Genomic DNA, 44,258 nt, shown 5'->3' on the forward strand with positions numbered 1-44,258 from the left:
CCAAGACGCTCCAGTTAATTCAAAGTGATTAAGTTGTCGAACCGCCGTATACGGAACCGTACGTACGGTGGTGTGAGAGGTCGATAATTGAATTAATCAATTATCTCCTACTCGATTTCTTCAGCAGCGTTTTTTAATTGATCTTCATGCTGACCAAAGCCTTTTCCTTCAGCAGCGAACCGCTTGTCACCCTTATAAAGTTCAACACATGTCCAGATTAATAATACAAGGATAACAATAATTGTGATGTAAGCTAAAACATCTGAGGTGCCTTTTGACCAAAGTCCGAAGCCTTCGTAAGTAGCAGGAAGGTTAATTAAGTTTAAGAAGGTAAGAGCGATTACAGAAACCCATCCGCAGACTTTAACCCATCCACGGTTCTTAAATTCACCCATTTCGACTTCACTGTTAGTCATCATTAGTAATGGCAGCATTGAGAATGGAAGGGCGAATGCTAAGAATACCTGCGAGTTTTCCATTAAAAGGTTTAAAGCTGTGTGTTGTTGAATAGTATTTTCACCACTAGTCATAGCTACACAAGCAAGAACAGGGATAACGGAAATAATTCGTGTCACAAGCCGCCGTGCCCAAAGAGGCATCTTCATGTGAATAAATCCTTCCATGATAACTTGTCCAGTTAAAGTACCAGTAATGGTTGAATTCTGACCAGAAGCAAGGAGGGCAACGGCAAATAGTGTTGATAATACTCCTGATTTAGCAACAGCAATTAAAACTGGGTTACTGAGCATTGAAGTATTATTTAAAGCATCATATAAACCGAAGAAAGAACTATCTTGAACAGCACCAGTCTTAAATACAGCAACCCCCATGATTAAAAGAAGGGAGTTAACAATGAATGCAAGGGATAATTGAATATTTGAATCCCAAGTTGTAAAACGAACTGTTTGACGAATACTATCTAAATCGTTATGATCAATTTTTCGTGTTTGTGAAATAGCAGAGTGAAGGTATAAGTTATGTGGCATAACAGTTGCCCCAATAATACCTAAAGTACCAGTTAATGGGGTAATTCCACCGATTTCTGGGTGTTGCGCAATGGCTTTTGCTGATGGAAGCAAGCCCATGAACACGCCACCCCAGTTAGGGTTTGAAAGTGCTACTTGGTATGCGAAAACGAATAAGATAACTAAAATTAAACAAGCAACAATTGCTTCAATTTTTCGGAAACCAATCTTGGTTAACAAGAGCAGTACTAAAACGTCCAGAACAGTAATAAATACAGATGGGATTAATGGAATATGGAATAACAAGTTTAAAGCGATGGCGGCACCGATAACTTCAGCAATATCGGTAGCCATAATAGCTAACTCGGTCATAATCCATAAAATAATACCTAATGCTTTACCGGTACGTGCCCGTGTTGCCTGAGCAAGGTCCATTTGACTCACGATTCCGAGTTTAGCCGCCATGTATTGAAGTAACATCGCAATCAAACTTGAAATCAAGATAGTAGTCATTAAGGTATATTGAAAACTTTGTCCACCGGTGATAGAAGTTGACCAGTTACCTGGATCCATGTATCCAACAGCAACTAGTGCACCAGGACCAGAGTAAGCAAATAATGTCCGCCAAAATCCCTTTCCATGAGGAACTTCGACTGTTCCATTAATTTCTGCCAGTGATTTACCGTTAGCATACTCAATTAAGTGATGCTTACGGTGTTGATTTTTTGTGTCGTCCACGCCAAATCCACCTTTCGTTTAAGTTTTGTTAATTAAATTGGAAATCATAATTAACCTAGTTCGAATACTTTGTTAGGGTAACATAAAAAAATATATCCCGCAATGGAAAATTGCCGTTATATTGCCTTTTGAAGGGCGATTGAGGGCTAATGAGTGATAATGTTTGGCTTGCCTAATAGTGGTTAAGCGCTTACTTTGATTTTAAAGATTTTTTTAAATAGTTGCTGTGTAACTATTTATTTATAGTAGAAAAATTTTATTATTTAATATTTTTACTTAGCGACTTTGTGAAAACACCTTGATTAATTAGAACATCGGTAAAACCATTTAGTTTGAAAGCAAAGTTTGAACAAAACTTAGTGAAGAAAAAAATCTCAAAAATTTATGAATTTTTAATGAATGCTGTTAAATGGGCGTTTGTTAACTATATAAGTTGATGGGTTTAACGTTTTAGTAGTAGAAAAAGAATGTGATATAATTGCTGGACGTTTGACAATTAAGGCGTTTTCACACTATACTAGCTCTTGACAAATGATTAAATTCACAAGAGAGGTATCTGAATATGAAAGCACTTGTTTTAACAGGTAAAAAGCAACTTGAAATTGAAGACATTAAAGAACCTGAAATTAAACCAAATGAAGTTTTAATTCATACTGCTTATGCAGGTATTTGTGGTACTGACAAGGCATTATATGCTGGACTTCCTGGTTCCGCATCTGCTGTTCCTCCAATTGTATTAGGACATGAAAACTCAGGTGTTGTTGCCAAGGTTGGCTCAGAGGTTACTAACGTTAAGGTTGGCGACCGAGTAACTGTTGACCCTAACATTTACTGTGGACAATGTAAGTACTGCCGGACACAACGTCCAGAATTATGTGAACATCTTGATGCCGTTGGTGTTACTCGTAATGGAGGGTTTGAAGAATACTTCACTGCTCCTGCCAAGGTTGTATACCCAATTCCTGATGATGTTTCATTAAAGGCTGCCGCAGTTGTTGAACCAATTTCATGTGCAATGCACGGTGTTGATTTACTTGAAACTCACCCATACCAAAAGGCTTTAGTGTTAGGTGATGGTTTTGAAGGACAATTATTTGCTCAGATCTTAAAGGCTCGTGGTGTTCACGAAGTTACTTTAGCAGGACGCTCTGATGAAAAGCTTGAAAACAACCGTAAGCACTTTGGTGTTAAGACGCTTAACACTACTAAGGAAGAAATTCCTGCTGATGCATTTGATATTGTTGTCGAAGCTGTTGGTTTACCTGCAACTCAAGAACAAGCACTTGCTGCTGCGGCCCGTGGTGCACAAGTATTAATGTTTGGTGTTGGTAACCCTGATGACAAGTTCTCAGTAAACACTTATGATGTATTCCAAAAGCAACTTACTATCCAAGGTGCCTTCATCAACCCTTACACATTTGAAGATTCAATTGCCCTTCTTGCTTCAGGTGTTGTTGATCCGCTTCCACTCTTCTCACATGAATTAGATCTTGATGGTGTCGAAGACTTTGTTAGTGGTAAGTTAGGCAAGGTTTCAAAGGCTGTTGTTAAAGTTGGCGGCGAAGAAGCTTAATCTTTTTTTGATAAATATTAAATAAAAAGTAATCCCTTCATTCTCTCGTTGGTATATGTGCGGAACTATTATATTCCGTACTTGTGCTAACGAGAGTTTTTATTTTCTTAATATTTTGCACTTATGTTGACACGGTGTCACTCGGGTGTTAAAGTTAAGCTACATTGACAAGTGACACGGTGTCACTTAAGGCTGGAGGACAATAATGCCTAGTGCAACATTTCAGAATTTAAATTTGGAAAAGAAAAATCATATTAATGATGCATTGTTAACGGAATTTAGTAATCATAGTCTCGCAAGTGCTCAGGTAGCACGAATTGTAAAACAGGCAGCAATTGCTCGTGGGGCATTTTATAAGTATTTTGATAATTTACAGGATGCGTATCAGTATTTATACCACGTCGCGATTAAGGATATTCATACCCCGATTACGAGGGCGAATCATCTCTTAACTGCGGATGATTATGTTAAACAAATTCGCGATTTTGTCGATGAGATTAACGGTAGTCGGTATCGTGATTTTATGAAATTGCATTTTCAAACTAATGAAGGCCTATTGAGGGATGAGTCCAATCCAATGATAAAACCACATGGTGCTCTTGAGTGGGGAGTAATGGTATTAAGCCATGAAACAATTAAAGATTGTCTCCTTCAACCAGCAAAACAAGATGAGGCAATAGAAAGGTTGGCTAAAGCGTTATCCGCGTTATTGCAATAGGAGGTAAAGAGTATGTTTTTAGCACTAAAAGAAATGAAACATGAGAAACTCCATTATGGCTTAATTACGGCCATGATTGTTTTAATTAGTTACTTAATGTTTTTCTTAATGGGAATGATGTTAGGATTGCAAAATGAAAATGATGCCGCAATTAAGGAGTGGGATACGCAAACCGTTCTCTTAAATAAAAATAGCAATGATAATCTTAGTCAATCATTAATTACCCGTGACCAATTACCAGCAAAGGAACAAAAAGAAACAGCACTTGTTGGGCAAGCGCCGGTGGTATTAAAAGCGCATGGTGCTAGTAAAGAGAGTGTGCAGTTTGTTGGACTTGATCCAGATCAATTTATTTCCCGGGAAAAATTAAAAATAGCCAGTGGTCACAAAGTAGAAAAAAGCAATGAAATTGTTGTTGATGAGAGCTTGAAAAACGATGGCTATCATTTAGGCGATAAGGTAACAATTAACTCACAACAAGATAAATATAAAATCGTAGGCTTTGTAAAAGATGCAAAATTGAGCGTTGCACCAGTAATTTACGGTGATTTATCGGCGTGGCGGAATATACGTGGTGTAAATAATCAAGCAGTTGCAAGTGGAGTATTTTCAGATCGGCAATTAAGTAAAGAAAGTTATCCTAAATTAGAACATTATAGTGTTAAAGAGTTTATTAACAAATTACCTGGATATTCAGCACAGAATAATACATTTACCTTTATGATTGGCTTTTTAATGGTCATCTCACTAATTGTTATTGCGGTTTTCCTATATATATTAACGATGCAAAAAATAAGTCACTATGCCGTAATGCGTGCGCAGGGGATTCCTGCTCGACACCTGGTTTTAGCGACAATTACTCAATCTGTTATTTTGATGGTATGCGGAGTACTAGGTGGAATTCTATTAACCTTCATTACTAAATTAGTTATTCCAACTTCGGTACCGGTTATTATGAATTGGCCAATAATAGCGTTAATGGCAGTTGGCTTGGTTGCCTTAGGGATGATTGGATCACTTTTACCAGTACGGATGATTGTAAAAATTGATCCTGTAAAAGCACTAAATTAATGTAGGAGGTAAAGCTTATGCCAACAATGGAAATTCGAAATGTTAATAAATATTATGGACAAGGTATCAGTCGGGTTCATGTTTTAAAAGATGTTAATTTTGTTGCTAATGCAGGTGAGATGAACCTTATTCTGGGGCCGTCTGGTTCAGGGAAAAGTACTTTCTTAACGATTGCTGGAGGACTACAAACTCCAACGTCGGGTGAAGTTTTAATTGATGGGATTAACTTACAGAAATTATCACCTAAGAAACGCGATGAATTACGTTTAAAGAAAATTGGATTCATTCTCCAATCCTATAATTTACTTCCTTATCTGGATGTTGCCGATCAGTTCAAGCTGGTAGATAAAATAAAGAAAAGCGGTAATGTTTCGCGTGAAGCATTTGAAGAATTGTTACAAAAATTAGCGATCAAAAATCTTCTGAAGCAATATCCTTCTGAATTATCTGGGGGACAGAATCAACGGGTTGCAATTGCGCGTGCACTATATACTGATCCCCAAATAATTCTTGCTGATGAACCAACAGCAGCTCTTGACAGCAATTTAGTAAAAACAGTTGGTCAGTTGTTTCAAAATATGGCAAAAGAAAAAGGAAAGGCGGTAATTGCTGTTACCCACGACTTACGACTGCAAAAATATGCCGACCATATCTACGAATTAGCTGATGGAAGGTTGACCGAGAAAACTGATATTCCCCAGGAAATAATATAAGTAATAGTAAAGGATTATTGAGGAAGTTTAATACTCCCCTTATTGTTGTTATAATTAGTAGACTTATAAATGGTAAGGGGAGGGCAAAATGGCTTTTTTAGAACTAAAAAACATCTATAAATCATACTATCTCGATAAAGAAGAGTTTCCAGTTCTTAAGGGAATCAATCTGCAATTTGACCGTGGTGAATTTGTATCTATTTTAGGTGAATCCGGTGGCGGAAAATCAACCCTTATGAATATCATCGGTGGCCTTGACCGTGATTTTAACGGTGAGGTATTGGTAAACGGTAAAACTTTGGACCATAAAAAAGAAAAGCAGCTTGACAGTTATCGGCGGGCAACAATTGGCTATATCTATCAGTCTTATAATTTGATTTCACATTTAACTGTTCTTGATAATGTTCTCGTAGCGTTAGATATGACAACTTTGTCTAAAGAAGAACGGCACAAAAGAGCGTTAGATTTGCTAGATAAAGTTGGCTTAAAAGATCAGGTAAAGAAGCACCCTAACCACTTGTCAGGTGGTCAAAAACAGCGGGTTGCAATTGCCCGGGCATTAGCCAGCGATCCTCAAATCATAATTGCTGATGAACCGACGGGGGCACTTGATTCTAAGAATACGCAAGAAGTCTTAGAACTTTTAGATAATATTGCTCGTGATGGTAAATTAGTAATTGCGGTAACTCATTCCCAAGAAGTAGCTGATAACGGAACACGAATTGTTCATTTATCGGATGGAAAGATCGATGGTGATGAAAAGTTACGCCCATCATATCCGATTCCAGCTGACCCAACTAATATTACTCCGCGAACTTTGCCGGCAATGGCGAGCTATCGAACAGCATTTAAGCATTTAACTTATAACTTCTGGCGAAATTCATTAATTATGTTAGGAACAGCAATTGGAATTTTTGCTGTACTGCTTTTTAGCGGATTAGGGAATGGGATTAATGGATATATCCAAAACCAGATTAATTCATTAGCTAATCCTCAAGCAATAACAGTTTTTAAGAATACAACCGGAAAGAAAATGACCCAAGAACAGCTTCAATCTTCCCTTGGGCAGACAATGGCTGCGGCTCCGCAATCAATGACAATTAGTGAGCATAATTTAAAACGACTTAGTAAAATTGAGAATGTTTCATCTGTCCAGCCAGGAATACTAGTTAGCGCTTATCAGTTATCTTACAATGGCAACAAACAAAGCGGCACATCACTTAGTACTTGGAGTAAAGCAAATACTGCGGATGCGGTGAAGCATGGTCATCAGCCAAAAAATGGAGAAATTGTCCTAGCAAAGCAGCAAGCAATTCAACTTTCAAGTGCTAAGAACTACAAAAATATGGTCGGTAAGACGGTTAATATATCGTTTAATTGGGTTGACAAGCATAATAATCCAGTACCAATAACCGGGAAATTTAAGGTTGCTGGTATTACAGAAGGTGCTAGCACAACTACAGCAGTTACTTACCATTCAATGCGGCAGTTATTAAATAATGCGAACGCTTCAACAGCCGCTAACGTTGCAACAGTGAATGTGAAGAATCTTGATAAAGTCCAAAGCGTAGCTAATAAGATTGATAACCTTAGGGATGGAAATAATAAACGAGTGCTTGGTGCAGTAACAGTTGGTTCGATTTTAAAGACGGTAAATACTTATGTTCGACTTGCATCAACTGTTCTTGCTTCAATTGCAGGAATTTCACTGCTGGTATCAGCCTTAATGATTATTGTAACAATGTATATGTCTGTATCGGAACGAACAAAAGAAATCGGTATTTTACGAGCATTAGGAGAAAGAAAAAAGGATATTCGACGCTTATTTACATCTGAATCGGTCTTTATTGGGCTATTTTCTGCTCTACTTGCCTTAGTAATTGTGGCGATTGTATCATTGATAATAAACCACGCTCTGTTTGGCTTGATTAAATATAATATTGTTCAAATAACGTTTGGTAATGTTATATTTGCAATAGTAATCGCGATTGTGATTTCATTTATTGCAGCCCTTCTTCCGGCACGACGAGCGGCTAATTTGAATCCAATTGATGCATTAGCTGCTGACTAATTGGTTAGAAACCGGCATTTAAACTGCGTGATAACGCTACTAACTTTGAATAGTTAAGAGACTAGGTTAATTCCTAGTTTTTTTATTTTTAAATTTTATATTAGGCATGCCAAAAAATGATGTATAATTATAGTGGAGGTGTTAAAAGTGACAACAGTTTATGTTCACAATAATAATCAATCACAGACAGTTGCTTGTTCCGATGGTTCGCAAGGGGTAATGCGAATTAGTAATATTGATGTTGCACCGCATTATAGTTTTAAGTTTTATAGTCATGCACATATGGGATTCTGGTTAAACCAAGATCAATTTCATGATGGACAGTCATTAGTTGTAAAGGGTGTTCTTGAAAACGAACAATTTAAGATACAATTTGTTGACTAACTAAAAAGGACGTTTAGAAGTCATATCCTAAGTTAAACTTAGAATGAGTTCTAAACGTCTTTCTTAATTACAATTGGGGGATCCCAATTAATATTCACTAAATTAAATGATTTTTTCTGCATGGCTTAAAACATCGGCGATTAAGGTCATTACCTGTGGATCTTCAAGATGATAGATAACAGTTTTACCTTCTCGTCTTTGTTGAACTAAATTATATTTTCGTAATAGTTGCAGTTGGTGAGAAACCCCCGATTGTTCCCAATTCAACTTCATACTAATTTCTGAAACGCTCATTGAATGTTGAATGAGCAAATATAATAACTGTAATCGTTTTGGATTACCAAGCAACTTGAATAGCTGACTGATTTTGTTAACGTTTGGAATATCAGTTGTCCGACGGTTTACCACGATAAATACCACTTACTTTCTGTAAACTCCCTAATATTAGTTCGTGAATATTAACAATAAACTGCTTACTCTTATTCTAAAACAGAAAATGACGTTTTTAAAACAAAAAAGCAAAAAATATAGCTTTTCTTATACTTTTTGCTTTTACTTGATATAAATATATTTATTGATAAACAATTACAATGATAAGCGTTGCCCGACAAAAATAGTGTAAGGACTTTGCAAATTATTTTTAGCAGCAATTGTCCGCCAGTTTAAGCCATGATATGCTGCAATTTTTGAAAGTGAATCACCGCTTTGAACTGTATAGCTTCCGTGACTTGTATTTGAGCGGTAGCTGTTTACTCGGTTAGTAGCTGTTGAACGAACATTACTTGTTACTCCACCAACTTGTAGCTGCTGACCTACTCGAATTAAGTTAGGATTAGTAATGTGGTTAGCGGAGGCAAGGGTTGTAGTTGTAGTATTGAACCGTACTGCGATTCCGGAAAGAGTATCTCCTTGTTGAACGGTATATGTACCGTTACTTGAATTCGTCTGTCGAGCAGTAGGAGCATTATTTTGCTTAACTGATGTTACACCGTTATTTTGGTTACTTTGACGAATGGTTAAAACCTGACCAACTCGGATTAAGTTAGGGTTGGTAATATGATTTAACTGTGCTAAGTGCGTGTAAGTAGTACTAAACTTACCAGCAATTCCAGAGAGGGTATCACCACGTTGAACGGTATATGTATTTACATTGCTATTGTTTTTCGTTTCGGTTTGTTTAACTGGCGTTGTGGAAGTATTTTGTTGACTAGCATTTTGCCGAACTAATAGCCGTTGACCAACATAAATACGGTTAACATTGTGAATGTCATTTAATGATGCTAACTTACTTACAGTAGTGTCAAATTCACCAGCAATTCGTGATAAGGTATCGCCACCCTTAACAGTGTAGTAACCAGTATTTGAAACAGTTACATTAGTTTCTGGAGTTTGCGCACTGTCTGTTTGCTTATTAGCAACAACTTTACCTGATAACGCAACAGCATCTAATTGGTTTAAATTGTATGTTTGGACAAAACGAATTAAAGTGTTAGCGTAACTTGGATCAGTAGCGTAACCATCCTGACGAAGCTTTCTTGCAACTGAAGCATAATTAGTATCACCAAGCAGGTTGCGGTAACGACTATTTACATTAAGGAAACGACCGTGATCAGCAACTGATTCGGAATTGTTTGCATAAGCGCGGAAGTTAGCATTAACGTAAACGCTACGACCATTGTAGACTTCACGAGTACGCATGGTAATTGAGTTACCATTGTATGAACCCTTGATACCAAAGAGGTTGTGTGCTTGCGTAGAAAGACCAGAACGTCCCCAGCCACTTTCTACAATTGCTTGAGCAACCGTAACGGAAGGGAGAACCTTATATTTATTCCAGCCCTCAATGGCACCAGGAGCAACACTTTGAATAAATGCTTGTTGTGATGCATTATTACTAAAGTGTAAGCTATTAAGATCAGTAGTATTTTCTTGGCTTGCGCTAGTTGCCTGTGGCGTAGCTGGCGTTGCTTGTTTTTGTTCGCTAGCTTGTGAAGATGCCGGAGCTGCAGCAGGAGCAGCGGTTGATGAAGCTTGGCTTGCATTTGCAGCAGTACTACTTTCTGGAGTTGTGCTAGCAGCAGAAGTAGTATTTTGTGAAGCGCTTGAAGCACTGGTGCTATTAGCGTTACTTTGATTGTTTGTGGCAGTAACTGGTTGATCAGAAGATGTCGGAGTATTATCAGCGGCATGAGTAACAGCACCAGTAGTAGTTAATAATGTGACAGCAGTTAATCCAGCAACCATCCATTTTGTTCCGCTTTTATACATTTTGAAATGGGTTGATGGATCACTATTAGATTGATGATTCATTGGCAGAGACTCCTTTTAAATATTAAAATTCTTAAACACAACATTTAGAAGTGGCTTGTTAATCATTTCATAAATTAGAATGCAAAAAAACACTAAAAATGTTTAAGAAGTTCTAAAGATTTCAACTACTATAAACCTAGCATTAATTTCACTTACCGTCAATTTAATATGGAGAAGAAAGGACGGTATGACCTTTAAAACAGGTGTTTAATTCTTGTTAAATCAATAATAAGTTAATTTATATGTTATTTTTATCAATTGAAAAACAATCTGATACAAATGACAGAATAAACATATGTAATTATAATAATTTTTGCAAAATTGTAAATTAAGTTCAAAAATAATCATCGATTGTTCAAATACAGTAAGCTATAATAAAGGAGCTTAAATTATTAATTTATTAAAATTAGTAGTAAACGAGGAGTTATAAAATGGTTGCTAAATTAAAAGATGTCGCCCAGCTGGCTGGTGTTTCAGTAACCACAGTTTCACGGGTAATCAATAACTATGGTTCGCTAAGTCAAAAGACAATTGACAAGGTTCATGCAGCAATGAAGGAGCTTAACTACCAGCCAAATGCGCTAGCACGAGCAATGCAGGGGAAGCCATCCAAATTTGTTGGCTTAATCTTTCCTAATTTAACCAATCCCTTTTTTGCAGAGTTAGCGAATGAATTGGAGCACCAGCTGTTTAAAAAAGGATACAAGACGATTATTGCTTCTTCAGCACAAAACCCGGAAATTGAGCATGAGTATTTAAATATGTTAATGGCTAACCAAGTAGATGGGATTATTTCAAGTTCGCATAACCTTGACATTGACGAATACCACCAATTGACCGCCCCGATTGTTTCGTTTGACCGGTACTTGGCTGATAATATCCCAATTGTGGCAGCAGATAGTTACCATGGGGGTGAACTAGCAGCACAGTACTTGGTTGAACATTATGTAAATCATTTAGCGGTTATTGTCGATGAGGATACATCGGTATCGCCAACAATCAATCGAATTCAAGGCGCACTTGATTTCTTAAATAAGCAAAATATTGAATTTGAACCGTTGGCAATTAAAGATTTAGATCTAAATGCAACTTTTCCTGGTGACTATGATGGCGTCCTTGCTTCAAATGATGTCCAAGCATTAGTAATCTATAATATTTACCGTCAGGCTGGTAAGCAATTGAATAAAGATTTCTTTATTACCGGCTATGATGGATCGCAGTTAATTAGGCGAGTAGCACCATATTTACCTACTGTTATTCAGCCAATTCCGGCATTGGCACAAGAACTGATTCAAACATTAATGAAACGGATTAAATCACCGAATGAAGATGTCAATCCGGCTATAATCCCGGTTGAATTTTATCAGCCAAAGTAAAATACGAGTATTAATCAGCAGGAAGTTGAAAAAGTTTTGTAAGCTATTTTTTGCAATTCAATTTGATGGTTTTATAAAATGAAAGAGGTCGGTGAAAAATTTTACTTTTTCACCGACCTCTTGTTAGTTAAAGCTTACCTGACATGAATCATAACATTACTTGCTTTGCATGAACCGTTGAAGCAATTCGACTTCTTCTGAAGTTACTGGGGTGTTGGACGATTTAATCTCGTGAATCCGTTCAACAGATAAATGACTGCCAAAGGCAACTTCATTATCATTTAAGCCGTTTTCACGTTCAAAGTTGATCAATTCCTGAGCAAGTTCACTCAAATTGTCCATGAAATAAACTCCTCCTTATATAGAATTATTGAATTAATATTATCCTTATGTCCTATTCTAAATCAAGACACGGTTTGTTACCAAAATTTAGTTTAGCACAGTTTGAACTTATCCTAGTAGTTATTTTATTAAATTTATCCGTTAGTTTACTGGATTTGACGACAAGCGGGGAAATTTGTGTGATAATCAAAGTAAATCTTTTTAAGAGAATGGAGTATGGATAAGTTATGAGTTGGAATTGGTTAGGATGGTTATCTTGGATATGTTCAATTCTCTTTTTCTGTTATGTGATTCATTATATTCGAGTACACCAGTTAATGTTGATTGCTAAAACCAAAAAAATAATTGAAAGTAAATTGATAGTTCGCTATGTGGTCTTGTTAATCATATCATTAGTCTGGTTAGGAGGAATGCTTTATTTAACATTCTTTAGACCAGTTGATATCAATAATCATCAAGAAACAACAATGTCGATTACGTATCGACCACTTCAGATGGGAAATAAGTCTGATGATTTTTATTATGTTTTAGCAACTCGAAGTAAGAGTGGCAAGCACCCGATTGTTTCATATACTTACTGGGCTGGAAATGATAAGTATACGACAAATTCACGATTTGGTTCCGTATCTGATGGTTCACGAATTATTAATTTGAGTGCTAGTGCGTTGCCATGGGATAAAAAGCAATTAGCAAAGGAAGACGCTAAAACCGGGCATGCGTTTGCTGCTGTGATGAATGTGAAATACAAGAATACGGTAATGAATGGCCTGGGACTAAAGGCAAACCGTAATGCTGCAACATATACATTACTGCGAGTTCCGTCTGCTGATATGGTTTCTGAGAGATAAAATGAAAAAACAACAAACGGTAAAATTAAAATGGGTGGCACTTGCTAGTCTGTTAAACAACACTGGTGCCGCTTTTTTATGGCCATTAACAACAATGTACCTTCATAATTACCTTGGACAAAGTTTAACGACAGCGGGATTGGTAATGCTTGTTATGTCTCTTGCAATGATGAGTGGTAATTACCTTGGTGGCTGGTTATTTGATCACTGGCGCCAATACCAAACAGCGCTGTTAGGTGTTAGTTTATCAACACTTGCGATTTTTCTCTTGATATTTATTCATGATTGGCCATGGTATGCAGCTTTGATTACGATTAATAGCTTTGGGGATGGGATTAATGCTACCATTGTTAATTCTTATGGTGCAATGGTAAGTGATCATACGTCACGATATGTTTTTAATTATATTTACATGGCATTTAATGTTGGGGTTGTTATTGGAACTTTACTTGTTGGAATTTTATTACCGATTAGTGTAGTTGTTGTTTTCGCAGTTGCAACTATTTTCTATGCCATACTGGCAATCCTAGTAATACTAACTTTCAATGTTGAAATAACCAGGTTGCAAGAAACATCTGATGTCAGGAATCACCAGCAGGTTCCTAAGCAATTACATCGGCGTTGGATTATTCTTGTTTGGTTTATTTTAGTAAATTATATTACGATCCATTTGAGTTATTCTTTATGGGAAAGTGTGATGGCTGTTCACATGACGAATATGGGGATACCCTTCTATGCATATAGTATGTTATGGACATTGAATGGCGTATTGATTATTGTTGGACAACCGTTAGTTAATAAATTGAGTCCGTATATGAGACTATCGACGCAAATTATCATTGGAATATTTATTTTTGCTTGCTCATTCTTTTTATTGATTTTTGCTCGAACATTAGCAGCATTTATAGTAGATTTTATTATTTTAACAATTGGTGAAATGACAAGTTTTGCGGGATTGCCTGCATGGATTACTCAATTGACCAATGTAAACGAAGCAGGTCATTATCAGGGATTGCTTAACATTATGATGTCAATTGGACGGGCGATTGGCCCATTATATGGTGGTTTTATTATTGAAAAGGGAGGTTATCAAATCCTCTTTTTATCTGTCTTTGCGATGATGATCATAACCCTAGTAGTTATCTGTGTTTATCTATTGCACCTTCATCATTTACAGCGGCGCCTTAATTTTGAGAAATAATACCAAAAATGAGAAAGCTATGGTAAAATCACTATGTATTATAAAAGCATTGACGTAGAAACAAAGTGCCTGTGTAATCGACAGGGAACCAGTAGCATTGAGAGCTGGTAATGGGCATGATTCACCTCTACCAGCTGAATAGGTGAAATATAGTAGCTTATTTCGGGTGACCCGTTATCGTCAGAAGTTATATTAAACTTCATGAGGCAGCAATTGCGAGGTTGTTGTAAATAGAGGTGGAACAGTGGTTAATATCGCCCTCTAAGACTTTTAAGTCTTAGAGGGCTTTGTTTTTATACGTAGCGAAAGGGGAACATGAAATGGAATATCAAAAGCCAAAAGGAACAGCGGATATTTTACCGGGAACGACAAGTCTTTGGCAGAAGGTAGAGCAGAACGCACGAGAAGTCTTTAACCAATACGGTTACCGTGGGATTCGAACACCAATGTTTGAAGACTATAATGTATTTTCGCGAAATGTTGGTGATACATCCGATATTGTTGAAAAAGAAATGTATGATTTTCATGATAAGGGTGATCGGCATATTGCGCTCCGTCCAGAGGGAACTGCGGGTGTTGTTCGTGCTTATGTTGAAAATAAACTTTATGGACCGGAATATCCTAAGCCATATAAGGTTTATTACATGGGACCGATGTTTCGGTATGAACGTCCACAGTCAGGGCGGCAACGTGAATTCCATCAAATTGGGGTGGAGGCTTTAAACAATGAGTCACCACAAATTGATGTTGAAGTTATTTCAATGGCCATGGCGCTCTTTAAGAAGTTTGGAGTGCCAAATGTTAAGTTAGTAATTAACACCCTGGGGGACAAGAAGGTTCGCGAAGACTATCGTGAAGCCTTAATCAACTACTTAAAACCACATTATGATGAGTTAAGTAAGGATTCTCAAGAACGGTTATATAAAAACCCATTGCGGGTACTCGATAGTAAGGATGCTGGTGATAAGAAGATTGTTGCTGAGGCGCCATCAATTCTTGAATACCTTGATGATGAATCCCAAGCATATTTTGATGAAGTTCAATCTTTATTAAAGAAGTTAGGGATCGAGTTTGAAATTGATACCAATATGGTTCGGGGGTTAGATTACTACAACCACACTATTTTTGAAATTATGTCAGACTCACCAGTCTTTGGTGGTGGCTTTACTACTGTTTGTGCTGGTGGTCGTTACAATGGATTGATTAGTCAACTCGGCGGTCCTGAAGAAGGTGGAATTGGCTTTGGAATGGGTGTTGAACGATTGATGCTTCTTTTACAAGAAGAAAACCCTGACTTTACTCCTAAAGATCAATTAGATGTCTTCTTTGCAAGTGCAGATGATCAAGGGGATGAATTGGCCTTTGAGGTCCTAAGTAAGGTGCGGCAGCGTGGAATTATTGCTGACAAGGATTATAGCGGTGTAAAGGTTGGTAAGCAAATAAAAGAAGCTTTCCGCCGTAATGCAAAGTATTTTGCTGTTTTTGGTTCGCGGGAAGTAGAAGAAGGAACATTCCAATTGAAAAACGCAACCACTAAAGATGCGGTTGATGTAAAAGTGGCTGACTTTATTGCTAATCCAGCACAATATTTAAAGTAAACAAAAAGAGGCAAGGGAAAATGAGATGGTAGTGTCCATCGTTCTCTTAACCTCTTTTTTAGTTTGTAATTTGATTTAACGGCAAATACTCTTAAGGGCGTCATAGTTAATATTTCGATTCTTGTAGTCAGCTAGTAAAGTGTTAATAAGGCGGTCAAGGTCACGTTGCTCTTTTTCACTTAAAGTGTGGTAAGCAGCTTCAGCGATTTTATCACGACGGATTAACAATTTGTGTGCAACTTGAATGCCTTCATCTGTTAAACGAATTTTGAACTCTTCATTATTAATAACGCTAGTAGTTGCCAGATTATTAGCGACTAATGCTTTAGTTGCATCTTCAAGCTCACTTGGACGATAATCGAAGTCATAAATTAATTGCCGACTTAATAAACCATCTTTATGTTGTCGTAAAATTCGGAGAAGGCGGTGGAAATTATGGCGGTCAGGGTAGCCTGGCAAGCAATATTCGCCGCGGCGTTCTTCTTCAATGTGGACATGGCATTTTAATAGTGATTGGTATTCTTCAAATTCCTTAATATCTAAAAATAACTTAGTTGTTAATTCTGACATAGTACATACCTCCAAATCAATTCACTAAAACTTCCAACATTCATTATAATAATATTAATATTTAGAAAATAATAGTAAAATGCTTTGGCAGTAAATATGTTAATCAACTGCGTATGTCCCCATGTCATTGGCAACGACAATCCGGCCCGCGTGGTCAACACCCTCATTTTTAGTTAAACCGATTTTATTATACGCAAATGTCACGGTAGTGTTAGCTTTAACCGCAGTTCCCATTATTTCTCCTGTATCGGTATTGATTCCTGATGGCATGTCGATTGCTACAATAATTGCATTAGTATTATTGATTTTAGCAATTGCATCAGCATAGGTTCCCTTAATCGGGCGGTCGATGCCAATCCCAAATATCGCATCAACTATTAAAGTAGCGTCATTAAGTGAAGTAAGGTCAGTAGTTTGTGGAATACCATAATATTGACAAATCTTATCTTGCGTTTGGTGTTCGGAAGAAGCATGTGCCGGATTGCCGACATTTAGAATTGTAACTTGAACTCCGGCAATATGGAGCAGGCGCGCAACAGCCAGGCCATCCCCGCCATTATTGCCGCTACCAGCAACGATAACCACTTTCTTGAGATTTAAGGGAAAAGCATGAAGAATTTCATCACGGACAGCTAATGATGCTCGCTCCATTAAAACTAATGAGGGAATTCCAATTGTATTAATTGTATACGAATCATAGTGACGCATTTCTTCTGCAGTAATAATTTTATCAGTCATAGATACAAGCCTCCTGAAATATACTCTAAGCGTACCACTATTAACAGTCTAAATCTAAAAAGGTTACTTGAGTGTAGTAGATGGGATATCGAGGAAACTAGTAATAAAAAAACTGGGAGAAAATAATGTTCTCACCAGTTTTACGAATATTAGTATTGGGATAATTTTAAAAAACTACAGGTTAACTTTTTAGTAAATAATAACCGGCTCGTTTTGTTCAAGATCATGGTATGCTTGTCCGGCAACGCTTGGGTGCATGTTGATACAACCATGAGAACCGTCTTTCAAATAAGCAGTTTTAGACCAGTTGTTTCGCCAACTTGCATCGTGGAAACCACAACCAGTTTCGGTAAATGGTGACCAATAGTTAACCTTACTTGCATAACTTGATCCATCATCGTTTTGTCCACGGAGGACTGATGGACTTTGCTGGTACATAATATACCAGACTCCCTTAGGCGTTTTGTTACCCTCATTATTGGTTCCGCTAACGATATCGGATTCTAGAACGCACTTGCCATCACGGTAGAAGTATGCTCGTTGATCGGCAAGCGAAACTTCAGCATAGGTATTTCCAATTCCATTGTTGGTAGTAACATTGTAACCAAGACCAGTAGTGTTATAGCCGTTTCCCATCAGATCGTGGTCAGCCTTTACTTCTCTTTTTCCGTCAATAATTGCCTTGGTTAAAGAAGCAGCTGCTTTTTTCTCACTGATTTTCCAACCATATGATCCACCAGCAGCAGTTGTAATCTCTGTCCCAGCATGGGTCTTGAATTTGAATGGCTTCCCTAGTGTAGCCTGTTTTTCATTAATTTCTTTTATATGTTTATTTAATGATGTGGTGTCGAAATTATACTTATTATTTTTGTAAGTAGCTTTCGTAATAATCTGGTTACTTGTTAAGTCGTATTTTTTATCTTGGACGAGGTAAGTAACCTTTTTTCCTTTTAGTTTGGCTAATTTTAGCTTTTCGTTTTGTACTGTTTTACTATTAGCTTCAATTGGCTTTTCGTAGTGTAATGTAATGTTGATCTTAGCGCTACCAGCTTGATTGTCTAATTGGCTTAAGGCATTCTTCAAGTTGTATTTATTACCATTGACTGCTGGAATGACTGATACTTTTTCATTTTGGTAAATTGCGTAGGCATCAACGGGGGCCTTACGATTTTTATTTTGACGACTGATTTCTTCGGTCACATTAGCTTTAGCTGCATCAAGGAGCTTTTCATCAAAGTTAGATGGCCTTATCGGTAGGTTGATCTTCTTATGTGAAGGAAATAGTGTGAATTGCTTCTTTAATGCTTGTGAAAATTTGTCTTCATCATTTGAAAAGTCAGGCTTTTGGGCTTTGCTTTGATAAACAAGTTTATTATCAACATATACTTTTGTTGCACCTGAAGTCTCTTTTACTTTATTAAAGGCTTGTTTTGCAGTAAGTCCGCCCACGGCAACGTTATTGATAGTCACGTTCTTGTTAAAATGATTTTTTTGGTGGACAAACATACCGGCGATTATCACAACTAATAAAGCGGCAGCTCCAATTAACCAGTATTTAATATTTAAGCGCATTGTATCTTCCCTCAAATCGAAAATAATTACGTTCCTATCTTAGCACGTAAACCTAATAACACAATGGAAAAGTAGAATATTATAGTTTTTGTCGTTCTTTTAAATAGCGATCGATTCCATCCAAAAGGAATTTAAAGAAGAGGCAGATATTTAGGAGGATAAATACCTTAAAGAAGACATACCAATTGATTATTTTTAATGAGAAGTGCATAAAGTCATAGATAATTACGAGTAAAATAAAAAGAATATTAGCTCGCAAAATATCTTTTGACCATTTATGATTGATAGTATAATGCCAAGTATTTATTAATACCGAAAAAATTGTTTTCATAATGGATCCTCACAATGGACTATAAAAAATTTGCATAGATGATAGCAACAATAAAGAAAAAGAGGGCAGTAAGATATGAAACCTTAAGATTATCTCGCATTGTTAACGCCTTTCTAAAAGAAGATTGAATAAAAAATTCCCTGTAATTATAATAGTGATGTTTTGAATTATCTGTAAAGGAGAAATTAATTTGAACTTACGAGTAAAACATTGGATTTATGGAATATTTTGCTTAGTAATAGCAATAATTGCAATTGGTCCAGAATTACACGCTGCTTCTAATTCTGATGATAAAAAAGCAGTTGTTGAATCGCAAGTGAAAGAAGAATCGGTCAAAGGGAAAATGTCCCCTAGTAGTGAGGGGCATATGCGAACGCCAATTGACTGGCATAAGTCATCAGAGACGATTCCTTACCCCGATTTAAGTAAAGTAAAGAATTTTTGGGTTAAAGTAGATTTAAAAAAGAATCGGACCTACTTATATGATGGTTCAAAGATTATTTATACGATGTACAGTACTGGCGGAATTTATGAAAAGGATTCTAAAACAGGTAAGATGAAGAGTGCTACGCCAACTGGGACCTTTTATGTTCAGCAAGAACGTGGAGATAACTTCTTTAATCAGTCCTTAAAAGAAGGAGCCAATTATTACGTTTCATGGAAGAATCATGGTGAGTACCTTTTTCATAGTGTTCCAACCAAAGCAGATGGTCAATATAACGAAAAAGAAGCTGCCAAGTTAGGTAAGACCCAGGGATCACATGGGTGTATACGGCTTTCAATCCCCGATGCACAATGGATGGAGCATAATTTGCCAGTAGGTACCAAAGTTGAAATCGTGGGCTAAGTTCGTAAAACAAGTATTTTTAGCCCAATCAGGATTAAGTTGATGATTACAAGGCAACCTATTCCTTGGAGCAGGGATACTCTAACGAGGGGAAGAAAGTAGGCAATAAGGTTATAGCAAATCATCACAATAATTAGAAGTAAGTCATTGCCTAGCAAATGGTTAAAAAAACGGCCTTGTGATAATCTTGCAAGCATTTTAATAGTCCTCCTTAATTAATAACGGGGTGTTTTCAGGAATACCTTGAAGCCATTTGGCATCTGGCTTGGACACTTGAATTGTGTTTTTAATTGGTGGTATTTTTTGTAGGCAACGAGGGACATGGTGGTTATCCATATCCGTAAGTGGAGTTTCAATATAGTTACCGTTGCTGATACCAAGCCAGTATTTAGCAGTTGCTTGCTGTGAACCGCTGATATGGTAAATTTGTTGCCCGCGTGCATGGAGAATACGAAGTGGGTGATTTTGCGCTGGTAAATTTACTTGGGCGTGAATGATATAAAGAACATGGTGGTTTTTGGTATCAACGACGAAAATTTTATGGGGCTTTTTAAGGGCAATAAGCGCTAGTTGTTTTTTCTCAATCTTGGGATACGTCCATTTTTCTGATGCGCGGTGGGTATTTGGCGAACGGAGCCGATTATAACTGATGATTTGACTTGCTCTAGAAGCTTGAGGAATAAAATTACCAGTATGGTATGTATAAATATTAAAGATAAAAACAAAAATGAAGAATAGGCTAATCGATATAATGAGCATGTGTTTTAGTTCTTTATTCATAACAAATTCCTTTATTATTTATTACTAAGTTTATCTTACCGTACTTGAAGGACATAGGAGAATAGATTTCATGAAAAAATTCACAATTTTTATTTTATCCTTATTTACCGTACTGACTTTAAGCGCGCAAACGGTAATGGCTAGTAATCGAATTGATGCTTCAGCGGCGATAATGGCCGATGCGTCAACCGGGCAAATTATTTATAAACAAAATGCAGATAAACCTCTACCTGTTGCTTCAATCACCAAACTACTAACTATTTTGGTAATTGAGGATGAAATCCAACAAAAACAGCTTTCATGGGATACGCAAGTTAAAATAACCCCAGAGATTGCTGAAATTTCTAATGATCCCTCCTATTCAACGATTGGCCTAAAAGAAGGTCAGTCTTATTCCGTGCGGACGCTTATTAATGCAGCATTAGTTAAATCTGCTGATGGGGCAACTGTTGCCTTAGCAAGTGCTACTGGTGATGGAACAGATGAGTTTAACTTAAAAATGATGCAGAAAGCTAAAAAAATCGGAATGACTAATACAAATATTGTTAACTCGGTTGGGTTAGACAATGGTGACATGAAAAGCTTCAAATTAGCTGACCTTCCTAGTAATGCTTCAAATACGATGAGTGCTCGAGATGTTGCTATTTTGTCGCAGTATCTTGTAAAACATTATCCAGAGCTTTTGCAGATTACAGCACAAAAGCAGGCTAAGTTTCAGATCTCAAAAGGTCAAGTAAAAGTAGAGCAAAATCTAAATAAGATGTTACCAGGAGACCAATATACGGTAAAAGGGGTGACGATTGATGGCCTTAAGACTGGTACATCCGATAGCGCGGGCGCTTGCTTTGCTAGTACAGGAAAATATCGGGGACATCGGATTGTTACTGTCGTTCTTCATTCAAAGGGGGATGATAAGGATAATCGCTTTAAAGCTACCCAGGAACTATATAAAATTTTGAAAAATGAGGAACACCTTCAAGATATTAAGGTGCCCGCTTCTGTAACGACACGTAGGGTTGCCGATGGAGCAGCGAGAACAATGGAATTAGGGCCACGTCAAGTGACAATTTGGAGCCCTTATGATACTAAGACAAATTATACGATTGGAACCGAATATAAGAAAAATCTTTTAGATAAAAAGAAACGTTTGACCGCTCCAATATGGAAAGGTGAACGTGTCGGGAGTTTGCGGATAACAAGTGACCAATTAGAGACTCTGAATGGTGAACCGCTAGTGTATTCTTTGTATAGCGCGGATGATGTGCGGCGGGGGAATTTTTGGCAACGATTGTTACATTAACAAAGGGGAATGATGATGAAAAAGAGCTATCGTGGAATTCTAGCGACGATAATAGTCGTCATTGTTGCAATAGTTGGTAGTGCAGTTTGGCATCAACAAAAACATAGTAAATATATTCAATCGACGACGCCAACTTTATTTTTCCATGGTGGTGGCAGTAGTTATCATGCTGAAGAGCAAATGGTAAACGCAGCTAAAAAAGCTGGTGTTACTAATACTATCCTTCGGGCAAACGTTGATCGAACGGGCAAAGTTACTTTACATGGTTCAATGCATAAAGGAGCAATTAATCCAATCGTTGAAGTAAACTATGAGAATAATCGTCAACTGGATTTTAATAAGCACGGCGAGTACGCAACAAATGTCGTTACCGCGTTACAAAGACGGTATAAGATTACCAAAATTAATATGGTAGGTCATTCCCTGGGAAATATTTCGATTATTTATTACATGTTGCAAAATGGTCAAAATCCCCAAATGCCCCAGTTACAAAAGCAGGTTGATATTGCGGGACATTTTGCAGGATTGACATTTAAGCAGGTTCCTACTGCTATCCAGCAACCGGCAGGGATGAAACTTAATAAAGATGGTAAACCGAATAAAATGAATGCTACTTATCAACAAATGACGCGCGCACGTCAAACATATCCTAAAGGGAAGGTAGCCGTCCTTAATATTATTGGAGATATTGGTAACCATACCGATGGACGGGTTGATAATATTTCTTCTTTATCGCTTAAATATTTAGTTGGTTCGCGTGCAAAATCATACCGCGTTCTCAAGATTACCGGGAAGGACGCTCAACACTCAAAACTACATGATAATGCGCAAGTAGACAAAGCGCTAATTAACTTTTTATGGGGAAAATAGCCAAAAATTATAGGCAAAATATTATTTAAACTAAAAGAGAGAACACATGTTAAAAATAGACAATGTATCAAAAAGCTTTTCTAACGTTTTAGCAGTAAAAAACTTGAGCTTTGAGGTTAAGCGAGGCGAAGTAGTAGGGGTAGTCGGACAAAATGGAGCTGGTAAGTCCACAACATTCAAAATGATTTTAAACTTTCTTTCGCCAGATGCCGGTGAGATAACTATAAACTCTAAAAAGCTAAAAAATGATTTTTTAGATAATATTGGATATTTGCCAGAAGAACGTGGCTTATATTTAGATATGACTATCAAACAGCAGGTATTATATTTTGCTCAATTGCATAATTATAGTAAAACGAAGGCGAGTAAAGAATTATCTTATTGGTTGGAGCGTTTAGCAGTAAAAGGTACTGAACGTACATTAATAAAAAATCTATCGAAAGGTAATCAGCAGAAGGTTCAATTGATTACAACACTAATTCATAAACCGAAGATAGTAATACTTGATGAGCCTTTTTCAGGGTTAGACCCAGTAAATATTAGCCTTTTAATTAAGATTGTAAAACAATTAAAAAAAGAAGGAACAGCAGTTATCTTTTCTTCACATAATATGAATAATGTAACAGAGGTTTCTGATAAAATTCTTATGTTAGTAAACGGTGAACAAAAGCTGTATGGGCCAGTTAACCAAGTTAGATCGAAATTTGAAAAAAATAAGGTTTACTTAGAAGGTATCTTTAATACATTAAGTCCTTCAAATTTTTCAGGGATACTCAATCAAAAAGATGATTTTCCAGGTAAAGTATTAACATTTAATTCAGAAGAAAATGCAAGAAAAGCTATTAAAAAGGCTAAGGCAGAACCGTCATTAACGGGTTATCGTTTGTTAGAGCCAACTCTTGATGATATTTTTAGAAGGATTATTAAGGAGGAGGCTATGAAAAATGCATAAAATATTTGTAGTAGCAAAAATGGTTTTTAAAAAGAGAGTTCTATCGCCAACATATTATTGGATGATATTAGCCCCTATCCTTTTAATAGTCATTGGAATTGGATTCACTAAATATATTGATAATCAAAATTCAGATCATAAAGCAATAATTGCTGTTGTAGCAGATAAAAATATACAAGAGGCATTAAAAAAACAAAAAGCTTCAACATATAAAGTCAACTCTAAGATTAATACCCATAATAAGAATAAGTTAAAAATTGATTTAGCTGACGGTGTAGTTGATGGAATTATATATATTAATAACGATTTTTCTAAAGTAGATTATAAATATAATGCAAGTACTGATTCAAGCGATCCAACTAATGAGTTAAAGAAAAACATAACATTGCTTAAATCACAATACATGGCAAGCAATGCAGGCCTCAGTGAAAATCAATGGCAAAATATTATAAAAGATGTAAAAGTACGGAAGGAAAATGTTAATTATGATGGTAATACAGTTAAATTAAATAACTCAGAATCTGCACAATATTTTAGCGAATTCGCAGTTATTATTGCATTTTTCTTTTTAACTAGTTACATAAGCATAACGGGTGCTGAGATTGGAAATGAAAAGGGAAATCATTTAATTGAAGGTTTGACAGCAGCCATTCCAGCAGATAAACATTATGCTGGAAAAATGATAGGAATTTTTTACTTGATAGGATTTCAATTAATTATATATAGTGTGCTGGGAGGACTAGGATATTTAATTTTAAAAAATATGCATAAACAATTCATAGATTTAAATAAATATCTAAGTGGAATAAGCGCACAATATATAATTGTAGTTGTGATGTTAACAGTTGTATCATTAGCGTTATACATCTTTCTAGCAGCTATTTTTGCTTCATTTGTCTCAAAAGTCGAGGATATTTCACAAGCTACAAGTAGTGTTGCAAGCTTAATGTTAATTCCATATTTTTTAAGTTTCCTTACTCAAAGCAATCCAAACTTAGCAATCTCAAAGATATTGTCTTATGTTCCATATATGAGTCAAGGATTAATGCCAGTGCGAATTGCAAGAGGAGCCGCAACTTATAGAGATGGTTATATTTCGTTGTTGATTTCTATTGTATGTGTGATAATAATGTACCTATTTTCTGCAAAAGTATATAAAAATAATGTTTTTTCCTATAGTAGTGAAACACCTGTAAGAGCAATACTAAAGCGGGTTACAAAATAGTAATAAAAAACCATTAGTATTCAAAGACTGAACGCTAATGGTTTTTGTGTATTTCACTAAAATTATAAATAACTATTTTACATCCGACTGTGATGACAGCGATGATTGCTTAAAAATTGCTTACTATAAGCATCGACGGCACGGAGAGCTTGTGCTACGTCATCAGGAGTAACTGCAAACGGTAAACGATCAATTGTGTCTTGCTCTGAGCAAGCGGCTTCTCCAGCCTTAAGTAATTTTTCATCGGAAACATTCTCAAGGTGAAGGTCAGCCAGGGTTGTTGGTAATCCTAATGATAAGATGAATTGGAAATATTTATTATAACGTTCCTTATCGGCACCTTCGAGCATCAATTGCGTCAGTGTTCCATAAGCAACTTTTTCACCGTGAGTTAAATCGTGCGTTTCTTCAAGAATAGTTAACCCATCATGAATTGCGTGGGCACCTGATAAACCGCCACTTTCGAAACCAAGACCACTCATGAGGGTGTTTGCTTCAATAATCTTATTGAGTGCTGGTGTAACAACATGGCCCTGGGTAGCAGTTACAGCGAGGTGAGCGTAGTCAAATAGGGTATCTTCACACTTTTGAGCAATCGCATTACCAACTAATGTTTGTTTTTCACCAAGCATTGTATCACTATTAGCCTGAGCAACGGCTTGGGCTTCAACATTTGTAGCAAGAGCATCCGCAATTCCAGAAATTAACATACGAACAGGCCCGCCTGCAATAACTTGAGTGTCAACCAATACTAAGTCGGGATTTTGGTTATAGAATCGGTAGTGGTCAAAGCCACCATCATCAGTATAGATAACCGAAAGCCGTGAACAAGGGGCATCATTTGAAGCAAGGGTTGGCATGATTACTACTGGTAAGTGTAAGTTATCAGCGATGGCTTTCGCCGTGTCAACTGTTTTTCCGCCACCGAGGCCGTAAATTACTGAGACATTATTTTCTTTACCAATAGCGGTTACGCGGTCAACTTCATTAGTTGATGATTCTCCATTAAATTGGACGCGGGTAACGTCGTAGCCATTATCTTGTAAGTATTTTTCAAACTTTTGACCAACGATTTTATAAACCGTATTTCCCGCTAATAGTAACGGCTTTTTACCAAAGTTCTGTAAATACTTATCACTTTCAAAAAGAACATCTTTGCCTTGAATATAAGACGATGGTGAACCGAACTCTTCAACCATATAAAATCCCTCCAATATATACTTTGTGTACTCTTTAACAATATCACTTTTGAATAGTTATGGTAAGTGGCAGTTCTTTGGATTAATTTAAAATTAAATATTGACATTGTATTATTAGAATGTTTTAATAATAGACAATAAATAACGGAAAGGAAGATTCTTGATGACCTCATTATCATTAACTACTAAGAAATATTATTACAACTTTGCTTACTTCATGTAGGTTCGTACTGTTTAGGTGCGGACTGGGACGTTCGGACCTAAGCAGAGTTGAGTTAATGATGCTTTGCTAGGTGTTGGTCTAGTAGAGCGAGATATTCAGGATTCCTGTATATAATTACGGCAGATTGTCGTTGCCTAAAGCGCTAACTAGATTGACTAAGTCTCAGATCTGGTTAGCGCCTTTTTACTATTAATAAGGGGAGAGAAGAGATATGGAAATGCCTATTGCAGAATCACAGATTAATAAACGACGCCTATCATTAAGTCTTTACATGAACTACCTGATCCATGGATTTGGCATCATTATCTTAGCGCAGAATATGGTAGCTCTTGGTGGCGCTTGGCAAGTACCAATTAAAACTGTTTCGTTTGTCATTTCGGGAATTGGAATTGGTCGTTTAGTTGCCTACCTAATAACAGGAACACTGGCCGACATATTTAGTCGAAAACTATTTGTGTTTATTGGAATGGCCTGTTACCTAATTTTTGCGTTGGGAATGGTAATAACACATAGTATTCCAGTTGCTTATGGCCTAGCAATTTTAGCCGGGATTGCTAATTCCGCTTTGGATGCAGGAACATACACGACGTTAGTAGAAATGAATAATGGTAAAGGCTACGATACGATTTTAATTAAGGGTTTTGTCTCTATCGGTGAATTTATCTTACCGTTAATCGTTGCAGTTTTATCCGCTAATAATCTATGGTTCGGTTGGTCTTTTATCGTGATGGCAGTGTTAACAATTGTGAATATGATTAACATGAGTACGGTTAAGTTTCCTAAAATCCAACGGGTAACGCTCCGTCATCATCAGCAGACGGTTAGTCAATCGAAAAAGTCACTAAGAAAAATCTTTGCGACAATCCTTTTATTAGGATACGGCTACACCTCGATGGCCGTGATGATTTGGTTTACTCAATGGATTACTCTCTTTGCCCAAAAATCACTGGGATACGGTAACCTTACTGCGCATACTCTCCTATCGCTTTACAGTGTTGGTTCGATTATTGGGGTAATTACTCTATTTATCTTATTGAAGCGGAATATTAATGAAATGACTTTATTAATTAGTTTGAATTTAGTTGCATTTATTGCATTATTAATTATTTTAATCGATGGCAACAATCTTAACCTCGTAAGTATTGCAAGTTTAGTGTTTGGATTTAGTGCTGCCGGAGGAATTATGCAAACAGGGTTAACAGTCTTTATGAACCTCTACCCTCATCATCGTGGAATGATAACCGGGGCATTTTACTTCTTCGGTAGTATTGCGTCATTCACGGTTCCGCTAATTACCGGGGTTTTATCAACCCACAGTATTCAATTAGCATTTGCTGGGGATTTAGCAGTTGCTTTGAGCGGTATGATTTTAATGGTTGTTTTAGCTTTGTTAAATATAAAGGAGAAGATTAACAATGGAACGAATTGATGGACACACGATCTTAATTGGACTAATGGCGACACCAATCAGACACTCGATGTCACCAACGATGCATAACAATGCTTTTGCCAAGCTTGGGTTAAATTACGCCTACCTCGCCTTTGAAGTCGATAATGATCAATTAGCAGATGCAGTTCAGGCTATTAGGACACTTGATATGCGTGGCTCAAATGTTTCAATGCCAAATAAGCAAAAGATTTTACCATTATTAGATAAGCTATCACCAGCAGCTAAGATGGCAGGAGCTGTGAATACTGTTGTAAACGATGACGGGGTATTAACTGGCTACACTACTGATGGAACCGGATTTATGAAGTCGTTAGCAGATGAAGGATTAGACATTCGGGGAAAGAAAATGGTATTAGCAGGAGCTGGTGGCGCTGGAACGCCGATTGCTATCCAGGCAGCATTAGATGGGGTAAAAGAAATTGCAATATTTAACCGTCAAGATGCCCAGTGGAAGCAGGCTGAAAAGAATGTTGAAATGATTAATGCACAGACCAAATGTCATGCTAGTTTGCACCACTTAGAAGACCGTGCTGATTTTAAACATGAATTAGCAACTGCTGATATTTATTGTGATTCAACCGGGGTAGGGATGAAGCCGCTTGAAGACATGACCTTAGTTGAAGACCCCACATGGTTCCACGAAGATATGATCGTTTTTGATACTGTTTATGCGCCACGGGAAACAAAGCTGATGAAGGTTGCTGAAAAAGCTGGTGTTAAGCATGTTCTCAATGGCCTAGGAATGATGCTCGAATAGGGCGCGGAAGCCTTCAAACTATGGACAGGAAAAGAGATGCCTGTTGAATACATTCACCAGTTATTGTTTAACGAGGAGTGAGGTTAGATGCGAACGGTTAGGGTAAATGGGCTTGAAATTGGGCCGGGCAAACCTAAAATTGCGGTTCCTTTAGTAGAGACAACAACAGCAGCATTAGTTAATGCAGCAAAACGGGCATGCCAAGAACCGATTGATATGGTCGAATGGCGGTTGGACTTTTTTGCTAATATCCATAGCAATGCAGCAATCCACGAAACAGCTCGCAAGTTACATCAAGTCTTAGGTAGCCACCCATTATTAGTTACCTTGCGGACAAAAGAAGAGGGCGGTAATTACCAATTTCAGCTTACTGAGTATTTACACATTTACCAGGAGTTAATTAAGAGTCATTTAGTGGATTTAATTGATATTGAAGTTTTACGACCAACAACAGCAGTATTGCCTTTAGTCCGATTAGCACATGAAGAGCAAGTTAAAGTCATTATGAGTAACCATGATTTTTGCAAAACACCGCCTGCAGCTGTCTTACAAGAGCGGATTGAACAAATGACGAATCTTGGTGCCGACATCGCAAAGTTTGCAGTTATGCCACGATCACGCGAAGATTTATTAACGATTTTGAGTACCAGTCTCCACCATGCTGATTTAGCAGATGGCATTCCCTTAGTGGCGATTGGAATGGGACAAAAAGGGAAAATAATTCGGATCGGTGGCGAAATTTTTGGTTCATGCATTAGCTTTGGTACAGTTGGTAAAGCATCTGCTCCCGGCCAATTAGCAGTGACTGAATTAAGTAAAATTTTTGATGTATTACATGAATAGGAGGGTTAATATGGAAGATTTATCAACAAGTCGAAAGAAAATTAATGAACTTGACCAACAGCTGGTAAAGCTTCTTGAAGAGCGTTTTAATGTTGTAACAGAGGTAAACGATTATAAGCTCAAACATGATTTACCGGTTCTTGATGCCAAACGTGAACAACAAGTGTTAACCAAAGTTGCGGGATTAACTAATCGCTCTGATCTTCTCCCCTATCTCCAGGAAATTTATCAAGAAATCATGTATCGTTCACGAGAATACCAAAAAAGCCAACGAAAGGATTGAATTACATGCATTACATTACAGCAGGAGAATCACATGGTCCGCAGTTAACGGGAATTATTGAAGGAATTCCGGCTGGGTTAACAATTGATGTTGAAAAAATTAATCAGGCGTTAGCAAACAGACAAGGAGGCTACGGACGCGGAAATCGGCAAAAGATTGAACATGATCAGGTTGAAATAGTTGGTGGTTTACGTCATGGGGTAACACTTGGTTCGCCACTTGCGCTAGTTATAAAAAATCGTGACCATGCGCACTGGTCTGAGATTATGAACCCAACTAGTCCGGCAACGCTAGCTAATACTGTTCGGCGGGTTGAACATCCCCGTCCTGGTCATGCGGACCTAGTTGGTGGCATGAAATATCGTCACCGCGATTTACGGAATGTACTGGAACGTTCTTCTGCTCGGGAAACCGCAATCCGGGTTGCAATTGGGAATATTTGTGAACAGTTATTGGCAACACTTAGGATTCAGATGATTGGCTATGTTCAGCAAGTGGGATCGGTGAAAGTAGACGATGGCATTTCGCCAGCACTAAACGTTACTCAGATAAAAGAACAAGTGGAAGCTAATGATTTGCGGATTCTTGATCAAGATAAGGTCGTATTAATTCATGATTTGATTGATCGAACGAAACGGGCAGGTGATACCCTTGGTGGTGTTATCAGAGTAATGGTTGAAAACGTTCCGGCTGGATTAGGTAGCTATGTTAGTTGGAACACTAAACTAGACGCTAAATTAGCTGGTGCTGTTATGGGGGTCAATGCAATTAAAGGGGTTAGCTTTGGTGATGGCTTTAAGGATGCTACCAATTTGGGCAGTCATGTAATGGATGAAATCAATTATGACGCTGCGCATGGCTTTTCTCGGCTCACTAATCATCTCGGCGGTTTTGAAGGCGGGATGACTAATGGGATGCCAATTATTATTAATGCGGCCATGAAGCCAATTCCGACCCTTTATAAACCATTGCAGACGGTGGATGTAAACACTAAGGAACCGCTAAAAGCAAACGTTGAACGATCGGATACAACGGCAATTGTTCCAGCATCAATTGTTGTTGAAAATGTTGTAGCGATTGAATTAGCTAAAGCAGTGACAGATGCATTTGAATCTTCAAATATTGAACGGCTTAAAGATGAAATCAATCGTTACCGGCAAGAATTGGTGGAATATTAATGATTATTCACACATTGGGACCAGCAGAGACGGATAGTTATCAGGCAGCTGTGACTTATATTCGAAAACAGCATCTTGACGCTCAGATTAAATTGCATCCTAGTTTTGAAGATATATATCAGCACCTTGACCAGTTAACCGATAATTATTTAATTGTTCCCGCAGCGTTCAAAAATCAGCAAGGGGATAGCTGGGGTGATCTGCATTATCGATATATTAAACAGTTGCAATTAGTTGATAGTTTAGTAACCAATCTGGCCTCCCTGGTATTATTACAACGTACAGATACCAGCTCTTGCGTCGCTTATACTCATGCAGCAACACAAGAGTTGTTACTGGAAAGTGTTAATGAAAAAGTAACAATCGTGACGGTTCCCAGTAAATATGAGGCTTATCAACGATTCATAGATGGCGGCCGATTCACTTTAACAAGTAAGAAATTTGTCCGCTTGACATCTAAAATACAAATTAAAGAAGAATATACTGCCAAGATGCTTTGGGGTATTTATCGAATACGAGGAGGAATAAGAGATGAAAAGATTGCTGCCAGCTAAAAATGGTTTACATGGTACTTTGATAGTTCCAGGAGATAAGAGTATCTCGCATCGTGCAATTATGTTGGGGGCAATCAGCCGTGGCGATACAACGATTCATCACTTCCTCAATGGTGAAGATTGTCGTTCAACAATGCAGGCATTCAGAGACCTTGGCATTAAAATCGAACAAGCTGGAACCGATGTGTTGGTTCATGGACAAGGGTTTGAGGGATTAAAGCAATCCGCAAACCCATTAGATATGGGGAACTCTGGAACAACGACCCGGTTGATGATGGGGATTTTGGCTGGAACAGATTTTACAACCACTTTGACTGGTGATTCGTCACTTCAACAACGACCGATGAAACGGGTTAGTCAACCTTTGAGTGTGTTTGGCGGAGAGGTTGAGCTAACGCAAAATGGAACGTTACCAGCCAAAGTTATTGGTCGCCCTTTACACCATGCTGAATACCAAATGACGGTTGCTAGTGCACAAGTAAAAAGTGCTTTGGTTTTTGCAGCTTTACAGGCAGATGGAGTATCAACAATTATTGAAAAACTGCCAACTCGTAATCATACCGAGATTATGCTTCAACAATTCGGCGCCGAGATTACGACGAGGGATAATCGAATTATTTCAGTAGTACCGCACCCGCATTTAACGGGGCAGGTCGTTGAAGTGCCAGGAGATATTTCCTCAGCTGCCTTTTTCCTTGTTGCCAGTACGATTGTTCCTAATTCAGAGATAACTTTACAGCGTGTTAACTTAAATCCAACTCGAATTGGAATCATCCAAGTTCTTCAAAAAATGGGCGCTGACTTATCAATTGAAGAATTGTCAACGAAAGGCGAACCTTTGGGGAATATCACCGTTAGGACTAGTAAACTTCGCCCTATTAACGTTGGAGCAGAAATGATCCCGAGTCTAATTGATGAACTACCGCTCGTTGCTTTGCTAGCGGCCTGTGCAAGTGGGCGCAGCGTAATTACTGGTGCAGAAGAATTACGGGTAAAAGAAACGGACCGAATTAAGACCGTTGTTGAAGAATTGCGGAAATTAGGGGTTCATGTAGAGGAATTACCAGATGGTATGATTATTGATGGTCAGCCAATGTGGCAAGTTCGAAACTCGCAATTAGCAAGCCACGGTGATCACCGTATTGGTATGATGGATGCAATTGCCGCTTTAAAAGCAAGTGGTGAATTAATGATGACTAATGAAGAAGCAATTAACATTTCATATCCTGACTTCTTTACTGATTTAGGAACACTGACAGGGAGGAATTAACGGTGGAAACAGTTTTTATTAAGGGGCTGGGATTAATTGGCAGCTCATTGGCCCGCGCAATCAAACAAGACCATCCCCAAATAAAAATTATTGCGGGCGATATCGATGAAAAATCATTACTATATGCAAAAAAACATAAAATTGCGGATCAAATAGTAACTGATATGACCGGGATTGAGCAAGCTGATTATATTATTCTAGCAAGTCCAGTTTCACAAATTATCAAGGACATTGCTATATTGGCCGATAAGAAATTAAAGCCGGGAGTAATTATTACGGATGTCGGCAGTACTAAGCAAACGGTTATGCAAGCAGCTCAGGCTTTAAACCACCGTAGCTTGACTTTTATCGGTGGACATCCCATGGCCGGTTCCCACAAGTCTGGTGTGCAAGCAGGACGCGCGGATTTAATTGAGAATGCTTATTATTTTTTAATTCCTGCATCAAAAAATACGGATATCTCCAAATTAACTTGGTTACTGGCGGGTACAAATGCTAAGTGGCTTCAAGTTACCCCTGCGCAACATGATAAAATCGTAGCGCAAATTAGTCATGTTCCGCATATCATTGCTGCCGAATTGGTTAACCAAACCCAGCAAGCATTCAAAGATGAGCCTGTTGGAATGCGAGTAGCCGCAGGAGGATTTAAATCAGTGACGAGAATTGCCGCCTCGGATCCAACGATGTGGAGTGCAATATTACTTAACAACAGGGAATTGATTTTAAAACAGTTAACCGGTTACATTACAGGGTTAGAAAACGTTAGTACTCTGATTGAAAAAGAGGACCGATCAGCATTGTTTGATTTTTTTAAGCGCGCTAAAGTAAGTCGCGAGAGTCTAAATGCACCAGCCCGTGCACCATTCTACGATTTGTTCCTCAACATTCCGGATAAAAGTGGTGAAATCGCAAAGGTAACAGGGATACTAGCAAAACATCATTTGTCAATTATTAATATCCAGGTCTTGGAAGTTCGCGAAGATATTAATGGAATCTTGCAATTAGTGTTCAATACGGAGAAAGCTCGTGACCAGGCAACGCGTATTTTAGAAAAGGATTATGAAATAGTAACGAGGTGAAAATGGTGAAATTAATTTTGATTGGTTTTATGGGGAGCGGAAAGACAACGGTAGGTCAGCTTCTAAGTCAACAACTGAATGAACAGGTTCTTGACTTAGACCGCGAAATTGAACGGCAAAGTCACCAAACTATTCCACAGATTTTTGCGCAAAGTGGTGAACAAGGTTTTCGGCAACTTGAACACGAAGTATTAAGGCAAAGTATAAACTTTACGGGAATTCTTGCAACTGGTGGAGGAACGCCATTGCGAGAGGATAACCTTCAATTGCTTCGTCATACGGGAGTTCCGGTCGTCCTTCTTGCTGCTAGTCCAGAAGAGACCCACCGCCGGCTTCAACAACAGGATAACCGGCCACTAGGAAATAAATTAGACGTAGATGGTATTCGTCAATTACAACGTGAACGGCAACCATTTTACGATCGTTGTGCTGACTTGCGAATAGTGACGGATCGCTTAACCCCAATGGAAATTGCACAACAGATAATTAAATATCTTCAAAAATAAAGCTGCTATTCCAAGGTATTTGCCATGAGATAACAGCTTTTTTATCTATTTATTATTTGCATCCGGGTTAGTAATCTTAATTCGATTTGAGTCAGTTGATGAGTGGTTTTGCTCAGGAGCATCGGTACTATAATCATCAACCGTTGACCGGTCTCCGTTTTCTGAGAAGATGCTAGTTGACTTAACCCCCTTTTTCTTTTCAATCCGTTCAGCCCGTTTTAATCCGTTGGAATAATTATAATTTGCTGGATTAACGTTCTTAAAGCCTTTTGGATGATAGAAGCGTAAGAGGTTCTTTTCATTTAGTGAATCGGAAAGACTTAATTCTTCATTTACAAAATCTTGATCTTTCTTTAATTTTTCTTGTTGCTTCTTAGTCAGTTTAGCTTCTTTACCTGTTCGATTCTTATAAATTGTCCCGCCAACGCTAGTATAGGTTGGGGTAACAAAGTCGCGGTTTCGGAAAGCAACAATTTGATTATGCTTACTGGAGAAAAGGTCGGTTCCAAACTGGATGTACCGTTTACTACTAATTCCCAATAGGTGTAAGAGCGTAGGTAAAACGTCAACCTCTCCACCATAGGTATGGTCAATTCTTCCATGTCCGGTTCCCGGAATAACAAACATCAGTGGCACCCGTTGTAACTGGGCATTATCAAAGTCATTCCAGTCGTCAGCATTTTTGCCAAGAACACTAGCCAGTGAAGGATTCTCACTGTTTGAAATACCGTAATGGTCCCCATAAATCATAATAATTGACTTCTTATCTAGCCCAGTCTTTTGCAAGTAGTTAAAGAATTCCTGGATTGATTGGTCTAGGTAGTGGGCTGTCACAAAGTAGTTATCTACATTACTATCGCCAGTATCGGTTGTTTGGAAGTTGGGATCCTTATCCTCATCGTCAAGGGTATAAGGGAAGTGATTAGTTACGGTGATGTACTTAACATAGAAAGGCTGCTGGAGAGTTTGAAGATACTTAATTGAATTCTTAAATAGCAGCTTATCTTTTAAACCATATCCCGTTGCTTTATCCCCAGAAGTGTCATAATAGCTAGCGTCAAAGAAGTATTGGTAACCGAGATTCTTGTAGACATTATTACGGTTCCAGAAGCTTGCAACATTCCCGTGAAACACAGCACTAGTATAGCCAGCACGCTGATTAAGAATTGCGGGTGCACCCTGGAACGTATTATCACTACCGAGAGTTGCAAAAAGAGAACCTTGTGGTAAGCCAAATGTACTAGTTTCTAGTAGGTTTTCTGCATCACTAGTTTTTCCTTGACCAACTTGGTGGAAGAAATTATCGAATGAGTAGGTATCCTTACCGTTATACAAGGAATTAAGGAAAGGAGTGACTTCCTGCCCATTAATTTTTTTGTTGATTAAAAATTGTTGAAAACTTTCAAGGTGGATAACAATCACATTACGACCCTTAGCAATTCCATACATTTGCGGATTGGCGGGGGCATAATGTTTATCGGTAAACTTCTTTACTTTTAACAATTCAGGCTTTGTTGCACTTTGCCGCATACTGTTAATATGCTGAGATTTAACTAAGTCATAACCGGTAAAGGTGTCAATTCCAAGATACTTGACGATGTAAGACCGGTCAAACGTTCGACCAAGCAACTGGGGACGACTCATTTCAGCAAAGGATAAATTAACACCGAATAAAACAAGGGCGACTGATGTAAAAGCAAAAGCTAATCTTGTCCCAATAGCTCGTGGGTCAAATTTGATAACTTTGCAGAGCATTAAGATAACAATGACAACGATGTCCAGCCAGTAAAAAACATCATGAAAATTAGTCAAGGCTAACGAACTACCACTTAGTCCTTGATTAACTTTAGAGTAACCAGTCATTGTCGCAATTGTCATAAAATCAGTAAATTCACGATAATAGATTACATTTAAGTAAAGCAGTAACGTGTTGGCAATATCGAGTCCCATAATAACTGGATAGAAAAAACGGGCTCGTTTAAAATAGAATGCTAAGCTATAAATAAAAGCAGTCGTTGCTAAAGGGTTAAAAAACAGGATAAAGTATTGAAAAACACCTGTTGCCCCAAGCTTGAAATCAGTAAAGTAAGCAAACAGGGTCTTTAACCAAAAAAGGATAACTAGGAGGGTGAAAAAACCAATCCTAGTATCCACAAATTTGCTTAATTTTTTCATTAGGAATGTTCCTCGCAATCAATATTGTTTGTTCTGTATTATCGAAATAAAATCCGACAAATCAAAAACCATTTTATCACAGATTACGCGAAAACATGCTTTTTTGGAAAATCGTTGTAGAAACTTAATTCTTTGCTGGGACAGTTGCTGGAGCTGGACTAGATAACCAGTCATAGCTAAACAACTTTTTCAGTTTTTTATTAACCGGAATCCAAATCCCTGCTTTTAGGATATCTTTGAGGGATGCGAATAGGGTTTTATCTTGTTGATATTTAGTGGTTAGGGGAATCTTGAGAAAGTGACCTTCTTCGGTGATGACTGTAATATTTTTGCGGGAGACGCTAATAATCTTTGCCGCAACAATATTTGATTGATTTGTATCTTTGAGTTTCATGTAATATTCCTTCCTCCTATATTTTTCAGTGTACGAGCTGAATGTGAAGGAAGTGTGTTTAAAGCTCTAAGTAAATTATTAAATAGTCTTCTATTTGTGTAAGCGGTACAATGAAAATAAATGGAGGGATTGTAATGACAAAATTAAACATTTATCTTGTTCGCCATGGTCAGACTTTTTTTAATATCTATAATAAGTTGCAAGGATGGAGCAACTCGCCGTTAACTTCAAAAGGAAAAGAAGATGCCAAATTAGCTGGGGAAAAACTACAAAATATTCATTTTGACGGTGCATTCTGCAGCGATACTACGCGGGCAATCGAAACAATCCAAACAATATTAAATATGAATAGACGAAATTCCGTAAAACAACCAATTACGGCGCCGTATTTCCGTGAAGAATTTTATGGTTCATACGAAGGAATAAATATGGATGTAGCCTGGTATAATGCTGGCGCGCCTCATGGCCTAAAGACTTTTCATGATATTGTCGTAAAATATTCAATCGGTCGGGCTAAGGACTGGCTTAAAGAAGCGGATCCATTTCATGATGCAGAGAATAATGAGGAGTATTGGCAGCGACTGGATAAGGGATTGGCACTTATTCGGAATGCAGATCTACCAGATAATGCAAATGTATTATGGGTGAGTCATGGTAATACGCTGTTAAGTTTAGTCGAACGATTCGGGCATGGAAAGTATGACGTAACAGTGCGTCCAGATAATGGAAGTTTAACTACCGCGGTCTTGACGGATAAGGATATGCAGATTCTCGAATACAATAAATGATAAGAAGCAATATACGAATTAACTATTTATCAGTGTGTTAAAGATCTAGTTTAAAAGGAAAACAAACGACTAAAAGCAGCTGTTCGGCCGATTTTAGTCGTTTGTTTTTTTGAAGGGTTATTAATCTTGTGCAACTGGCTGTTCTTTTTTGCCTTTTTGCCATTTTAACCCGATTCCCGTAATTCCACTGAGAACTGAAAATACCGGTGAGAAGAGGCTAAAGAATGCAAACGGTAGGAAGTGTAAAACAGGAACACCTAATGTTGAAGCAGCAAATGAACCAGCTACTCCCCATGGAATCAGGTAGTTAATCACACTACCACCATCTTCTAGTACTCGACTAAGAGCTAGCGGTGAAAGTCCCATCCGGTCAAAGGCACCCTTAAAAGCTTTCCCAGGGAGGATGACAGAAAGGTATTGTTCACCAACGAAGAGGTTAATTCCTATTCCAGATAAGATTGTGACCGTGATTAAGCTTCCAGGTTGGTGCAAGTGGGCAACTAGTGGTTTCATTGCGGATTGAACAATCTTAAACTTCATCAGAATTCCCCCTAATGAAAGGGTCACAATAATCAGTGAAACAGTACCCATCATACTGCTGATCCCGCCCCGTGTTAGTAATGCGTTCACAGATGAATCACTGGTGTGGGCCACGAAGCCATCACTAATCAGCTTAGCTAAGGATTGCAGAGATGTATGCGGGTTTTGAAAGAAAATCATAATAACTGTTACGATGATATTGATGAACAGTGTTGGGATAGCTGGAATATGCCGCCAAGCACAAATAAACATTAAGATGATAGGTAAGAGTGCCCACCATGAAATAGCGAATTGCTGGTGAAGAATCGCAGTTGTATGGGCAATCTTGCTGGCACTCATTTGTGAGCCAGAATTACCGAGAATCCAGAAAATGATTAGGGATACTACAAATGAAGGGATTGTTGACCACATCATATTTTTAATGTGTGCGAAAAGGTCGCTACCAGCAATTGCCGAGGCTAAATTGGTTGAGTCGGAGAGTGGCGACATCTTATCACCAAAGACTGCCCCTGAAATAATCGCTCCGGCAACTAAAGCAGGATTGATATTTAAGGCAACACCCATTCCAAAAAGGGCGATACCGATAGTTGAAATGGTTGTAAAGCCACTTCCAATTGAGAGACCGACAAGAGAGCAGACAATAAAAGTTGACGGAACAAAAAACTGACTACTGATCAGTTTAAAACCAACAATCATAATTGTCGGGATAACTCCTGCCTTAATCCAGACAGCAATTAATGCCCCAATAAGAATAAAAATAAAGATAGGAATGATTGCAGTACTAATTCCTTCTTGGATTCCTTGATGAATTTCGTCCCAACTAGCACCGCGGAATTTTACCCAAAAAATAAGTAAAGCAATAACGAATAAAACCGGGATTTGAGGTGATAGGCCAAATTTAATCACCGCTATTCCCAAAATAATTAGCATGATAAGCAGTAAACTGACTGCTTCTTTGAATCGAATATTTTTCATTAGACTTCCTCCTGAAAATAAAAAATCCCGTTGATATTTCTATCAACGGGACGATTAATTTAAACCGCGGTACCACCCACTTACGCATATTAATACTATACGCACTCATATCAGGTGGTAACGGCACTGATCAAGGCCGGACAATTAGTATCCTCGCGATAATTCGCGTCACTCCGCCTGACCGATTCGCACTTAACCACCGGCTCTCTTACACCCAACGAAGGACCTACTGAAACGATAATTGTTGCAATTATGATATCGTGCTTGAATTTGAATGTCAATAAGAAAATTAAAAAATCATGAGAATAAATTAATTGTGGGAGGCCCACCGATGATTAAAGAGGAGGTTAAGCAAGACTGCTGAGATACTTGTAATTACAATCCCATTTCCTAAAATAATTTGAAATTCGGTTGGCATGTGTTGGAACAGTTGCGGGTACATTGTAATTCCTAAGCCCAGCCCGATTGATACAGATGCGGTTAATAAATTAGCATTATTGGAAAAATCAACTTTATGAAGAATTTGGACCCCTTGAACGCCGACCATCCCAAACATTACAATCATTGCTCCGCCAAGAACAGGTTCAGGTATTACGGTAGCCAATGCACCGACTTTCGGTAAAAGGCCAAGAATTAGTAACAAAAAGGCCGCATAATAAACTGGTTGGCGACTCTTTACTCCTGACATTTTAAGAACACCAACATTTTCCGAGAAAGTTGAATATGGGAAAGTATTGAAAAGTCCTCCGAGAATTGCGGCAATTCCTTCAGCTCGATACCCATGCTTCAAGTCGTTGCTTGTTAACTTCTGACCAGTAATATCACTAAGAGCGAAGAAAACACCTGTTGATTCAATCATTGTAATGATTGCGCTAGTGTTAAACTGGGGTACGCCAAAGAAAAAGAGCTGAGGTGTATGGAACCATGCAGCTTCACTAACGGGTTTAAGTGATATGAAGCCCATTATTCCCGCAATAAATGAGGAAATTAAGATACCCAATAAAATAGCAATTGATTTCATAAAGCCTCGTGCAAAGGCATTAAATAAAAGAATAATAGCAATTGTTAGAAAACCGATAAATAAATTTGTCGGCGCACCAAAGGAAGAAGCAGTGGGGGTACCACCGCCTAAGTCTTGGAAGCCAACGGGTACGAGGGTAAAACCAATAATTGTGATTAATGAGCCAGTAACTACTGGTGGGAAAAACTTTTTTAAACGGGCAAAAACTCCGGCAATTAAGAAAACAAAAATTCCTGCAGCGATAATTGCGCCATACATATAAGTGATGCCGAGCTTCCCGCCAATCGTTTCTAAGGGGGTAACTGCTTGGACAGCACATCCAAGAACGACGGGAAGGCCGATCCCAGTAAGTGGTGTTCGTTTTAACTGTAGTAAAGTTGCGACCCCGCACATAAAAATATCGATTGATACAAGGTAGGTCATTTGAAGGGTTGTAAAGTGTAAATAATGGCCGATAAGCAATGGAACAAGGACATCCCCCGAATACATTGCAAGCAAGTGTTGAAAACCAAGGACAAAATTTTTCCATTGATGAGCAAAATTAATTTTTGCTTCTTGATTAGTAGTTGAAATTGTAGTAGCTGGTTCTTTCAAAATGTGCCTCCTAAAAATGTAGGCCTAAATAAAAAAAGGCCGTGAACTAAATCACCGCCTATCGATTGGTTAATATCTAAGCTTTAGCAAAAACAGGTATAAGCCAGCTTTTAATAAAAATGCTTATAGTCTAAAGTTTATGGCTTTAGGTAGAAACTAACCGACCATATTTCGGTATTATATAGGCTTTTTATTTAAGTAATGTAGTAATCCTAGCATCAATAACGAATTAATTCAAGCTCTTGTTCGTAAGTAACTATAGTTTTATATAAAAACAGGCATATAAAGTTCAGCTTTGCAACTGATAATAGTTCTTTTAAAGAGTGGTATCATTAAGGAGTATATTAACTACGATGGAAGGAAGCGCATATGGATGAAAAAGCTAAAGAGTAGTTGTACTGCAATGTTAGTAGGTAAGGAAGCAACGATTGACGGCTCCACAATAATTGCCCGCGATGAAGATGCTGAAGACGGGGTTAATCCGAAAACATTTAAGGTCTTTCCTGCTAAAGATTATACTGGTGAACATTATGTATCAAAATATAATGGCTTAACGATTGAAATGGAAGGTCATGGTTGTCGGTATACGGCAACGCCTAATGGAGTTCCTGATGAGGGACGATGGGATGAACAAGGAATTAACGAATATAACGTTGCAATGAGTTCAACTGAAACGGAGATGACAAATGCTCGCGTTTTAGGACATGATCCATTAGTTGAAAATGGGGTTAATGAGGATTCAATGTTGTACCTTGTCTTACCATTTATTAAATCGGCTCGTGAAGGTGTTCGGCGATTAGGAGCTTTAATTGAAAAGTATGGTACTGGTGAGAGCAATGGGATTGCCTTTAGTGATAAAGATGAGGTATGGTACTTTGAAACTGGTGGCGGTCATCAATGGGTAGCACAGCGGATTCCAGATGATGCCTATGCAATTGCTCCTAATATTATGTGCATTGAAGAAATTGATTTCAACGATGATAATAGCTTCATGTATGCTCCGCAAATTAAGACCTTTGTTGATAAGTATCACTTAAATCCTAACCCGGGAACATTTAATTTCCGTAATATTTTTGGTACTCAAGACGAAGCCGATGCATACTACAACACGCCACGCTCATGGTATGGTCAAAAGTTATTTACTCCATCCTTGAATCAGGAGCCAACAAGTCAAAATATTCCGTTTATTCAACATGCTGAAAAGAAAATTGCTGTAGAAGATGTCGAATATTTTTTGTCATCACATTATAACGGTACCCAGTATGATCCGATGGGGACTTTTGCTTCTGGAAACGCAGATGATCAAAAGAAGTTTCGGTCGATCGCACTTGATCGGAATCAAAGTTCATGTATTCTCCAAATTCGTAATGATGTGCCAGCGAAGTATGCAGCTATCCAGTGGATTAATTTTGGCTTTTACTGCTACAGTCCATATGTTCCGTTCTTTACTAACATTAGTGATACGCCAGCTGAATATAAGTATGCAACTAATGATGCTCAACCGGACAAGAGTGCCTATTGGTTAAATAAGTTGCTTGAAGTTATCATTGAGCCACGTTACCATGAATTTATTAATGAAGTAAATGATTTTCGTGATCGGTGTCAAAGTTATGGTGTAAGCCGTGTTGATACAATCACCAAGGCTGCTAAGGTCCAAAATTCAGCAAATCTTATTAACTACTTGACTGAACAAAATATGAAAACTGCTAACCACGTTCTTAATGAAACTCATAAACTTTTTGATCGCTTAGTTCATGAAGCTCTTCTTAATTCTAAGTTTCAATTCGAGCGCGGTGATAATCTATAAATAAAATAATAAACGGCCTAGGGAAATATATTCTCTAGACCGCTATTTTATTTCCACCAATGACGATTAATAAGAAAGATAATGCATGCTACCATTAAAATTACCATAATTAGAATAGTAGTTAGCCATGAGTAGTTACCATTAGCAAGTGGTAACTTAACGTTTTCCCCATAAAAACCAGCAACAATGGTTGGAATTGACAGCACAATCGAATAAATTGTTAAGTACTTCATCGTTTGGTTTAAATCACTATCTAAAACTTTACTGTAAGCATTTGAAACGCGTGCAGAAACATCGGAAGTCATCTGCGCCATTTCTAATCCTTGCTGAGCTTCGACAATTACATCATCGAGGTCATTATATTGTTTAGTAGTGATATGATTGCCAAACCGACGCTTAAATTCTTCCAGTAATGATACATTCCCTTTCAGAGAAGTCAGAATGTAAACAAGTCCTGTTTCAATTTCCATGAATTCTGCGATCGCTTGCCGTCCGGTTCGCCGTTGAATATTTTGCTGGATCTGCTGTCTTTGCTGGTCAGCGCGGCGCAAAGGACCAAAATAATCGGTTGAGAGGCGGTAAAGGACCGGAAAAACAAGATTTAGTTTATCATCGTTTGCACCGTGCTTTTTAAGTAAGCGGAGTTGGTTAGCAATAATCCCGTTAACGAAATTAGTCTTGGCATTTGTAAATGTAATAATATTATTGGTCGTTAGCATAATCCCGATTGGTGCTGTTTGAGGAGCAGTGACGGCGTGTGTTGGAACATATACGTCAAAGATTAGAAGTGTTACTCCTGCATCAGGATCGACTTCAACTCGCGCTTTTTCATAGGGGTCAATGGCATAGTCGAGTAATTCCTGGGTAACTTCATATTTCTCAATTAGGTCCAAGCGTTCATGGGGAAGAGGCTCAAATATACTTATCCACTTGCTATGGTCGTTGATCTGTTCAGTTGTTAACATCAGTGCTCATCCCCTTAAAAATACTCATAGTCTATTCAACGCTATAATTACTAAATTGTAAACTAGATAAATAAAAAAGTATCTGTCAAGTTTTCATAGGTAGCCTTTAAATATGCAGTTTTAGTGGGTTAGCGCCTTTAAAAGTTGTCCCATTGGTCTACTTGTGGCAGTGTTAATCGGGATTGTTCCTTGCACTGCCCCGACTGATGACTTTATTGGTGCTTTTCTGAGAAACTCTCCAGTGCGAATATGCATTTCCTGTAATAGGCTTGTTTGAGCTACTCGAGGAAGAACAGTTAATTGTTCTAGAATCGTATTTAGACTAGCTTGTAGTTTATTATTCATTCGGGCTTCAATTAATCCAACCATCGCTTTAGCCCCTTGCTCAGTCCATGACTTGCCCTGTTTCTTCATCCGGTAAGTAAAGGCCCGGTGAGAACTTTCGACTGAACCGATTAAATGAATTTCCTTAAATCCGCGCCTTTGTGGTGAGGGGATATACTGCCAATTCCTCTGTAGATACTTTCTTAAGTGCATTAGGTCGTCTGTTTGTTTTTCCGTTAG

General features: G+C 37.9%; 40 protein-coding genes, 2 pseudogenes and 1 riboswitch. Of the genes and pseudogenes, 26 read left to right on the plus strand and 16 right to left on the minus strand.

Going from position 1 to position 44,258, the window contains the following annotated elements; translation table 11 throughout:
- Positions 1 to 107 precede the first annotated feature (107 nt).
- Positions 108 to 1,703, minus strand: a complete 1,596-nt coding sequence (locus H5S39_RS07075) for an Nramp family divalent metal transporter (protein ID WP_182596437.1) — start codon at positions 1,701 to 1,703, stop codon at positions 108 to 110.
- A 562-nt stretch (positions 1,704 to 2,265) separates the two neighbouring features.
- Between H5S39_RS07075 and H5S39_RS07080 the strand changes: the two genes are divergently transcribed.
- The 6 genes from H5S39_RS07080 to H5S39_RS07105 all read left to right on the plus strand — a co-directional run bounded on the left by H5S39_RS07080 (position 2,266) and on the right by H5S39_RS07105 (position 8,233).
- A complete protein-coding gene (locus H5S39_RS07080) occupies positions 2,266 to 3,276 on the plus strand; it encodes a zinc-dependent alcohol dehydrogenase family protein (RefSeq protein ID WP_182596438.1) in 1,011 nt (336 codons plus the stop codon).
- A 205-nt stretch (positions 3,277 to 3,481) separates the two neighbouring features.
- Positions 3,482 to 3,994, plus strand: a complete 513-nt coding sequence (locus tag H5S39_RS07085; RefSeq protein WP_182596439.1) for a TetR/AcrR family transcriptional regulator — start codon at positions 3,482 to 3,484, stop codon at positions 3,992 to 3,994.
- 12 nt (positions 3,995 to 4,006) lie between these two features.
- A complete protein-coding gene (locus H5S39_RS07090) occupies positions 4,007 to 5,065 on the plus strand; it encodes an ABC transporter permease (protein ID WP_182596440.1) in 1,059 nt (352 codons plus the stop codon).
- Between the two features lie 17 nt (positions 5,066 to 5,082).
- Positions 5,083 to 5,778: an ABC transporter ATP-binding protein gene (locus H5S39_RS07095; protein WP_182596441.1), complete on the plus strand. Its 696-nt coding sequence runs from the start codon at positions 5,083 to 5,085 to the stop codon at positions 5,776 to 5,778.
- A gap of 88 nt (positions 5,779 to 5,866) precedes the next feature.
- Positions 5,867 to 7,849 (plus strand): ABC transporter ATP-binding protein/permease, encoded by a 1,983-nt coding sequence (locus tag H5S39_RS07100; protein ID WP_182596442.1) that lies wholly within the window; start codon positions 5,867 to 5,869, stop codon positions 7,847 to 7,849.
- A gap of 147 nt (positions 7,850 to 7,996) precedes the next feature.
- Positions 7,997 to 8,233, plus strand: coding sequence for a hypothetical protein (locus H5S39_RS07105; protein WP_182596443.1), 237 nt, complete (start codon positions 7,997 to 7,999; stop codon positions 8,231 to 8,233).
- A gap of 102 nt (positions 8,234 to 8,335) precedes the next feature.
- Here the strand turns inward: H5S39_RS07105 and H5S39_RS07110 are convergent, their stop codons facing one another.
- Both H5S39_RS07110 and H5S39_RS07115 read right to left on the minus strand, forming a co-directional pair.
- Complete coding sequence (locus H5S39_RS07110; RefSeq protein WP_076460125.1) at positions 8,336 to 8,653, minus strand: ArsR/SmtB family transcription factor; 318 nt, start codon at positions 8,651 to 8,653, stop codon at positions 8,336 to 8,338.
- Between the two features lie 165 nt (positions 8,654 to 8,818).
- Positions 8,819 to 10,543, minus strand: a complete 1,725-nt coding sequence (locus H5S39_RS07115; RefSeq protein WP_182596444.1) for a LysM peptidoglycan-binding domain-containing protein — start codon at positions 10,541 to 10,543, stop codon at positions 8,819 to 8,821.
- 431 nt (positions 10,544 to 10,974) lie between these two features.
- On the opposite strand from H5S39_RS07115, the gene H5S39_RS07120 reads away from it, so the two are divergent.
- Positions 10,975 to 11,919 carry a LacI family DNA-binding transcriptional regulator gene (locus H5S39_RS07120; protein WP_182596445.1) on the plus strand — a complete coding sequence of 315 codons (945 nt, stop codon included), beginning with the start codon at positions 10,975 to 10,977 and terminating at the stop codon, positions 11,917 to 11,919.
- 156 nt (positions 11,920 to 12,075) lie between these two features.
- Here H5S39_RS07120 and H5S39_RS07125 read toward each other — a convergent pair whose 3' ends face one another.
- Entirely contained in the window at positions 12,076 to 12,261 is a 186-nt protein-coding gene (locus H5S39_RS07125) for an LBP_cg2779 family protein (RefSeq protein ID WP_182596446.1), read from the minus strand.
- 227 nt (positions 12,262 to 12,488) lie between these two features.
- Between H5S39_RS07125 and H5S39_RS07130 the strand changes: the two genes are divergently transcribed.
- The 3 genes from H5S39_RS07130 to hisS all read left to right on the plus strand — a co-directional run bounded on the left by H5S39_RS07130 (position 12,489) and on the right by hisS (position 15,908).
- Positions 12,489 to 13,109 (plus strand): LVIS_2131 family protein, encoded by a 621-nt coding sequence (locus H5S39_RS07130; RefSeq protein WP_182596447.1) that lies wholly within the window; start codon positions 12,489 to 12,491, stop codon positions 13,107 to 13,109.
- A gap of 1 nt (position 13,110) precedes the next feature.
- Positions 13,111 to 14,310: an MDR family MFS transporter gene (locus tag H5S39_RS07135; RefSeq protein ID WP_182596448.1), complete on the plus strand. Its 1,200-nt coding sequence runs from the start codon at positions 13,111 to 13,113 to the stop codon at positions 14,308 to 14,310.
- Positions 14,311 to 14,630: 320 nt separating this feature from the next.
- Positions 14,631 to 15,908, plus strand: a complete 1,278-nt coding sequence (gene hisS, locus H5S39_RS07140; protein ID WP_182596449.1) for a histidine--tRNA ligase — start codon at positions 14,631 to 14,633, stop codon at positions 15,906 to 15,908.
- Positions 15,909 to 15,983: 75 nt separating this feature from the next.
- Here the strand turns inward: hisS and H5S39_RS07145 are convergent, their stop codons facing one another.
- From H5S39_RS07145 to H5S39_RS07160, 4 genes are all read right to left on the minus strand, one after another.
- Positions 15,984 to 16,478, minus strand: coding sequence for a hypothetical protein (locus H5S39_RS07145; protein ID WP_182596450.1), 495 nt, complete (start codon positions 16,476 to 16,478; stop codon positions 15,984 to 15,986).
- A gap of 99 nt (positions 16,479 to 16,577) precedes the next feature.
- A complete protein-coding gene (locus H5S39_RS07150) occupies positions 16,578 to 17,216 on the minus strand; it encodes an NAD(P)H-hydrate epimerase (RefSeq protein ID WP_182596451.1) in 639 nt (212 codons plus the stop codon).
- Positions 17,217 to 17,405: 189 nt separating this feature from the next.
- On the minus strand, positions 17,406 to 18,788 hold the full coding sequence (locus H5S39_RS07155; RefSeq protein ID WP_182596452.1) for a L,D-transpeptidase family protein: 1,383 nt from the start codon (positions 18,786 to 18,788) through the stop codon (positions 17,406 to 17,408).
- A 79-nt stretch (positions 18,789 to 18,867) separates the two neighbouring features.
- On the minus strand, positions 18,868 to 19,119 hold the full coding sequence (locus tag H5S39_RS07160) for a hypothetical protein (RefSeq protein ID WP_220477083.1): 252 nt from the start codon (positions 19,117 to 19,119) through the stop codon (positions 18,868 to 18,870).
- A 190-nt stretch (positions 19,120 to 19,309) separates the two neighbouring features.
- Here H5S39_RS07160 and H5S39_RS07165 point away from each other — a divergent pair, with 190 nt between their 5' ends.
- The gene (locus H5S39_RS07165) at positions 19,310 to 19,966 is read left to right on the plus strand and encodes a L,D-transpeptidase (RefSeq protein WP_182596453.1); all 657 of its coding nucleotides are present in this window, start codon (positions 19,310 to 19,312) and stop codon (positions 19,964 to 19,966) included.
- Positions 19,967 to 20,164: 198 nt separating this feature from the next.
- On the opposite strand, the gene H5S39_RS07170 is transcribed toward H5S39_RS07165, so the two are convergent.
- Complete coding sequence (locus tag H5S39_RS07170) at positions 20,165 to 20,746, minus strand: hypothetical protein (protein ID WP_182596454.1); 582 nt, start codon at positions 20,744 to 20,746, stop codon at positions 20,165 to 20,167.
- 70 nt (positions 20,747 to 20,816) lie between these two features.
- Here H5S39_RS07170 and H5S39_RS07175 point away from each other — a divergent pair, with 70 nt between their 5' ends.
- Genes H5S39_RS07175 through H5S39_RS07190 form a run of 4 tightly spaced genes read left to right on the plus strand, consistent with a single transcriptional unit; the run spans position 20,817 to position 25,093 of the window.
- Positions 20,817 to 22,046 carry a D-alanyl-D-alanine carboxypeptidase family protein gene (locus H5S39_RS07175; protein ID WP_182596455.1) on the plus strand — a complete coding sequence of 410 codons (1,230 nt, stop codon included), beginning with the start codon at positions 20,817 to 20,819 and terminating at the stop codon, positions 22,044 to 22,046.
- A 15-nt stretch (positions 22,047 to 22,061) separates the two neighbouring features.
- A complete protein-coding gene (locus H5S39_RS07180; protein WP_182596474.1) occupies positions 22,062 to 22,916 on the plus strand; it encodes an alpha/beta hydrolase in 855 nt (284 codons plus the stop codon).
- 46 nt (positions 22,917 to 22,962) lie between these two features.
- Positions 22,963 to 23,868 (plus strand): ABC transporter ATP-binding protein, encoded by a 906-nt coding sequence (locus H5S39_RS07185; protein WP_182596456.1) that lies wholly within the window; start codon positions 22,963 to 22,965, stop codon positions 23,866 to 23,868.
- Positions 23,861 to 25,093, plus strand: a complete 1,233-nt coding sequence (locus tag H5S39_RS07190; RefSeq protein WP_182596457.1) for an ABC transporter permease — start codon at positions 23,861 to 23,863, stop codon at positions 25,091 to 25,093. Before H5S39_RS07185 ends, H5S39_RS07190 begins: the two co-directional genes overlap by 8 nt.
- Before the next feature lie 77 nt (positions 25,094 to 25,170).
- Here H5S39_RS07190 and H5S39_RS07195 read toward each other — a convergent pair whose 3' ends face one another.
- Positions 25,171 to 26,292: a glycerol dehydrogenase gene (locus tag H5S39_RS07195; RefSeq protein WP_182596458.1), complete on the minus strand. Its 1,122-nt coding sequence runs from the start codon at positions 26,290 to 26,292 to the stop codon at positions 25,171 to 25,173.
- Positions 26,293 to 26,726: 434 nt separating this feature from the next.
- Here H5S39_RS07195 and H5S39_RS07200 point away from each other — a divergent pair, with 434 nt between their 5' ends.
- The 9 genes and pseudogenes from H5S39_RS07200 to H5S39_RS07240 all read left to right on the plus strand — a co-directional run bounded on the left by H5S39_RS07200 (position 26,727) and on the right by H5S39_RS07240 (position 34,435).
- A complete protein-coding gene (locus H5S39_RS07200; protein WP_182596459.1) occupies positions 26,727 to 27,944 on the plus strand; it encodes an MFS transporter in 1,218 nt (405 codons plus the stop codon).
- Positions 27,931 to 28,803: pseudogene (locus H5S39_RS07205) on the plus strand (shikimate dehydrogenase). The gene H5S39_RS07200 and the pseudogene H5S39_RS07205 overlap by 14 nt, the downstream one beginning before the upstream one ends.
- A 6-nt stretch (positions 28,804 to 28,809) precedes the next feature.
- A complete protein-coding gene (gene aroD / locus H5S39_RS07210) occupies positions 28,810 to 29,565 on the plus strand; it encodes a type I 3-dehydroquinate dehydratase (protein WP_182596460.1) in 756 nt (251 codons plus the stop codon).
- Between the two features lie 10 nt (positions 29,566 to 29,575).
- Positions 29,576 to 29,848: a chorismate mutase gene (locus H5S39_RS07215; RefSeq protein ID WP_182596461.1), complete on the plus strand. Its 273-nt coding sequence runs from the start codon at positions 29,576 to 29,578 to the stop codon at positions 29,846 to 29,848.
- Between the two features lie 5 nt (positions 29,849 to 29,853).
- Positions 29,854 to 31,026 (plus strand): chorismate synthase, encoded by a 1,173-nt coding sequence (aroC, locus tag H5S39_RS07220; RefSeq protein WP_182596462.1) that lies wholly within the window; start codon positions 29,854 to 29,856, stop codon positions 31,024 to 31,026.
- The gene (locus tag H5S39_RS07225) at positions 31,026 to 31,580 is read left to right on the plus strand and encodes a hypothetical protein (protein ID WP_182596463.1); all 555 of its coding nucleotides are present in this window, start codon (positions 31,026 to 31,028) and stop codon (positions 31,578 to 31,580) included. Before aroC ends, H5S39_RS07225 begins: the two co-directional genes overlap by 1 nt.
- Positions 31,558 to 32,850, plus strand: a complete 1,293-nt coding sequence (gene aroA / locus H5S39_RS07230; RefSeq protein ID WP_182596464.1) for a 3-phosphoshikimate 1-carboxyvinyltransferase — start codon at positions 31,558 to 31,560, stop codon at positions 32,848 to 32,850. Before H5S39_RS07225 ends, aroA begins: the two co-directional genes overlap by 23 nt.
- Before the next feature lie 2 nt (positions 32,851 to 32,852).
- Entirely contained in the window at positions 32,853 to 33,929 is a 1,077-nt protein-coding gene (locus H5S39_RS07235) for a prephenate dehydrogenase (RefSeq protein ID WP_182596465.1), read from the plus strand.
- Positions 33,930 to 33,931: 2 nt separating this feature from the next.
- On the plus strand, positions 33,932 to 34,435 hold the full coding sequence (locus H5S39_RS07240) for a shikimate kinase (protein WP_220477084.1): 504 nt from the start codon (positions 33,932 to 33,934) through the stop codon (positions 34,433 to 34,435).
- A gap of 45 nt (positions 34,436 to 34,480) precedes the next feature.
- On the opposite strand, the gene H5S39_RS07245 is transcribed toward H5S39_RS07240, so the two are convergent.
- Entirely contained in the window at positions 34,481 to 36,610 is a 2,130-nt protein-coding gene (locus tag H5S39_RS07245; protein ID WP_182596466.1) for an LTA synthase family protein, read from the minus strand.
- A 124-nt stretch (positions 36,611 to 36,734) separates the two neighbouring features.
- A complete protein-coding gene (locus tag H5S39_RS07250) occupies positions 36,735 to 37,004 on the minus strand; it encodes a hypothetical protein (protein ID WP_182596467.1) in 270 nt (89 codons plus the stop codon).
- 134 nt (positions 37,005 to 37,138) lie between these two features.
- Here H5S39_RS07250 and H5S39_RS07255 point away from each other — a divergent pair, with 134 nt between their 5' ends.
- Positions 37,139 to 37,792, plus strand: coding sequence for a histidine phosphatase family protein (locus H5S39_RS07255; RefSeq protein WP_182596468.1), 654 nt, complete (start codon positions 37,139 to 37,141; stop codon positions 37,790 to 37,792).
- Positions 37,793 to 37,912: 120 nt separating this feature from the next.
- On the opposite strand, the gene nhaC is transcribed toward H5S39_RS07255, so the two are convergent.
- Positions 37,913 to 39,307 (minus strand): Na+/H+ antiporter NhaC, encoded by a 1,395-nt coding sequence (gene nhaC, locus H5S39_RS07260; protein WP_182596469.1) that lies wholly within the window; start codon positions 39,305 to 39,307, stop codon positions 37,913 to 37,915.
- Positions 39,308 to 39,617: 310 nt separating this feature from the next.
- Positions 39,618 to 40,901: a nucleobase:cation symporter-2 family protein gene (locus tag H5S39_RS07265; RefSeq protein WP_375139114.1), complete on the minus strand. Its 1,284-nt coding sequence runs from the start codon at positions 40,899 to 40,901 to the stop codon at positions 39,618 to 39,620.
- Between the two features lie 127 nt (positions 40,902 to 41,028).
- A riboswitch (purine riboswitch) is annotated at positions 41,029 to 41,127 on the minus strand.
- A 168-nt stretch (positions 41,128 to 41,295) separates the two neighbouring features.
- Here H5S39_RS07265 and H5S39_RS07270 point away from each other — a divergent pair.
- Positions 41,296 to 42,729, plus strand: coding sequence for a C69 family dipeptidase (locus tag H5S39_RS07270; protein WP_182596471.1), 1,434 nt, complete (start codon positions 41,296 to 41,298; stop codon positions 42,727 to 42,729).
- A 47-nt stretch (positions 42,730 to 42,776) separates the two neighbouring features.
- Here the strand turns inward: H5S39_RS07270 and H5S39_RS07275 are convergent, their stop codons facing one another.
- Both H5S39_RS07275 and H5S39_RS07280 read right to left on the minus strand, forming a co-directional pair.
- Positions 42,777 to 43,694: a magnesium transporter CorA family protein gene (locus H5S39_RS07275; RefSeq protein ID WP_182596472.1), complete on the minus strand. Its 918-nt coding sequence runs from the start codon at positions 43,692 to 43,694 to the stop codon at positions 42,777 to 42,779.
- A 120-nt stretch (positions 43,695 to 43,814) separates the two neighbouring features.
- Positions 43,815 to 44,258 (minus strand): annotated as a pseudogene (locus H5S39_RS07280) (UPF0236 family protein); the annotation flags it as partial.

Source organism: Limosilactobacillus rudii, assembly GCF_014145455.1.
Taxonomy (GTDB): domain Bacteria; phylum Bacillota; class Bacilli; order Lactobacillales; family Lactobacillaceae; genus Limosilactobacillus; species Limosilactobacillus rudii.

What these genes read in the sequence shown, in the direction of transcription:
- H5S39_RS07080 (WP_182596438.1), top strand. Translation starts at nt 2,266, where the DNA reads ATGAAAGCACTTGTTTTAACAGGTAAAAAGCAACTTGAAATTGAAGAC.
- H5S39_RS07085 (WP_182596439.1), top strand. Translation starts at nt 3,482, where the DNA reads ATGCCTAGTGCAACATTTCAGAATTTAAATTTGGAAAAGAAAAATCAT.
- H5S39_RS07090 (WP_182596440.1), top strand. Translation starts at nt 4,007, where the DNA reads ATGTTTTTAGCACTAAAAGAAATGAAACATGAGAAACTCCATTATGGC.
- H5S39_RS07095 (WP_182596441.1), top strand. Translation starts at nt 5,083, where the DNA reads ATGCCAACAATGGAAATTCGAAATGTTAATAAATATTATGGACAAGGT.
- H5S39_RS07100 (WP_182596442.1), top strand. Translation starts at nt 5,867, where the DNA reads ATGGCTTTTTTAGAACTAAAAAACATCTATAAATCATACTATCTCGAT.
- H5S39_RS07115 (WP_182596444.1), bottom strand. Translation starts at nt 10,543, where the DNA reads ATGAATCATCAATCTAATAGTGATCCATCAACCCATTTCAAAATGTAT.
- H5S39_RS07120 (WP_182596445.1), top strand. Translation starts at nt 10,975, where the DNA reads ATGGTTGCTAAATTAAAAGATGTCGCCCAGCTGGCTGGTGTTTCAGTA.
- H5S39_RS07125 (WP_182596446.1), bottom strand. Translation starts at nt 12,261, where the DNA reads ATGGACAATTTGAGTGAACTTGCTCAGGAATTGATCAACTTTGAACGT.
- H5S39_RS07130 (WP_182596447.1), top strand. Translation starts at nt 12,489, where the DNA reads ATGAGTTGGAATTGGTTAGGATGGTTATCTTGGATATGTTCAATTCTC.
- H5S39_RS07135 (WP_182596448.1), top strand. Translation starts at nt 13,111, where the DNA reads ATGAAAAAACAACAAACGGTAAAATTAAAATGGGTGGCACTTGCTAGT.
- hisS (WP_182596449.1), top strand. Translation starts at nt 14,631, where the DNA reads ATGGAATATCAAAAGCCAAAAGGAACAGCGGATATTTTACCGGGAACG.
- H5S39_RS07145 (WP_182596450.1), bottom strand. Translation starts at nt 16,478, where the DNA reads ATGTCAGAATTAACAACTAAGTTATTTTTAGATATTAAGGAATTTGAA.
- H5S39_RS07150 (WP_182596451.1), bottom strand. Translation starts at nt 17,216, where the DNA reads ATGACTGATAAAATTATTACTGCAGAAGAAATGCGTCACTATGATTCG.
- H5S39_RS07155 (WP_182596452.1), bottom strand. Translation starts at nt 18,788, where the DNA reads ATGCGCTTAAATATTAAATACTGGTTAATTGGAGCTGCCGCTTTATTA.
- H5S39_RS07160 (WP_220477083.1), bottom strand. Translation starts at nt 19,119, where the DNA reads ATGAAAACAATTTTTTCGGTATTAATAAATACTTGGCATTATACTATC.
- H5S39_RS07170 (WP_182596454.1), bottom strand. Translation starts at nt 20,746, where the DNA reads ATGAATAAAGAACTAAAACACATGCTCATTATATCGATTAGCCTATTC.
- H5S39_RS07175 (WP_182596455.1), top strand. Translation starts at nt 20,817, where the DNA reads ATGAAAAAATTCACAATTTTTATTTTATCCTTATTTACCGTACTGACT.
- H5S39_RS07180 (WP_182596474.1), top strand. Translation starts at nt 22,062, where the DNA reads ATGAAAAAGAGCTATCGTGGAATTCTAGCGACGATAATAGTCGTCATT.
- H5S39_RS07185 (WP_182596456.1), top strand. Translation starts at nt 22,963, where the DNA reads ATGTTAAAAATAGACAATGTATCAAAAAGCTTTTCTAACGTTTTAGCA.
- H5S39_RS07190 (WP_182596457.1), top strand. Translation starts at nt 23,861, where the DNA reads ATGCATAAAATATTTGTAGTAGCAAAAATGGTTTTTAAAAAGAGAGTT.
- H5S39_RS07195 (WP_182596458.1), bottom strand. Translation starts at nt 26,292, where the DNA reads ATGGTTGAAGAGTTCGGTTCACCATCGTCTTATATTCAAGGCAAAGAT.
- H5S39_RS07200 (WP_182596459.1), top strand. Translation starts at nt 26,727, where the DNA reads ATGGAAATGCCTATTGCAGAATCACAGATTAATAAACGACGCCTATCA.
- aroD (WP_182596460.1), top strand. Translation starts at nt 28,810, where the DNA reads ATGCGAACGGTTAGGGTAAATGGGCTTGAAATTGGGCCGGGCAAACCT.
- H5S39_RS07215 (WP_182596461.1), top strand. Translation starts at nt 29,576, where the DNA reads ATGGAAGATTTATCAACAAGTCGAAAGAAAATTAATGAACTTGACCAA.
- aroC (WP_182596462.1), top strand. Translation starts at nt 29,854, where the DNA reads ATGCATTACATTACAGCAGGAGAATCACATGGTCCGCAGTTAACGGGA.
- H5S39_RS07225 (WP_182596463.1), top strand. Translation starts at nt 31,026, where the DNA reads ATGATTATTCACACATTGGGACCAGCAGAGACGGATAGTTATCAGGCA.
- aroA (WP_182596464.1), top strand. Translation starts at nt 31,558, where the DNA reads ATGAAAAGATTGCTGCCAGCTAAAAATGGTTTACATGGTACTTTGATA.
- H5S39_RS07240 (WP_220477084.1), top strand. Translation starts at nt 33,932, where the DNA reads ATGGTGAAATTAATTTTGATTGGTTTTATGGGGAGCGGAAAGACAACG.
- H5S39_RS07245 (WP_182596466.1), bottom strand. Translation starts at nt 36,610, where the DNA reads ATGAAAAAATTAAGCAAATTTGTGGATACTAGGATTGGTTTTTTCACC.
- H5S39_RS07250 (WP_182596467.1), bottom strand. Translation starts at nt 37,004, where the DNA reads ATGAAACTCAAAGATACAAATCAATCAAATATTGTTGCGGCAAAGATT.
- H5S39_RS07255 (WP_182596468.1), top strand. Translation starts at nt 37,139, where the DNA reads ATGACAAAATTAAACATTTATCTTGTTCGCCATGGTCAGACTTTTTTT.
- nhaC (WP_182596469.1), bottom strand. Translation starts at nt 39,307, where the DNA reads ATGAAAAATATTCGATTCAAAGAAGCAGTCAGTTTACTGCTTATCATG.
- H5S39_RS07270 (WP_182596471.1), top strand. Translation starts at nt 41,296, where the DNA reads ATGAAAAAGCTAAAGAGTAGTTGTACTGCAATGTTAGTAGGTAAGGAA.
- H5S39_RS07275 (WP_182596472.1), bottom strand. Translation starts at nt 43,694, where the DNA reads ATGTTAACAACTGAACAGATCAACGACCATAGCAAGTGGATAAGTATA.